Here is a 55,545-nt window from a genome sequence, read left to right as displayed (position 1 = left end):
GTTCCTTGAGGTAGTCCATCTCCTCCGGGGCGCGGATGAAGGTGGCCACCGGGAAGCGCCGGGCGGCGAGCAGCTCGAAGAAGGTGTCGAAGGGGATCAGTGCCGGAACCTGGGCGGTTTCCCAGCCGGTGGCGGGCTTGAGGACACGGTCGATGTCGGCGAGCTGAGGGACATGGTCGACCGGTAGCGCCAGGCGTTCGAGGCCATCCAGGTATTCCTGGCAGACGCGCCCTTCGACCAGCGCGAGCTGTCGTTCCATAAGGGTCTGCCAGGTGGCGTTCTCGCGTGTCGACCAGGCGATGTGTCCGTTGTCGTCCGGCATGTGGACCCGGTACCCGGTCTTGCTGGTGATCTGGTCGTCGTGTGCCTTCATGGGGTCTCCCGCGGCGGATTGAGGTTGTTGTGGCCCCAGGGAATGGAGTGTCCTCGAGTCTAGGCACCGCGACGCCGGGATGGCAGTACCGTGCGTGGCCGATGGGCGTGTCGGCGGGGCAAGAAGTGTAAGAAAAACGTTACGGTCATCGGTTTGATGGACGTTCCTGACGGGGCGGCGTGAGATGTCGCACGTTGTGATGGGCGACCTGTCACGTTATCTTGACACTCCAGTCACATCGCCCTGACGCCGAATGTCGCGTCGCTCGCTTTCCGATCGAAGAGACCCCCATGCGCTTGAGATTTCATTGCCAGAATCGGATCGGTATTCTGCGCGATATCGTTGCCCACTTTGCCGACTACGGGCTCAATGTGGCCCATGGCGAGGTCGGTGGAGAACATGGCAATGCCATCTACCTGCATGTGCCCAACCTGCTCAATGCCCAGCTCACCACGCTGAGGCCCGAACTGGAGCAGGTGCCGGGAGTGTTCGGTGTGCGCCGCGTCAGTCTGATGCCCAGCGAGCGCCGCCATCTCGAGCTCGATGCACTCCTGTCGTCGCTCTCCGACCCGGTGATGTCCATCGACATGGAGGGGCATCTGGTGGCGGCCAATCGCGCCGCCGGCCAACTGCTGGGGGTGCGCGTCGACGAGGTGCCGGGACTGTCGCTGGACCGTTATCTGCCCGACCTGGACCTGCCGGCACTGATTCGGCGCAACAATGCCCGGGTCAACGGGCTTCGCATTCGCCTGCATGACGCCACCTACCTCGCCGACATCGCGCCGCTGCATCGCGAGAACCTCGAGGATGTGGCCTCGCTGGCCGGTGCCGTGGTCACGCTGCATCGTGCCGATCGTATCGGCGAGCGCATCTATCAGGTACAGCGTCAGGAGTCGCGGGGGTTCGAGTCGTTGTTTCAATCGAGCCCCCGACTCGAGGCCTTGATCCGCGAGGCTCGACGCATGGCGCCGCTGGACGCGCCCCTGTTGATTCAGGGCGAGACCGGTACCGGCAAGGAACTGCTGGCTCGAGCCTGTCACCTGGCCAGCGCACGGGGGCAGTCTCCCTTCATGGCGCTGAACTGTGCCGGGCTGCCGGAATCCATGGCCGAGACCGAGCTGTTCGGCTATGCCCCGGGCGCCTTCGAGGGCGCACGTCCGGAGGGCAAGCTCGGCCTGCTGGAACTGACGGCCGGCGGCACCATCTTCCTCGATGAGGTGGGCGAGACCAGCCCGCGCATGCAGGTCAAGCTGCTACGCTTCCTTCAGGATGGTGGCTTCCGGCGGGTCGGCAGCGATGAAGAGACCTATCTGGACGTGCGAGTGATCTGCGCCACTCAACAGGATCTCCCGAGCCTCTGCAGTGCAGGGCGATTCCGTCAGGACCTGTATCATCGCCTCAATGTGCTCACCCTGACGGTGCCGCCCTTGCGCGACTGCCTGGATGGCATTGAGGCACTGGCCGGACACTTCGTCGATCGCGCCGCGCGACAGATCGGTTGCCCGCTGCCGAGCCTGTCGCCGGCTGCCGTGGCGCGGTTGACTGCCTATCACTGGCCAGGCAACGTGCGCCAACTGGAGAATGTGCTCTTCCAGGCCGTCTCGCTGTGCGAGGGGGGAACCATCGAGCCCGGTCAGTTGCGTCTGCCCGACGTCGGACAGGCGCCGGGCCTGGCCGGTATCGATCTGGACGGCTCGCTGGCCGATATCCTCGGTGAGGTCGAGCGTCGGGTGCTGACCACCCTCTATCCTCAGAACCCGTCGAGTCGTCAACTGGCGAAACGCCTGGGTGTCTCGCACACCACCATTGCCAACAAGCTCAAGCGCCATGGCCTCGGTGGGGGAGAGGGGACATGAATGTCATTCACCGGGGGCGTCTGCCCCTGTGGCTGAAGGTGGCCTTCACGCTGTGGATCCTGTTCTGGGCGCCGGCGGTAGCCGTCAAGGTCGGCGTCCAGAACTATCTCTGGTTATGCAATCTGGCCAACTTCCTGTTGCTGGTGGGCCTGTGGGCCGAGAGTCGGCTGATTGTCTCCATGCAATGGCTGGCCACCGCCCTGGTGGGGAGTCTCTGGGCGCTGGACGCGGGTATCGCCTGGGTTTCCGGATGGCATCCCATCGGTGGTACCGAGTACATGTTCGACGCCGACACGCCACTGGGCGTGCGATTGCTGTCGCTCTACCACTTGATCCTGCCCTTGGTCGCCGGAGCGGGGGTCGTGCGTCTGGGCTATGCGCCCCGAGCGTTCGTCTGGCAGGCCGCATTGACCTGGCTGGCGGTACCGGCCGCCTTCCTGCTGACCGAGCCCTGGCGCAACGTCAACTGGGTGCACGGTCCCTTCGGGGCACCGCAGAGCCTGCTCGACCCCATCGTCTATCTGATCGGTTTGATGCTGGTCTGGCCATTGCTGTTGTATCTGCCCGTTCATCTGGCGACGCAGTGGGCGTGTCGGCGATGAGCCGGCGTGCGTGATGGCGGCGACACAGGAAAAGGGCATCAGCGGCTGGAAATGACCTGGTTCCGGCCTCCACGCTTGGCGGCATAGAGGTTTTCGTCGGCACGCTCGAGCAGGACGTCGCGGGCGTCTCCGACCCGGTGCTCGGCGATACCGATGCTGGCGGTCACGTTGCCGGGGCCGATGCCGAAGTCATGATCGGCGATGTGACGACGCAGTCGCTCGGCGAGCCGCTCGGCGTTGCCGCGTGGCGTCAGGGGCAGCACGAGGGCGAACTCTTCACCGCCCAGGCGTGCCATGAGATCTTCTTCGCGAAGCAGGTCCCGGGCATGTCGAGCCAGGCTCGCCAGCACATCGTCGCCTTGCAGGTGGCCCCAGGTGTCGTTGATGTGCTTGAAGTGATCCAGGTCGAGCATCATCAAGGAAAGCGGGATGGCATGCCGATTGCTCAATGATATCTCCTCGTCCAGGCGCTTCAGAAGCTTGCGCCGGTTGGCCAGGCCGGTGAGGGGATCGGTATCCGAGAGCTGTCGCAGGCGATCTTCCTCGGCGACCTGTTCGCTGATATCCAGCATCATGCCATGCCAGAGTACGCCGGACTCGACCTGTTCGGGTTGTGCGCGGACGGCGATCCAGCGACTCTGACCATCCTGCGTGGTCAGCCGGAACTTGCCCATGATCGGCGTTTGCCAGCGTACGGAACGCTCGATCGACGCCATCATGCGAGGGTAGTCGGTCTCGTCGAGTCGCTGGAGAGCGGGGGTGGCATCCTCGGCAAGCTGTTCCGGCGCTACATCGAGAAGGCGCGTGCCACTGCCGACGAGGTAGGGAAAGTGGAGGTGGCCATCTTCGCTGCGATGTAGCTGGAAAAGCAGTCCGGGGAGCCGTTCAGCCAGTAACATCAGGGTGTGCGAGTCGGGGCATCGTGTATCGGGCATGACATCGGTGGGTGACATGCGGTAATCCTTGTGGTTCCTGCTGCGTACAGGTAAAGGTGTCGTCATTCTTCTGTTGTTCGACGTGACGTCACACCTTTTCCCGAGAACAGGAAATGGTGTCGAGCGCCAACCTCGGCTCGCCATAATACGCTGGGGGATCGCATCGAGCATCCCGCAACAGTTGTAGGATAACAACTACAAATTGTGCATAAATGAGCAATGGTGTCGGGGGGAAAGGACCGGATTCCGGCAGGCTCGTTCATGGACAGTGACCGGCGATCCCGCGCCAGTAGGCATCGACGTTCGCCAGCCAGGCCATCAAGCGGAGGGGGAAGGTGTCAGCGAGGGGCATCGTAGCGACCATCCCGCCGGTGTGAGTAGACGACCTGCCAGAGTTGCAGGTCCCGGGCCCGGAAAGCGCCGGCACAGACCGATAGGTAATAGCGGAACATCCGGCGGGTGCGTTCGTTGTAACGGTCGGCGATCTCGTGCCAGTGAGCATCGACGTTGGCCAGCCAGGCCATCAGGGTATGGTCGTAGTCGGCGCCGAAGTTCTGCCAGTCTTCCATCAACAGCTTGCCTTCACTGGCATTGGCGATGTGCTTGATCGACGGCAGGACGCCGTTGGGAAAGATATAGCGATGAATCCAGGGGTCGGCACCGATATCCGACTTGTTGGAGCCGATGGTGTGGAGGACGAAGAGGCCGTCCTTCGCCAGCAGGCGTTGCACCGTATCGAAGTAGGTGGCGTAGTTGCGGTGGCCGACGTGTTCGAACATGCCGATCGAGACAATGCGGTCGAAGGTCCCTTCCAGGTCGCGATAGTCCTCGAGAAGGATCTCGACCGGCAGCCCCTTGCAGCGCTCTCGGGCCAGTTCGGCCTGCTCGCGTGAGATGGTGATGCCGGTGACCTCGACACCATAATGGCGTGCGGCGTGTTCGGCGAAGCTGCCCCAGCCGCATCCGATGTCCAGAACCCGCATGCCGGGCTTCAGATCCAGCTTGCGGCAGGCGAGATCGAGCTTGGCCACCTGGGCCTCGTGCAGATTGCTTGCGTGCTTCCAGTAGCCGCAGGAGTAGCACATGGTGTCGTCCAGCATGCGCTGAAAAAGGTCGTTGCCGAGGTCATAGTGTGCCTCGCCGACGATATACGCCCTGGCGCGACTCTGCAGGTTGATGGCCCCCGACTGCAGGCGATACTTCAAGCGTTCCGAACGTGTCTTGGCGTGTTCGCCCAGCCCGTGACGCAGCATCAGATGCGCCATCTCGTCGATGCGATCGGCTTCCCACCAGCCGTCCATGTAGGCCTCTCCCAGCCCCAGGGTGCCCTGACGCAGGACGCGCGAGAAGAGATCGGGATGATAGACCTGGATATCCTGAGGCGCGTGTCCGTTCAGGGAAACGCCCGAGCCGTCCAGCAGTTTCTCGACGGTATGGCGAGCCCGCGAGTCGGGCAGGGCAACGGGTCCAAGGTGCGGTTCGCTGGTCATGGAAGTCCTCCTGGTCCTTCAGACGCGAGTGGGAGAGTGTACCGGGCCGGGGTGCTGCATCTGGTCCGATAGGACCCCGTTATAAGTAATGAGCGTAGACCAGGCCCAATTGTTCTTGGTAATCAACCCTTTTGACCTTCTATATAAAGCCGCCTGGATGCCGGTGGCCCGCGATGCAGCGCCACGGCAATTAATATTAGCACGCAAACTTATTCGTCTGCAGCACATGGCCGGGAGCGCCCGGAACTCGCGCCGTTAGCGTTGTCGCCGATATGTCACCGGGGCTTCTCGGCAGGTTCAACTGCGATGGCTCTGCCTTCGTGTCATCCTGGCGTGACGCCATGTAAACTTTTCGTTACACGAAAAAGGGGTGCAACGGGCCGCAAAGGGGCTCGTCACATAATCTTTACGACAGGAGGTGGAGGATCTCGAACGGTGCCGGCCGATACCGGCGAATCCGGCATTCCGGCGCCGTTGGGGGAGCACTAGGCTGGAGGCATCTCAGGGCCGAGTGCCCGGCATGACGGCCACAGCCGATACAACCACAACCGACATCGGAGGATGCATGAACGCTCCCGCCCAGACGCCCCGGACCATCAGCAAGACCAACCCCATCGGTACCGATGGCTTCGAATTCGTCGAATACACCGCGCCCACCGACGAGGGCCTCGAGGCCCTGCGCTCGCTGTTCCTGACCCTGGGCTTTACCGAAACACGCCGCCACCGTTCCAAGGCAGTGAGCCTGTTCCAGCAGGAGAACATCAATTTCGTACTGAATGCCGAACCTGGTAGCCATGCCGCCGAATTCGCCGCCAAGCATGGACCGTCGGCCTGTGCGATGGCCTGGCGTGTCGCCGATGCCAAGCAGGCGTTCGAGCATGCCGTCGAAGCCGGTGCCAAGGCCGTGGACGTGCAGGTCGGCCCCGGCGAGATGGGGATTCCGGCCGTCGAGGGTATCGGTGGTTCCCTGCTGTACTTCGTCGACCACAAGGTGGACGGCGATGGTCGCAGTATCTATGACATCGATTTCGAGCCGATCCCGGGCACGAGTGCGAGCGACAACAGCGCCGGCCTGCAGGTGCTGGATCACCTGACCCACAATGTCGATCGGGGCCAGATGGATGTGTGGGCGGATTTCTATACGCGTCTCGCCAATTTCCGCGAGAATCGTTATTTCGATATCGAAGGCAAGAAGACCGGTCTGCATTCCCGAGCAATGACGGCGCCCTGCGGCAAGATGCACATTCCGATCAACGAATCTGCCGATGATACGTCCCAGATCGCCGAGTTCCTGCGCGAATACAACGGCGAGGGCATTCAGCATCTGGCCATGGCCACCGATGATATCTATGCCACGGTGCGTGCGCTCAAGGCCAAGGGCATCACCTTCATGACCACCCCGGAGACCTATTACGAGAAGGTCGACGCCAGGGTGCCCAATCATGAAGAGAATCTCGAGGAACTGCGCGAGTTGAACCTGCTGGTGGATGGCGGCCCCGACCAGGGCGTCCTGCTGCAGATCTTTACCAAGACCGTGATCGGCCCGATCTTCTTCGAGATCATTCAGCGCAAGGGCAACGATGGCTTCGGCGAAGGCAATTTCAAGGCCCTGTTCGAATCCATCGAGGAAGATCAGATTCGTCGTGGCGTACTCAAGGACGACTGACCCGTGACTTCCCGACAACCCCCGCCAGCGACGGCGGGGGCTGGGCGTTAGGCGAGTCAGTTTCAGAACAATCCTTCGTCTCTCTGCCCAATCACGACAAAATCCGTCACAATATAGGCTGGCCAGAGGCTGCTATGTCTCGTGACGGGCGACAACAAGAGTTCCGTGATCCTGGTGTAACATGACAAAGACTGAACGACCCCGTACCCAGTGGCTCGGCCGCTGGGGCTTCGTCCTGGCGGCCACCGGCTCCGCGGTCGGCCTGGGCAATGTCTGGAAATTTCCCTACATGACCGGTGAGTACGGGGGTGGCGCCTTCGTGCTCGTCTATCTGGCCTGCATCCTGTCGGTCGGGGTGCCGGTCATGATGACCGAAATCGCCCTCGGGCGACGCGGCCGTGGTAGTCCCATCGATGCCATTCGCCGGATGGCCAGCGAGGCGGGCCGCTCGTCGGCCTGGTCACTGCTTGGCTGGATGGCGATGCTGTGCGGCTTCATGATCCTGTGCTTCTACGTGGTCGTGGCAGGCTGGTCCTTCGCCTACCTGTGGAAGATGATCAGTGGTGGCCTGGCGGGCTCCAGTGTCGATGACATGGCCGCCATCTTCTCCGCCAACAATGCCAACCCCTGGAGCCTCGGCGCCTGGAGCACGGTAGTGGCGGTGGCCACCATGGTGATCGTCGGCAAGGGGGTCCAGTCCGGTATCGAGAAGAGTGTCAGCTGGATGATGCCCGGCATGGTCATCATGCTGATCATCATGATCGGCTATGGCGCCTTCTCGGGGGGCTTCGGCGATGCCCTGCATTTCCTGTTCGCCTTCAATGCCTCGAGCCTCTCGAGCGAGGGCATGCTGGCGGCCATGGGCCATGCCTTCTTCACCCTCTCGCTGGCCTCGGGGGCCATCCTCACCTATGGCAGCTATCTGCCGCGTGAGGCGTCCATCGGTCGTACCACCCTGACCGTGGCGGTAGCCGACACGCTGGTAGCGCTGATGGCGGGCCTGGCGATCTTCCCGGTGATCTTTGCCAATGGCATGGAGCCGGGCAGCGGGCCCGGGTTGATCTTCATGAGTCTGCCGCTGGCGTTTCAGGCCATGCCCCTGGGCACCCTGTTCGGCATCCTGTTCTTCGTGATGCTGTCCATGGCGGCGCTGACCTCGTCGATTTCCATGGTCGAGGCTACCGTCTCCTGGCTCACCGATAACAAGGGGCTCAGCCGGCGCGTGGCGTCCTGGGGTACCGGCATCGTGCTCTGGGTGATCAGCACGATGGCCATGCTGTCGTTCAATGTCGGCGCCGAATGGACGCTGCTCGGCAAGCACTTCTTCGATTGGCTGGACTTCTTGACGTCACGTCTGATGATGCCCCTGGGAGGTCTGGGCATGGCGCTGTTCGCCGGTTTCGTGCTTCGAAGCGAGATGCTGCGCGAGGAGCTCGGCCTGTCGCCGATGATCCACGGGCTTTGGCTGTTCATGGTGCGCTATGTGAGTCCGCTCGGCATCCTGTTGATCTTCGTCGATGCCCTGGGCTGGCTCGATATCGATTTCGCCGCGCAATGGCCCTGGCTGGCGCTGGTGCTGGCTGTCGTCACCCTGATCGGCGAACTGACCCGTCCGGGGCTGAAACGCGCCTTCTGTTCCTGAGGTCGCAAGCTCCGGCCCTTGAATATCGCCCCCGCTATGCGGGGGCGATGTCATTTCGGCCGCCTCTCAATCATTCGGTTATATGCTTGGGCTGCGTCATTAGTGGTAATTTTCAGGCAATTTTATTACTTTATTGCATATAAAATTTTTTCAGACAGGAAATATGGAATATGAGCGCCGCCTCCCGAGCCCCGTCGAGCGATGCCTTGCCGCCGTCGACTTCCCCGTCGATGTCGGGGCGGGTCAGCCTGGTGGGCGCCGGGCCCGGGGATCCGGAGCTGTTGACCATCAAGGCGCTGCGCCGTCTGCAGTCGGCGGAAGTGATCCTGCATGACCGTCTGGTGAGCGAGGAAATCCTGGCGTTGGCCAACCCGAATGCTCGACGGTTGTACGTCGGCAAGCAGCGTTCGAGTCACAGTGTGCCCCAGGAGGGCATCAACCAGGCGCTGGTCGACTGGGCGAGAGCCGGGAAGCGGGTCGTGCGGCTCAAGGGCGGGGACCCCTTCATCTTCGGCCGAGGTGGCGAAGAGCTCGAGGTCCTGGTCGGCGCCGGTGTCATGGTCGAGGTCGTGCCGGGCATCACCGCCGCGTCGGGGTGTGCCGCTTATGCCGGCATTCCTCTGACCCACCGTGATCATGCGCAATCGGTGCGTTTCATTACCGGCCATCTGCGTGATGGTGGCTGTGAACTGGATTGGCCGACCCTGGCCCACCCGGGGCAGACCCTGGTGTTCTACATGGGACTGGGCAGCCTCGAGATCATCGGCGAGCGCCTGCAGGCCCATGGATTGGCGCCCGATACGCCGCTGGCGCTGATCGAGCAGGGGACCACGCGGCGTCAGAGGGTACACCTGGGCACCCTGGCCAATTTGCCTTCGGCGGATAATGTGGATAAGATTCGACCGCCGACACTGATCATCGTCGGCGATGTGGTGACGTTGCATGACGCGTTGGATTGGTTCGACAACGCACGAGCCGGCGCTGCCGGCTGGTTGCAGGGAAAGCACCCGACGCCGTCCGACACGTCTCGAGGCGCCTGATTACCGAAAGAGGAGACCGGTATATCGGCGTACAAGCCGTCGTGAGGTGATGCATGGGGTTTTCCGACAAGATGAATGGCGCAAGGCGCCGATTCCTGCGACATGGTGTGCTTGCCGTGGCGCTCTTTATGCTGTGTGGCTGCGCGAATGATGGCGTGGCCAGTGAATCTGGCCTGACGCCGATCCAGAAAGGGGTGGCGTCCTATTACAGCGACCGTTTTCAGGGACGGACCACTGCCAGTGGCGTACCCTTCGACCAGCGGGCGATGACAGCGGCCCACAAGTCCCTGCCTTTCGGTACCAAGGTGGTGGTGACGCGCCGCGATACTGGCCGTCAGGTCGAGGTTCTGATCAATGATCGAGGCCCCTATGTCGATGGGCGCGTCATCGATCTTTCTAAGCGTGCCGCTCGGGAGCTTGGCATGCTGGGTCGGGGAGTCGCGCCGGTGGAGCTCAGCTACGTACGCTGAGGACGACGTTGTAGTGGTCCGGGGAACCCGGACCCTATCCTGCCTTTTCCCTTCCTTGAAACCGCCTCTCAGCGGTCTTCATCATCGCGGTTGAACTCGCGTCGCCAGCGTGTCAGCAGCGCCTGGCGCTTCAGGTCGTCGAGGGTCGCCAGCAGCCCCGGGCCCAGCGTCAGGGGACGCAAGGCGTTGCCGCGTTCGGCGCGCCAGGCATCCGCCGTGCCGGGGCCGTCAAGTTCGGGATGAATGGCGCCCAGAGCGGTCTGGCTGGCGATCACGGCTTGCCCGGTCTCGTCGATCAGATAGTCGAGAAAGCGTCGCGCGTTGCGTGGATGCGGCGCCTGTCGAGGCATGAAGGCCAGGCGCTGGATCACCAGGGTATAGTCATCCGGGACCACCATCTCGAGATCGGGGTCGTCCTCGACGACACGGTGCGCATAACTGCCCAGCAGGTTGTAGCCGATCCAGTAACGTCCATCGGTGAGGCCCTCCAGCATCTCGCCGGTGGTGTCCACCAGGGATGTGTCGACATCGCCCAGCGCCGCGATCAAGTCCCAGTAACGGGGCGAGAGCCGTGATTCCTCGATCGCGTAGGTATAGCCGGCGCCACTGCGCTCCGGGTCGTAGGTGACGACCCGGCCGCGCAGGTCGTCACGGTGGTCGCGCAGGGTGGCCAGCAGCTCGGCATGGCTGTCCGGTCGACCATATCGCTCCAGCAGCTCACGGCGTACCACCATGACGATGGGCTCGAAGGTGAAGGCGAAAAGCTCCTGACGCCAGCGCGCCCAGGCGGGCCAGTCGCGCGACGCGGGGGTGTCCAGGGGGCGAGCGTGGCCATCGTTGACGAGTCGGTACTGCCAGGGCATGGCCGAGGAAATGAGAACATCGGCCTCGTCGGGCGTGGCCAGGAAACGGCGATAGAGCGGCAGGGTGTCCAGGTTGCGATAGGTCAGGTCGATGTCCGGATGGCGACGATGGAAGTCGTCCAGCAACGGCTGGATGTATGCCACGTCCAGGGCGCCGTGCACGATCAGTCGTTCCGGCCGCTCGGGGCCCGAGGCGGCCGGATAGCGCATCGCCTCGGCGGTGGCGGTGAGCGGAAACAGCAGGATGAACAACAGGGCGAGGGGCTTCATGAGAGGGCTCCGGGGAAGATCAGGGTGACCCTCAGCCCTTGGCCGTCGTGGCCGTCCTCGAGACCGAGGCGCGCGCCATGGGTCCTGGCGATGCCGTCGACGATGGCCAGGCCCAGGCCGGAGCCATCCGGATCGTCACTGCCGCGGTGGAAAGGACGCAGCATCAGCAGGCGCCTGGCTTCGGGAATGCCGGGGCCATCATCCTCGACCTCGAGAACCGGGGGCGCGTCGGCGACCCGTACGGTGATCCGGCGAGCCCCGTAGCGGCGTCCGTTGTCGATCAGGTTGCCCAGCGCCTCCTCGAGTTGCCAGTCGAGCCCCTGGACCTTGACCGTGGTCTGCGGCGTCTCCACGCCGAGATCGATGCCGTCACGATGGCAGGCGCTCCAGTGCTGCTTGACGGCTTGCCTGGCGATATCGTCGAGGGCGACGGGGGAAAGTTCCGGTCGGTACTCGGGATTGTCGAGCCGGGTCAGCGACAGCAGCTGAATGGCCAACCGCGAGGTGCGGGCACTGGTGTCCTGCATGGCGACCAGTGCCTGGCGCCACTGGGTCGGATCGTCCTGACGCAGGGCCAGCTCGGCGCGGGCCGATAGCCCCGCCAGGGGAGTGCGCAGCTGATGCGAGGCATCGCCGATGAAGCGTTCCTGGTTGGCGCGCACGCGGCGCATGCGTGCCAGCAATTCGTTGAGCGTCTCGCGCAGTTCGGCCAGCTCGCGGGGCAGGGGAAGTTCCAGCGGCGCCAGGGTGCGCGGGTCCCGGGCACGGATGGCGCGGCGCAGGCGGGTGAGCGGGGCGAGGGCGGTACGAATGGCGATCACCAGGGTGGCGGCTGCCAGCAGGGCCATGCCGAGGATATAGGCCAGGTTGCCGCGCAGCAGCTGGCTGGCCAAGCGCTCGCGTCCTTCCCGAGTATGCGCGACGCGCACATCGAAGCGCTCGCGCTGTCGCCAGTCTTCGAGACGTGTGCGTCGGACGCCCTCGCGCAGGGCCAGGCCGCGCCACTGGATGTCGCGATAATAGAGTCCGTCATCGGCGTTGGCACCATCACTGTCGATGCCCGGCAGTTCGGCGTTACCGGTCACGAAGCGTCCCCGGTTGTCGTAGATCGCGTAGAAGACGCGTTCCTCGGCGTCGGTGGCCAGCATCTCGAGCGCGGCGGGCGGCAGATCGAGCCACAGCCGGTCGTCCTGCCACTGGACCTGCTCGGCGATCGCCAGGGTCGCGGCCTCCAGCAGCCGATCGAAGGCGCGATCGGCCGTCTGGCGGGCATCGAGCCAGGCCTGGAACAGCATCAGCCCGCCCAGGGCCAGCAGGGGCAGCAATAACCACGTCAGCAAGCGGCTATAGAGGCTGTCCCGAGTGATCACGTCGCCTCCAGCAGGTAGCCGATGCCGCGCACGGTGCGCAGCGCGACGCCGTCATCGCCCAGGCGCTTGCGCAGGCGGTGGACATAGACCTCGATGGCGTTGTCGCCCATGGGTTCGCCCTGGAAGGCTTCCTCGGCCAGCCGCGCCTTGTCCACCGGTTCGCCGGCATGATGCATCAGGCAGGCCAGCAGGCGTTGCTCACGTGGGGGCAGCGACAGGGGGGCGTCGGCGAGGCTGAAGCGTTGTGCCAGGCCGTCGAAGCGCAGCGAGCCGACCTGAAGTACCTGATGGCGTTCGCGACGGCGCAACAGGGCACGAATCCGGGCCTCCAGCTCGTCCAGAGCGAAGGGCTTGGCGAGATAGTCGTCGGCGCCAAGGTCCAGCCCGCGAACCCGGTCCTCCACGGCGCCGCGTGCGGTGAGAATCAGTACCGGGGTATCGTTATCGTGCCGACGCAAGGTTTCCAGCACCTCCAGTCCGCTGCAGCCGGGCAGGTTGAGATCCAGCAGGATCAGGGCGTGGCCGTGATCCGGTGCATCGAGGGCGGCGCAGGCTTCGACGCCATCGGCCAGATGACGGACACGATGCCCCTCGAGTTCCAGAGCGCCGACCAGAGTCTCGGTCAGCAGACGGTCGTCTTCCACCAGCAGTACCGTCATGACGCCGTCTCCTCGGTCTCGTGGAGTCTTGCCACGGCGCCGTCGAGGGCACGGCGTGCCCGTTGCGGGCTGAGTCGGCTCGCCGGCCCCGAGAGCGTCAGCCACAGGGAGGGGGACTCGGGAGCGTCGTCCAGCACTCGGCATTCCATGGTGCCGCCCGGCAGTAGCGGCCGTGGATCTCCCGCGGTGTCGATCTCCCAACGCTGGCCCGGCCTGAGGTCATGGCGCAGGTCGGCGTCGGGCAGCGCCACCAGCCGGCATTCGGCGATCCCTGGCTGTGCCTCCAGCAAGGCCGCGGTCTCGCCTGTCTCGGCAGTCAGTCGATCCAGCAGGGGTTGGATGCGCGTGGCCAGTTGACGCGACGGGGCGTGACGACGCGCCAGGCGTGACGGACTGCCGCCCAGGCGCCAGCGACCGTCACTGCCGCGCTGTACATAGTCGTGTCGCTCCAGCGAGCCGAGCAGGCGCAGCAGGGTGCTCTTGTAGAAACCGGTGGCCTGGGCCAGGTCGGCGAGGGTGAAGTGTTCCTGGGGGGAATCGAAGGCCTCGAGTACCGTCAAGGCGCGCTCGACGGCTTCCACACGATCCTGTGCCATGCCATGCCCCTTTGTCTCACGAGATTGAACTTTGGTCGCAATTTACCTGGGAAGGCGTTGACCCGCCGAAGCGTCACGCCTAGCTTTCCATTCTGAGGAACGTTGTTCTGCCTTACAGAATTGTAAGCTAGCCGTCAGCGTCCTTCAAGCGATCTTCATTTCATCGACCTCAGGGGACAACAACAATGTCCATCAAGACGCCGCTCACTTTCGTTGCCGTCGCCGCCTTCACGGTCGGCGCGAGTTCCACCATGGCCTTCGAACCGGAGGGCAAGATGGAATGCCTGGCGCCCGCCGATCCGGGCGGTGGCTGGGATTTCACCTGCCGTAGTGTCGGTACCGTCCTCGAGGAGCTGGACCTGGTTCCGGCCAGTGTACAGACCATCAACATGGCCGGTGCCGGCGGTGGCGTGGCCTATGCCCATACCGTCAGCAAGCGCGCCGGCGACGACCAGTTGCTGGTGGCGGCTTCCACCGCCACGACGACGCGCCTGGCCCAGGGGCAGTTCCCCGGCATGAACGCCGACATGGTCAACTGGATCGGTGCCCTGGGTGCCGATTATGGCGTCATCGCCGTCGCCGACGATGCCGAGTACGAGGACCTGCCGGGACTGATGGATGCGCTCAAGGAGGATCCGCGCAGCGTCAAGTTCGCTGGCGGTAGCGCCAAGGGTGGCTGGGATCACCTCAAGGTACTGATCGCCGCCCAGGCGGCCGGCGTGGAGAACCTGCCGCGCGTTCCCTATCTCTCCTACAACAATGGCGGTGAAGCCATGACCCAGGTGGTCGGTGGCCACGTCGATGCCTTCACCGGTGATATTTCCGAGGCCCAGGGCTTCATGGAGTCCGGCGACCTGCGGGTGCTGGCGGTGCTGTCCGAAGAACGCCTGCCCGGTGAGTTCAGCGATATTCCGACCGCCAAGGAGCAGGGTATCGATGCCATCGGCCCCAACTGGCGAGGCTTCTACATGCCGGCGGATATCTCCGACGACGCCAAGCAGTACTGGACCGACGCCATGGACACCATCTACCAGAGCGATGAGTGGAAGGCTGTCATGAAGCAGAACGGTTTGATGCCGTTCCACATGAGCGCCGGCGAGTTCGAAGAATTCGTCAAGAACCAGATCGATGACATCGAAACACTCTCCAAGGATATCGGGTTGATCAAGTGATGACCTTCAACGACCGTATCTTCGGTGTTCTGCTGATCGTCCTGGCCGTCGCGTACGGCTGGGGCGCCAGCCAGTTCCCCGTGCCGTTTGGCGGGTCCGAGGCAGTCGGACCCGAAACCTTTCCCTATCTTCTGGCCGTGGTGCTCGTGCTGAGCAGCCTTTACCTGATCGTGCGGCCGGATCCGGACAACGCCTGGCCATGGAGCCGTACCGGCATCGAGCTGGTCATTGCGGTAGTGGTCCTGCTGCTCTACACCGCGTTGCTGCAGCCGCTCGGCTTCATCATCAGCACCACCCTGGCGGTGGGCACCTTGTGCTGGCGCATGGGCGCTGACCTGCCCAGGGCCTACATGACCGGGGCCCTGGCCGGCGTGGTGGTGTTTCTGGTGTTCAACTTCGCCCTGGGCCTTGCACTGCCGCTGGGTCTGCTGTCGTTCCTGGAGGTTGGCTGATGGAAACCCTGGGTTACTTGATGGACGGTTTTGCGGTCGCGTTGGCACCGCACAACCTGATGTTCGCCTTGCTGGGGGCCTTCCTCGGCACCCTGATCGGCGCCCTGCCGGGCCTCGGGCCGGCCAATGGCGTGGCGATCCTGATTCCGCTGGCCTTCACGCTGGGGCTGCAGCCCGAGACCGCGTTGATCATGCTCACCGCGGTCTATGCCGGTGCCATGTACGGCGGCCGCATCTCCTCGATCCTGCTCAACATTCCCGGCGACGAGCCGGCGATGATGACCTGTCTGGATGGCTATCCCATGGCCCAGAAGGGCAAGGCTGCCGAGGCCCTGGCGATCTCTGCCGTGGCGTCGTTCATGGGCAGCCTGATTGCCACCATCGGGCTCATTCTGCTGGCGCCCTTGCTGGCCGACTTCGCCCTGACCTTCGGTCCGGCGGAATACTTCGCGCTCTTCCTGCTGGCCTTCGCGACCCTGGGCGGCATTACCGGCAAGAATCCGATGAAGACGGTGGTCGCTGCCTGCATCGGCCTGATGATTGCCACCGTGGGTATCGATACGACCGGGGTGCAGCGCTATACCTTCGGGGTGCTGGAGCTCTACGAAGGGGTGGACTTCATCATCGCCATCGTCGGGCTGTTCGCTATCTCCGAGCTGCTGTTCTTCATCGAGGACAAGGCCGGTGGTGGCAAGGAAAAGATGACCGTCAACAAGCTGACGCTCTCCTGGAAGGACATTCGCGAGATCATGCCGTCGAGCATCCGGGGTGGCGTGCTGGGCTTCATCGCGGGGGTACTGCCGGGGGCAGGGGCCTCCCTGGGCAGCTTTATCGGCTATACGCTGGAAAAGAAGGTCGTCGGCAAGAAGGGCTATTTCGGCGAAGGGGACCCGCGTGGTGTGGCGGGACCAGAAGCCGGCAACAACGGTGCCTCCAGCGGTGCGCTGGTGCCCATGCTGACGCTGGGCGTACCCGGTAGTGGTACCACCGCTGTGCTGCTGGCGCTGCTGATCTCGCTCAACATCACGCCGGGCCCGTTGATGTTCACCCAGAACGCCGACATCGTCTGGGGCGTGATCGCGGCCTTGTTGATCGGCAACTTCCTGCTGCTGGTGCTCAACATTCCGCTGGTGGGCATCTTCGTCAAGCTGCTGTCGGTGCCGCCGATGTATCTGCTGCCGATCGTGACCATGATCGCCTTCGTGGGCATCTACTCGATCAGCAACACGACCTTCGATCTCTACTTCATGGTGGCCTTCGGGGTGGCGGGCTATGTGCTGAGAAAGCTCGAGATTCCGCTGGTGCCGGTGATTCTCGGCCTGCTGCTGGGGCCGGAGATGGAGAAGAACCTCCGCCATGCCATGGACATTTCCGACGGCGACTGGACCGTTCTCTGGAACAGTGGCCTAGCCATCGGCCTGTGGGTGTTCGCCGGCCTTGGGCTGATCCTGCCCTATATCGTCGGGCCCATCCTGCGTCGGCGCATGAAGGCGGCCACCGGGACCGGAGGTCCCGAAGGCGACTGACCTTCAACCTGGATGACGCCCTGACGGGGGTACCGGCCTGGACCGGTGCCCCCGTTTTTTCGTTGGCGCTCGATCAGGGTGCAGGGTGGTGGATGTTGGCACCGATTCGGGGCGGTTTCCGTCCGCAGATTGCACCAGGAGAGGACGTCGGTGAGATGAACGTCGATGTTCTTAACGTTACTCGATTGATATTGAACCAATAATTCTGGTGGCAACGGTTCTGGTGCGGCTCTTGCAGATCCTCTTGAAGATGGCAGAAAGGTGGCTTACGGGTACATGCCCCGGCTTCCGATGACCTGCTTCCAAGAACAATGACCCGGATCGCAAGGAGATCATCATGACCCCACGTCGTCGCACCATGCGCCCTCGCTGGTTGGCCGCCCCATTGTTGAGTCTGTGCTTCGCCGCTCCCGCTCTGGCCCAGGAAGACCCCATCAAGGTGGGCATCCTGCACTCGCTGTCCGGCACCATGGCGATCAGTGAAACGGTGCTCAAGGAGACCGTGGAGATGCTGATCGAGCAGCAGAACGCCCAGGGTGGTCTGCTGGGTCGCAAGCTGGAGGCCGTGGTGGTCGATCCTGCCTCGGACTGGCCGCTGTTCGCCGAGAAGGCTCGTGAGCTGCTGGCCCAGGAAGAGGTCGATGTCATCTTCGGCAACTGGACCTCGGTGTCGAGGAAGTCGGTGCTGCCGGTCGTCGAGGAACTCGACGGCCTGCTCTTCTACCCGGTGCAGTACGAGGGCGAGGAGTCCTCCGAGAACGTCTTCTATACCGGTGCCGCGCCCAATCAGCAGGCCATTCCCGCCGTCGACTATCTGATGAACAACGTCGGGGTGGAGCGCTGGGTGCTGGCCGGCACCGACTATGTCTATCCGCGTACCACCAACAAGATCCTCGAGGCCTACTTGACGTCGCACGGGGTTGCGGACGACGACATCATGGTCAACTACACACCCTTCGGCCATTCCGATTGGCAGAACATCGTTTCCGAGATCAAGGCGTTCGGCAACCAGGGCAAGAAGACCGCGGTGGTCTCCACCATCAATGGCGATGCCAATGTGCCCTTCTATCGGGAACTCGGCAATCAGGGCATCGAGGCCGCCGACATTCCGGTGGTGGCCTTCTCGGTGGGCGAGCAGGAACTCACCGGCATCGATACCGCCCCGCTGGTCGGGCACATGGCTGCCTGGAACTACTTCATGAGCGTCGATACCGACGCCAACTACGACTTCATCGATGCCTGGATCGAGCATACCGGCGATGAGATGGCGGTGACCAACGATCCCATGGAGGCCCACTACATCGGCTTCAACATGTGGGCCGAGGCGGTACGCAAGGCCGGTACCACCGATGTCGATGCAGTCAAGGACGCCATCATCGGTGTCTCGGTGCCGAACCTCTCCGGCGGTTACGCCACCATGATGCCCAACCATCACATCACCAAGCCGGTGCTGATCGGCGAGATTCAGGATAACGGCCAGTTTTCCATCGTCTGGGAGACGCCCTCCACCGTGGCCGGTGACGCCTGGTCCGATTATCTGGAAGGCTCCCGGGACCTGATCAGCGACTGGCGCAAGCCCTTGGAGTGCGGGAACTATAACGTGGTGCGCGGCAGCTGCGGCGGCAGCCAGGCCGAGGAAGAAGCGCCCGAGGAATAACCCCCGCCAAGACGTTTTCAGGCCGGGTGCGCGCCAGGGCTATCGTTATGGCGCAAAGCGAGGGGCGCCGGGGACAAGCCGAAGAGAAGGTCCGACGCCAGGAAAGGCGTCGGTAGCGCCCAGGGATGGGTTCATAGCGCCTTCTCGAAGGCTTGTCGACGGAACAGCCCCGAGCGATTCCTCCGACGTCGATAGCTCTGAAACATGCACGGGCCTGGCTTCAGAGAGGCGACACCTCCCCACTTCCTACAGGACACGCCCATGAGGATGCTTCCACGCTGCCTGTCGGGCCTGCTGTGTCTCTGCCTGTTGTTCGGCCTGCCGTTGGCCGCCCAGGCACAGGACGATCCCGGCCAGGCCCTGCTGGATTCTCTCGATACCGATTCCTACGCCGACAAGGGCGAGGCTGTCGAGACTATCATCGCCAGCGGCGACGCGCGCAGCCGCCGTTGGCTCGAAGCGCTGCTCGGCGGCAAGCTGCAGCGTCACAAGGACACCGGCCGCTTCGTCGTGGTCGTCGAGAACCGCGGCCGCCATTGGCCGGTGGTCGATGCGCTGAGCTTCGAGGATGCCGGCGAGATGTCGCGTCGCGAGCTGGACCGCATCGGTATCAACAACGCGCTGCGCGGCCAATTGCAGGGGGCGCTGGCGGTGATCGATCTGCATGCCGAGCAGGTGGGCGAGCGTCGCGAGGCGGCCAGAGCACTGCTCGGTGACGTCGATGCCAGCCTGGCCGAGCCGCTCAGGGTAGTCATCGGCGAGGAGGAGGACGCCGAGGTGCGTCGCCTGCTCGAGCAAGCGCTGGCCATCCACCGTCTGGAGGAGGGCGATGCCGCGGCGGTGGATGTCCTGGCCGGCAGTCTCAACACCCGAGTCCGTTCGGCGCTGAATGCCGCCAGTCGCAGCGAGGATGCCGAGCTTGCTGCCGCCGCGACCTCGGCCCTGGCCGATATCGAGCAGAAGATGATGCTCAATCGCGGGCTGGAGACGCTTTATTTCGGGCTTTCGCTGGGCTCGGTGCTGGTACTGGCGGCCATCGGTCTGGCCATTACCTTCGGCGTGATGGGCGTGATCAACATGGCCCACGGCGAACTGATCATGCTCGGCGCCTATACCACCTGGGCCATGCAACAGCTGCTGCCCGGTCAGCCGGGCCTGGCGCTGCTGCTGGCGATCCCTGCCGGTTTCCTGGTGGCGGCGCTGGCCGGGGTGGCCATCGAACGAGGCGTCATCCAGTTCCTCAAGGGGCGGCCGCTGGAGACTCTGCTGGCCACCTTCGGCGTCAGCCTGATCCTGCAGCAGCTGGTGCGCACGGTCATCTCCCCGCAGAACCGCACGGTGGTCACGCCGGAATGGATGAGTGGTTCCTTGATGCTCAACGAGGGCCTCTCGCTGACCCTCAACCGGCTCTATGTACTGGGCTTTGCCCTGGTGGTGTTCGCCGGCCTGATGCTGGTCATGCGTCGTACCCGATTGGGCCTTGAAGTGCGGGCGGTGACCCAGGACCGTGCCATGGCACGTGCCATGGGCATCCGCGCCACCCGGGTGGATATCCTGACCTTCGCACTGGGCTCCGGGGTCGCAGGGCTGGCCGGGGTGGCGCTCTCGCAGCTCACCAACGTGGGTCCCAACCTGGGCCAGAACTACATCATCGACTCCTTCATGGTGGTGGTGTTCGGCGGTGTGGGGAATCTCTGGGGCACTCTGGTGGCGGGCCTGTCGCTGGGCGTCATCAACCAGGTGCTGGAGCCCTGGGCCGGTGCGGTGCTGGCCAAGATCGTCGTGCTCGTGTTCATCATCCTGTTCATCCAGAAGCGCCCCCGCGGACTCTTTCCACAGAAGGGCCGAGCGGCGGAGGGCTAGACCATCATGTGGCTGACACGACCTTTTTCCGAACGCTCGACCCGGCTGTTCCTGAGTGTCCTGCTGGCCGCCTTGGCACTGGTCACCCTGCTCAACCTGGCCGTGCCGGCGGGCCATCCTCTGCACGTTTCCACCTACGCGGTGACACTGCTCGGCAAGTATCTGAGCTATGCGTTGCTCGCGGTTGCCGTCGACCTGGTGTGGGGCTACCTGGGCATCCTGAGTCTCGGTCATGGCGCCTTCTTCGCCCTGGGGGGCTATGCCATGGGCATGTACCTGATGCGCCAGATCGGCGACCGGGGCACCTATGGCGACCCGGTGCTGCCGGACTTCATGGTGTTTCTGGACTGGGACAGCCTGCCCTGGTACTGGCTGGGCTTCGACATGCCCGGGTTCGCCTTCCTGATGGTGCTCCTGGCGCCGGGCCTGCTGGCCCTGGTGTTCGGGTTCCTGGCGTTTCGTTCGCGGGTCACCGGCGTCTACCTGTCGATCATCACCCAGGCCATGACCTTCGCCCTGATGCTGGCCTTCTTCCGCAACGAGATGGGCTTCGGCGGCAACAACGGCCTCACCGACTTTCGCGAATTGCTGGGCTTCGACCTGAGAAGCGATGGCACCCGGCTGGGCCTGTTCCTTGCTACCGGCATCGCCCTGGCGCTGGGCTATGTACTGTGTCGGGCGATCGTTGCCAGCAAGCTGGGCCGGGTCAGCGTGGCCTGCCGCGATGCCGAGGCACGCACGCGCTTTCTGGGCTACCGGGTCGAGCGCTTCCAACTGTTCGTCTTCGTGGTCTCGGCGATGCTTGCCGGGGTGGCCGGCGCCCTCTATGTGCCTCAGGTGGGCATCATCAATCCCGGCGAGTTCTCTCCGATCTTCTCCATCGAAGTCGTGCTGTGGGTGGCCCTGGGTGGCCGTGCGACCCTCTATGGGGCGGTGATCGGTGCGCTGCTGGTCAACTACGCCAAGACGGTCTTCACCGGCGTGATGCCCGATGCCTGGCTGTTCGCTCTGGGCGGCATGTTCGTGCTGGTCACCGTCTTCCTGCCCAGGGGCATCGCCGGCCTGCTGAGCCTGCGTCCCTGGCGACGTGCAAGCCATACCGCGACGACCCAACCGACCACGGGGGAAAGCACCGCATGAACATCCTCAAGTCCCTGGCCAACCGGGAGCGCGTCTTCGATTTCCTGGTTCCGGCGCACTCCCCGGTGGATGTGCGCCACGGCCCCATCCTCTACCTGGAGGACGTCAACGTCAGCTTCGACGGCTTCAAGGCCATCAATGACTTGAACCTGACCATCGACGATGGCGAGCTGCGCTGCATCATCGGCCCCAACGGCGCCGGAAAGACCACCATGATGGACATCATCACCGGCAAGACCCGGCCCGGCATCGGCTCGGTGTGGTTCGGCAGCCGCCATGACCTGCTGACCCTGAACGAGCCGGAGATCGCCAGCCTCGGCATTGGTCGCAAGTTCCAGAAGCCCACGGTCTTCGAGGCGCTGACGGTCTTCGAGAACCTGGAGCTGGCCATGGCCGCCGACAAGCGGGTCCTGCCCACGCTGATCGCTCGCCTGACCGGCGAAGGACGTGACCGCATCGAGGAAGTGCTCGCGACCATCGGCCTTGTCGAGTTGCGCTACGCGACGGCGGGAACCCTCTCCCACGGTCAGAAGCAGTGGCTGGAGATCGGCATGCTGTTGATGCAGCGTCCGCGACTGCTGCTCGTCGACGAACCGGTGGCCGGCATGACCGAGCAGGAGATGGAGCGTACCGCCGAGCTGCTCACCGGACTGGCCGGCAAGGGCAAGCAGTCGGTGGTCGTCGTCGAGCATGACATGGGCTTCGTGCGCTCCATCGCTCGCACCGTGACGGTGCTGCACCAGGGCAGCGTGCTGGCCGAGGGCAGCATGGACACGGTCTCCAATGACCCGAAGGTAATCGAGGTCTACCTGGGTGCCGAGGAGGAGGCCGCCTGATGCTGAGCGTCGACAAGCTGAACCAGTACTACGGCGAGAGCCATACCCTCTGGGACCTGGATCTGGAGGTGCCGGCGGGGCAGTGCACCTGTGTGATGGGCCGCAACGGAGTGGGCAAGACCACCCTGATGAAGGCGGTCATGGGCGAGGTCACGGTGGCTTCCGGGAACATCCGCTACGCCGACGACACGGAACTGACTCGCCGACGGGTGGAAGACCGCTCTCGGCTGGGTATCGGCTATGTGCCCCAGGGGCGGCAGATCTTTCCGCTGCTCACCGTCGAGGAGAATCTGCGAACCGGCCTGGCCGCCCGCGGCGATGGTCGGCGAACCATCCCCGAGCGCGTCCATGAGCTATTCCCGGTGCTCGAGGAGATGAAGCATCGCCGTGGCGGTGATCTCTCCGGCGGTCAACAGCAGCAGCTGGCCATCGGCCGTGCCCTGGTACTGGAACCGCGCCTGCTGATTCTCGACGAGCCGGGGGAGGGCATCCAGCCCAATATCGTCACCCAGATCGGCGAGGTGATCCGCCGGCTGATCGCCGAGGATGGCCTGACGGTATTGTTGGTGGAGCAGAAGCTGCCCTTTGCGCGCAGGTATGCCGATCGTTTCACGATACTGGACCGTGGTCGGCCGGTAGCCCGTGGCGGGATCGGCGAACTGTCCGATGCCTTGATCAAGGAGCACTTGAGTGTCTAGGCGCCGCTTCATGACGGTGCGCTCCTCGATCTTCCGCACTCGGATGGTGCGATAACCCTTCCGCGCGTCGGCGTCGGTGGTGCAAATCGGCGGGCGGATACTTCTTTGTGTACAAAGCAGGTTTTTGATTTTAAAAATATTTTTGGTGATTTCACCAGGTTGGTACGTGACTTGCTGCGGGTAAGGGCAACAGCCATCGGATTCACAGGACCCTTGTCGATGACGGCCATCCCGCGTGCCATTTCTCCTTATCTCGAGTCGGGCCACCGCTTCGATGCCGGCCGTCGCTGGGTGGCGTCGCTGGATCTCGGCTTTGCGGCACGGGATACCGTGACTCGACTATCCCGGGCGCGTCACCAGGGGCCATTGCGGGTCCAGCGGCCCTTCTATCCGGAGGGGCGCGATACGGGCGGCTGCCCCGGCACCTGCCATGTCTACCTGCTGCATCCTCCCGGTGGCGTGGTCAGCGGCGATGCATTGAACATCGATGTCGAGGTGGGAGCCGGTGCCCGGGCGTTGTTGACGACGCCGGCCGCCAACAAGCTCTACCGCGCCGACAGCCAGGGCGTGCCCTGGCGGCAGCACACCCGCCTCGAGGTCGCCGATGACGGCGTGCTGGAGTGGTTGCCTCAGGAAACCATTGCCTTCGATGGTTCGCGGGGCGAGCAGGTCACCACCATCGAACTCACCGGCAATGCCCGCTGCCTGGGCTGGGAGGTGCTGGCGCTGGGTCGTCCAGCCAGCGATCTGCCCTTTGCCTCGGGCCACCTGGAACAACGCTTTCACCTGACGCGGGAGGGGCGTCCGCTGTGGCTGGAACGCCAACCTCTGGACCCCACCCACCCTCGCTTTCATGGCCACTGGGGGCAGGGTGGGGCCACGGTTCAGGCTTCGCTCTGGGCGGCAGGACTCTCCGAGGAAGACGAAGCAGAGGCGGTTGCAGCCTTGCGCGATGACCTGCCCGGCTCGCATCGCTGGGCCGTCACGGCCCGCCATGGTGTCCTGCTGTTGCGTTATCTGGGGAATTCGCGAAACGAGGCCTGGGACCTGTGCCGGCGTGCCTGGGACGTGCTGCGGCCTCGGCTGACCGGGCGCAAGGCCCAGGAGCCGAGAATCTGGAGTACCTGACGAGGCTTCGCCTCAGCGACGAGTGACGAGCTCCGAGCACCGAACATCATCTTGTCGAAGCTCGAAGCTCGAAGCTCGAAGCTCGAAGCTCGAAGCTCGAAGCTCGAAGCTCGAAGCTCGAAGCTCGAAGTTGGAAGTCTCCGTTATCCAGGCAATGCGGTTCCTTCCAGCTTCACGCTTCCAGGCGCGGAGCGCCGCTCTTCCAGCTGGCAGGCGACAGCCTGGACACCGAATGCAAACGACATGGTTTGGGAGCTACTGCTATGGAACTGACCCCCAGAGACAAGGACAAGCTGTTGCTGTTCACGGCGGGCCTGCTGGCGGAGCGTCGACGTGAACGCGGCCTCCGCTTGAATTATCCCGAGGCCGTGGCGTTGATCAGTTGCCAGATCATGGAGGGAGCCCGTGACGGCCGCAGCGTGGCCGACCTGATGGGCGAGGGACGGGAGATCCTCGGGCGTGACGATGTCATGGAAGGCGTCCCGGAGATGATCGATCAGGTGCAGGTGGAGGCGACGTTCCCCGACGGGACCAAGTTGGTCACTATCCATGACCCCATTGTGTGAGGGGGACGGCGTGAGGAAAGGAGCCACGACATGATTCCCGGTGAATATCAGTTGCAGGACGGCGAGATCGCGCTGTGCGAGGGACGTGAACGCATCACCCTCGAGGTGGCCAACACCGGCGATCGACCGGTCCAGGTCGGTTCCCACTACCACTTCGCCGAGGCCAACCCGGCGCTGGTTTTCGATCGCGAGAAGGCACGAGGGCATCGTCTCGACGTAGCCGCCGGCACGGCGATTCGCTTCGAGCCGGGGCAGAGCCGCGATGTCACGCTGATTCCCTATGTCGGCAGCCGGCATGTCTTCGGTTTTCGCGGCGAGGTGATGGGGCCGCTCTCTAGTGCGCCCGCTGCCGCGCGAGTTTCATCATCTGTCGACGCCGACAAGGGAGAGCCGTCATGACCGATACGACCTCGAACAAGGTCAGTCGTCAGGCCTATGCCGATATGTACGGTCCCACCACCGGGGATCGGGTGCGTCTCGGCGATACCGAGTTGTGGATCGAGGTGGAAAGCGATGCCGCGCCTTACGGCGACGAGGTCAAGTTCGGTGGTGGCAAGGTGGTTCGCGATGGCATGGGGCAGAGTCAGCGCCATGACGACGCAGTGATGGATACCGTGATCACCAATGCCCTGATCCTCGATTGGTGGGGCGTCGTCAAGGCCGATGTGGGGCTGAAGAGCGGGCGCATCGCGGCCATCGGCAAGGCCGGCAACCCCGATACCCAGCCCGATGTACAGATCGTCATTGGCCCCGGCACCGAGATCATCGCCGGCGAGGGCAAGATCCTCACCGCCGGTCACATCGACGCGCATATTCACTTCATCTGCCCGCAACAGGTGGAAGAAGCGCTGGCCAGCGGCGTCACCACCATGCTGGGTGGTGGTACGGGACCGGCCACCGGGTCCAATGCGACGACCTGTACACCAGGGGCCTGGCATATCGGCCGCATGCTCCAGGCCGTGGATGAGTTGCCGATGAACATCGGTCTGCTCGGCAAGGGCAACGCCAGCCTGCCCGAGTCGCTCGACGCCCAGATCGAGGCGGGCGCCATGGGCCTCAAGCTGCACGAGGACTGGGGCACCACCCCGGCATCCATCGACAACTGCCTGAGCGTGGCCGAGCGATATGACGTCCAGGTCGCCATTCACACCGATACCCTGAACGAATCGGGATTTGTCGAGGACACCCTGGCGGCCTTCGCCGAGCGCGGCATCCATACCTATCACACCGAAGGCGCCGGGGGCGGGCATGCCCCGGACATCCTCACCGCCTGTGCCCTCGATTACGTGCTGCCGTCCTCCACCAATCCGACCCGGCCCTACACGGTGAACACCATCGACGAGCACCTGGACATGCTGATGGTCTGCCACCACCTGGATCCGTCGATTCCCGAGGACGTGGCCTTCGCCGATTCGCGCATCCGCCGCGAGACCATCGCCGCCGAGGACATCCTCCACGACATGGGCGTGATTGCCATGATCGCCTCCGATGCCCAGGCCATGGGGCGGGTCGGCGAGGTGGTGTGCCGCACCTGGCAGACCGCGCACAAGATGAAGGTCCAGCGCGGCCTGTTGCCGGAGGATGTCGAGCGCGGTGCCGACAATTTTCGCGCTCGCCGGTATATCGCCAAGACCACCATCAATCCGGCGCTGACACACGGCATCGCGCATGAGGTGGGCTCGGTGGAGGTCGGCAAGCTGGCCGATCTGGTGCTGTGGGATCCGGCCTGCTTCGGCGTCAAGCCGGCGCTGGTCCTCAAGGGGGGCATGATTGCCCTGGCGCCCATGGGCGATCCCAATGCCTCGATTCCCACGCCCCAGCCGGTGCATTACCGACCGATGTTCGGCGCCCTGGGGCGGGCGGCGAGTCATACACGCCTGTCGTTCGTCAGCCAGGCTGCCCTCGATGCCGGTCTCGCCGCGCGGCTGGACCTTCGCAGTCCACTGTCGGCATGTCGTGACGTGCGTGGCATACGCAAGCGGCACATGAAGCTGAACGAGGCTTGTCCACGGCTCGAGGTCGATCCACAGACCTACGAAGTGCGGGCCGACGGTGAGCTGCTGACCTGCGAGCCGGCCACCGAACTGCCGCTGGCCCAGCGTTATCATTTGTTCTGAGCTACGAGCTACGAGCTACGAGCTACGAGCGGCTCGAGACTGAGGTAGACGATGCTGAAACTGACTGAACGCCTGGGGCCCATCGCGGTGGGCCAGGCCACCGATACCCTGACGCTGCCCTATGAGCGGCGCGTACGGGGCCGCCTCAAGGCAACGAGCGACACCGGGCGTGAGTTGGGGTTGTTCCTGGAACGCGGCCCGGTGCTTCGTGATGGCGAGGGTCTGGGCACGGAAGAGGGGGACGTGATCGCCGTGCGTGCCGCCAGTGAACCGGTGGTGACCGCCCATGTGCCGGCCGGCCTGCCGCTGGCCCGATTGTGCTATCACCTGGGCAACCGACACGTGACCCTGGCGATCGGCGGCGATGAGCACCATGGCTGGGTGCGCTTTGCGCCGGATCATGTCCTGGAAGACCTGGCGAGCCGGCTGGGCGCTCGACTCGAGCATCACGAGGCGCCGTTCGATCCCGAGCCCGGGGCCTATGGCGCGGCGGAACATCATGGCCATGATCATGCCCACTGAGACGAATCCGAGTCATCGAGACCCGCTGGCACTGACGGGCTTGCTGCAGCTGGTCAGCCCGGCCTTGCCGATCGGCGCCTTCGCCTGGTCGCAGGGGCTGGAGAGCGCCTTCGAGCTCGGTTGGGTAAGTGACGAAAGGCGTCTCGAGGCCTGGGTGCAGGGTGTGCTCGATGATGGCCTGACACGCTGCGACCTGCCGGTACTGGTCCGTGTCATGCGGGCCTGGGAGGCCGGCGACGCGGCGTCATTGACGTACTGGAACGACTGGCTCCAGGCCAATCGCGAGACCCGGGAACTGCTCGAGGAGGAACATCGTCTGGGGGCGGCGCTGGTGAGACTGCTGGGGAACCTGGATCTCTTGCCGACGACGCCGAGCCTGCCCGAGTCCCCGGGCTATGTGGTGATGTTCGGCCTGGCCGCCTGGCGGCGTGGTATCGACGAAGAAGAAGCGCTTCTGGGCTTTGCCTGGGCCTGGCTCGAGAACCAGCTGGCGGTGGCCTGCAAGGCATTGCCGTTGGGGCAGACCTCGGCCCAGCGCATCATCGAGCGCACGCGGCCGGCCCTCGCCGACGCGGTCGCGACGGCATCGAGGCTGCCGGACGACGACCTGGGGCCGGCATTGCCCGGCCTGGCGCTCGCCAGTGCCCTGCACGAGACCCAGTATTCGCGGTTGTTCAGGAGTTAGCGGGGAGAGGGAAGCGCGGCTAACGCCGCTGGAAGAGTGAAGGAAGGAAGACTCCTGTCGCCCAACATCTTGTGGCCAGCTCGTCTCCCCTCTTCCTCCTTCCCTCTTTCTTCTTGTCACTGCCCGGAAGGGGAATTCATGCAAGGAGCGAGACTATGAAACATTGTTTGCGCGTCGGCGTCGGGGGGCCGGTAGGTTCTGGCAAGACGGCGCTGCTCAAGCAGCTCTGTCTGGCGCTGCGCGAGCGCTACGATATCGCCGTGGTGACCAACGATATCTATACCCGCGAGGATGCCGATTTTCTGACGCACCATCAGGCATTGCCCGCCGATCGGATCCTCGGGGTCGAGACCGGTGGCTGTCCACATACCGCGATCCGCGAGGATGCCTCGATGAACCTCGCCGCCATCGATGATCTCCAGGCACGTCACCCCGGACTCGAGCTGGTGCTGGTCGAGTCCGGCGGCGACAACCTGTCGGCGACCTTCAGTCCGGAATTGTCCGATCTGACGCTGTATGTCATCGACGTCTCGGCCGGCGACAAGATCCCGCGCAAGGGGGGGCCGGGCATTACCAAGTCGGACCTGCTGATCATCAACAAGATCGATATCGCCGAACAGGTTCATGCCTCGCTCGAGGTGATGGAACGCGACGCGGCCATGATGCGTGGCGAGCGACCCTTCGTGTTCACCAATCTGCACGATGGGGTGGGGCTGGAGACCATCGTCGATTTCCTCCTCGAGCGGGGGATGTTGCCTGACCGTCTCGATGAACGCCGCGCCGCCGTGGACGACTGACCCCTTGAAGCTCACGCATCCGATGACCCTCGATCACGACAAGGAGATCACCATGCCCCCTCTGCCTTATTTCCGTTTCTGGCTCGCCGTTCCCGGCCTGCTGCTCGTGTCCGGCCTGGCCATGGCACACCCCGGCCATGGCGCCGAACAGGGTAGTTTCATGGCCGGTCTGGTACATCCGCTGTTCGGTCCCGATCATCTGCTGGTGATGGCGGCCATTGGTCTATGGAGCCTCGGTCAGTCACGTCGACTCCGCCTGGCTGTGCCCTGTCTCGCGGTGGGCGGCATGATCATCGGTGCGGGATTGGCCGTCGTCGGTGTCGGCCTGCCTGGGGTAGAAAGCGCCATCGCGCTGTCGGTGCTGCTGGCCGGGGTGCTGGTCGCGACCCTGGCGCGCTTGCCGAGCTTGCTGGGCGGCCTTCTGGTGGTGGGCTTCATGCTCTTCCATGGCCATGCCCATGGCACCGAGATGCCGCATGGCGCCTCGCTTGTCGCCTACCTGGCGGGCTTCAGCCTGGCGACATTGGCGATTACCCTGACCGTGCGATTGGCCGGTGGCTGGCTGAAGGCCCGTGAGAGTCGTCCGCTGCGTGTTGTCGGCGCGGTGATTGCGGCGACCGGTGCCTTCTTCGCCTTGTCCTGACCTCACCCTCGGTGTCTCTCGTGACGCCTGTTATCCCCATGACGCAGCCGGGACGAGCCTGCACCCTTGACGGCAAGACGGTATGCTGCTCGGCATGGCCACGGAATCGGGCCACCATCAGCCGGGAGCGACGGCATGCCGAGACTCGGAAATACCCGCCAGGGAGGCGGCACGTCCATGTGGTTATGGGGAGTTCTGGCCATCGCGATGGCGCTGTGGGGGAGCATGGCTGCCTGGCAGCGTTACAAGCCGCTGCCGGAGGGCATCGGGTTGGCGCATCCCGAACGGCGCGTCGTCGAGGCGCGTCTGCTCGTCGACGAGACCTGGTATGACGATTCGGGGCAGCGGCATCTCGACCAGGCAATATTCGACGAAGTGCTGGCGATGATCGGCCAGGCTCGCCGCCTGATCGTGATGGACATGTTCCTGTTCAACGACTTCGCGGGCGATGCAGCGGGGAATGACGATTTCGTGCCGCTCTCGTCTCGCCTCACCGATGCGCTGGTCGAGCAGCGTTCCCGCTATCCAGACCTCGAGGCGGTGGTGATCACCGACCCGCTGAACACCCTGTACGGCGGCTTGGCGCTGGAGCATCTCGAGCGGCTGCGCAAGGCGGGCATCAAGGTCGTGATGACCGATCTGGACCGGCTGCGTGCGTCCAATCCGCTCTGGTCCGGTATCTGGCACCTGGGCCTCGATCGGTTGGGCAATGACCTCGACGGCGGCTGGCTGCCCAATGCCCTCGGGCGAGGGCACGTGACCCTGCGCAGCTACCTGTCGATGCTCAACTTCCGCGCCAACCATCGCAAGACGCTGGTGGTGGATCAGGGGAAAGACTGGGCGGGGCTGGTGACCTCCGCCAATCCTCATGACGCGAGCAGCCTGCACGATAACTTGGCGTTGCGCTTCGAAGGTCCGGCGGCGCTCGACCTGCTGGCCTCGGAGCGTCCGGTGGCAGCCTGGTCCGGCGTGAACCTGCCGGGTCCGCCGCCCCCCGGGCCGTCCACCGAACCGTCGGAAGCGCGTCTGAACGTGTTGACCGAAGGCGCGATTCGCGATGCCTTGTTGCGAATGGTGCGCGAGGCGGCGTCCGGGGATCGGCTGGATGCCGCGGTCTTCTATCTGTCCCACCGGCCCTTGATCGAGGCCCTGGTCGAGGCGCGGCGTCGTGGTGTAACGGTACGCGTGCTGCTCGATGCCAACCGCGAGGCCTTCGGGATCCAGAAGGGCGGTATTCCCAATCGGCCGGTGGCCGAGGAGCTCGACTCGGCCGGTATCGAAGTACGGTGGTGCGTAACCCGGGGCGAGCAGTGTCACACCAAGTTGCTGCTCCATCGCCCCGCTGCGGGAGACGAGGCGTCGATGATCCTGGGGTCGGCCAACTATACGCGGCGTAACCTGGATGATCTCAATCTGGAGACCAGCGTACGCCTGACGGGACCGTCGACACTGTCGGCGCTGGCCGATGCCATCGAGCATGTCGAGCGTCGTTGGCATTCGGCGCCGACGCGCGCCACCAGTCGCGAGTATGTCGAGGCCGATGACGTGGGCGCCATGGCCTGGTGGCGGTATCGATTGATGGAGGCCAGCGGGCTGTCCACGTTCTGAGCGGGATGTCGGAGCGGTCAGTCCACGTGGGTGACGGCCTGGTGGCGGGAATCGACGTGCCAGGGAAGGCCCAGACGCGTGTTGCGTTCCAGTTCGGCGATGACCTGGGCGCCGAGCAGCAGGATGATGGCACCGATCTCCAGAATCAGCAGGATCACGATCAGCGTCGCCAGGGAGCCATAGACGGCATTGACGAAGGAAAGGTTGGTGAAATAGAAGACCAGCAGCGCGCGGGCCCCTTCCCAGAGCAATGCGGCGACGAAGCCGCCGACCAGGGCGCGGTGCAGGGCGATCCGGACGACCGGCATGACCTTGTAGATGGCGCTGAACAGCAGGAAGACACCGACGAAACTGGTCAGGTTGAGCATTGGGCCGGAGAGGCCCGTAAACGGCAGCTCACGCCCGAGCAGTGCCATCCAGACCGTATTGACGGTGTTGGCCAGGCTGACCATGAGCGTCAGACTCAACAGACCGGCCCCCAGCACCAGCATGAAGGCATAGGGCATCAGCACCGACACCCATACCGAACGATCGGCATGGGTATCCGAGGCATGGAAGATGATCGCCAGGGCATCCTCGAGCATGCGGAAGGCGAAGGAACTGAAGACCAGCAGTACCGGAATGCCGAGGATGCCGATGGCATCACGCGAGTCGAGCAGTGAGCGCACCGCATCGAGCACCACTTCGGCATAGGCGGGGGTGAGGTGGCGGACCTGGACTGCCAGCACCCCCATCAATTGCTGCTCGTCCACCACGCCTGCCAGCAACACGACCAGCAGGGCGAACAAGGGCACGATCGACAGCAGAACGTTGTAGCCGACACCGCCCGCCAGCAGGATGCCGCGGTTGCGCAGAAAGGTGGCCAGGACGCGCCAGGCGAAGCGAGCCACTCGGCTGGCGAGCGTGGAGAGGTAGCGTCGGCTGGGCGGGAATGTCGGGGAGTCGGACATGGGCAAGCCGGTCGAGGATCTCCTGGCATGATACGCTGTCCGACGCGATTCGCGTCAATTGCCGCATGGCGCGCCAGGATATCCGTCCATGCACAAGGACGTTATCCGGTGTTGGCGAAGAGTTGACGCCAAGAGGCGCCCCAGGGTGTATGCTGAATCGACCCATCGCGCATGGCCCGGGAAGGGGCCAATGCCATACACATCGACCCATGTCGGGGGAGAAAGCCGATGTCAGACAGTTCCATGCGACAGCTTTTCCAGGACAACCGCGTCAGGGTGCTGGCCGCCGTGGCCGTGGTGGCCGTGATCTGGGCATTGTTCGCCCAGTCCAGCGTCAGTTCCAGTAACGAGGCGCGCCGTTCACTGCAATCACGCCTGGAAGCGGTTCAGACAGAGAACGAGACCCTCAAGAGCCAGGTGGCCGAACAGGAGGCAGCGCAATCCGAGGTCGAGGAACTTCAAGCGCGTACCGACGAGCTCGAACAGCAGCGTCAGGCCGCCGAGGCAGAGCTGGAGAGCGTTACCGTCGACGTCGAGCAGGCCAGGACACAACTCGAGGAAGCCAATGCCGCCCTCGAGCCCCTGCAATCCAAGGTGTCCGAGGCCGAGCAGCGACTCGAGGAACGCCAGGCCTCTCTGGAGGAAACCCGGCAGCAGGCAGAAGAAGCCACGCAGGCTCGTGACGAGGCCCTGACGGCTCGCGACGAGGCCGTGGAAGCCCGTCAGCAGGCCGAGCAGCAACGAGAGAACCTGGCTGAACAGGTCGCCGAGCTCGAGCAGCAGAGCGGTGAGCTCGAGGCGTCCCTGGAACCGTTGCGCGAGGAACATCAGCAACTGCAGGCCCAGCGCGATGACGCCAGCAGCAAGCTGGAAGCGCTGAAGACCAAGCTTCAGGAAGGGCGTGAGGAGCTCGCGGGGCTCGACAGCAAGGTCGAGGCGCGCAGCCAGCAGTTGGCAGAGTTGAAGAGCCAGTTGGCCGGTTGGCGCGATGCCCTGGCCGATCTGGACGCCCAGGTGGCGCCGGCCAGCGAGGCGAGTGGCGAACAGGCCCAGTCGAAAGCCGGTGGCGAGGAAGCCGCATCGTCCACCGACGCATCCGAGGGTGAATCGTCCGAGTCTCAGGGCGGCGAGAAAGCGGCGTCGTCCACCGAGGCGACCGAGGGTGAATCGTCCGAGTCGCAGGGTGGCGAGGAAGCGGCGTCGTCCACCGAGGCGACCGAGGGTGAATCGTCCGAATCGGAGGAGACTCAGGATCAGTCATCTTCCGAGTCGAGCCAGGACGAAACGGCTCAGGAAATCTGAGTTCCGCCGTATCGTCGATGAGAAGGACGCGCCTTGGCGCGTCCTTCGTCGTTCATGGACATGCGTGACGTTGCATCACGCGGTGAGGGGACAGGTATACTGGCATCACCCGACCGTACGGTCGGCCCCAAGCGTAAAAGGAGCGAGTCGTGATCGAAGGGGTCAAGCATATCGTCGCCGTGGCGTCCGGCAAGGGGGGCGTCGGCAAGTCCACCGTCACCGCCAACCTGGCTCTGGCCATGGCCACCGAGGGGTATCGCGTCGGCATCCTCGACGCCGATATTCATGGACCCAGCCAGGCTCGCATGCTGGGCGTTGCCGAAGGAACGAGGCCGGCATCCGCCGGGGAGAATCGTCTCAAGCCCCTGGAGGCTCACGGCCTGCAGGCCATGTCCATGGCGTTCATGATCGATGTTCGCGAACCGACGGTGTGGCGTGGGCCGATGGTGGCCGGCGCCTTCCAGCAACTGCTCACCCAGACGGTATGGGATGACCTGGATGTCCTGTTCATCGACATGCCGCCTGGTACGGGAGACATCCAACTGACGCTGGCGCAGAAGGTGCCGGTGGACGGTGCCGTGATCGTGACCACGCCTCAGGACATCGCGCTGCTGGATGCTCGGAAGGGCATCGAGATGTTCCGCAAGGTCAATGTCCCTACCTTCGGCGTGGTGGAGAACATGAGCCTGCATGTGTGCTCGAATTGTGGTCACAGCGAGCCGATCTTCGGCGAGGGCGGAGGCGAGCGCATCGCGGGAGAGTATGATACGCGTCTGCTGGGTCGCCTGCCGCTGACCCTGGCCATTCGCGAGCAGGCCGATGGCGGCAGTCCGACCGTCGTGGCCGATCCCGATGGCGAGGTGACCGATACCTTCCGGGACATGGCGCGGCAGGTGGCCGAGCAACTGGGCGGACCGACCGACGAGGGGCCGGAGATCTCGTTCAGCGAATGAGCTTCGTTGAACCGTGACGACAGGCGTCGTGCCCGCTATCATGGCGGGCCTTGTTTCGACCCACCAGGACGACCCCATGAGCATCAAATCCGACAACTGGATCCGTCGCATGGCCGAGCAGGAGGGCATGATCGAGCCCTTCGAGGCCGATCAGGTACGTTATGTGAACGACCAGCGGGTGATCTCCTACGGGACGTCCAGCTACGGTTACGATGTCCGCTGTTCCGATGAGTTCAAGGTGTTCACCAACATCCACTCGGCGGTGGTTGACCCCAAGGGGTTCGACGACAAGAGCTTCGTCGACATCAAGGGCGATGTCTGCGTGATTCCGCCCAATTCCTTTGCCCTGGCGCGCACCGTCGAATACTTCCGCATTCCCCGCAGCGTGTTGACCATCTGCCTTGGCAAGTCCACCTATGCGCGTTGCGGCATCATCGTCAACGTGACGCCGCTCGAGCCGGAATGGGAAGGGCATGTGACCCTGGAGTTTTCCAATACCACCAACCTGCCGGCCAAGATCTATGCCAACGAAGGGGTGGCCCAGATGCTGTTCCTGGAATCCGACGAGGTCTGCGCCACCTCCTACAAGGATCGTGGGGGCAAGTACATGGGGCAGCGTGGGGTGACGCTGCCACGGACCTGAATGAGCCTGTGCCGAAGCGGAGGGGCGACCTGCCAGGTTGCTTGTCAGTCCCTTCGGCTTTTGTCGTGGCAGGCTCGCGATGCGGTTATTCGAGGCCGAGCTCCCGTCGGTACCTTTTGCTCAACCCCATCGTCACTAGATGATGCGATTCGCTGAGATAGTGGCTCAACTCGTCGTTCGGGCATTGACGGTCGTCGTATAGCTGTATCCATTTCAGGCCGCGCGAGGCCAGGTAGGGAGCGGGTCTGAATCCTGGCTGATCGCGCAGCACCTCGAAGTCGAGCTCCGACACCTTGAAGGTGAATGCCGGCGTATCGAGCTTCTCCCAGCCGCCGATGGCGAATACCTTGCCTCCGACCTTCCAGACATGAGAACCGCCCCATTGCATGACGTAGGTGGTCGCCGGCAGGGAACGGCAAACGTCATTGTATTCGTCGTACGTCACTCCGACCTCCTTGGTGGCGACATTCCCCGGGCGGCGCTTTTCCACCAGGTTTCTACGTGACCACAGGGTGCCCAACTTTCATTCGTGTGTCTGTTATCCGGGCTTCCCCGGAGGTTGTAATGAGCTCTTGGTAAAAAATGTTGCAAACACTTGATTGAATCGTACGTTTTGCTGCCAATCTTTTCAGGTATCGGTGGCGCTGGATCGCACCGATCTTCAAGGCAACAGGGCAATAAGACAAAAAGACACGATAATGATCAAGGGACTTCCCTCTGGAACCACGGCTGGAATAACTCAATACTTCGAGCTTCGCCGCCTGACGGCTACCATCCTCTGTGCCGGAATGGGAGTGGTCGGGCTCATGGCCTCGGCTCCGGCAATAGCTTATTCCAGCGTCTATGTGTTCGGCGACAGCCTGAGCGACACGGGGCAGTTTCCGGATGGCGAGTTGGGCGGGCTGAATACGCAACGCTTTACCAACCGGCTGGGGCCGGACCACGACACTACACCCTATGGGCCAGTAGCGACGCAGTTGCTGGCACAAAAGCTGGGGCTCTCCGCGGTTCCTTCGGCTTCCATCGTCCGGCAGCAGGCCGGCTTGCCGGATGGCACCAATTATGCGGTGGGCGGGTATACCACCGGCCAGATATGGGCCTCGATCACCCAGGAGGGTGGCTCGGTTGTGCAGGCGGGAACGCCATTCGACCGGACCCAGAACGGCTATCTCCCCGCTGTCGGCGGCATGGCCGACCCGGAGGCGCTCTACTACATCAACGGCGGCGGCAATGATTTCTTGAGTGGCCAGGTGACAGGGCCGGAGGAAGCCGTCAGCGCCGCTCATACCCTGGCCGATGCGGTGGATGCTTTGGCCGAGGCGGGGGCGGGTAGCATCATGGTCGCCAACCTACCGGATATCGGACAGACTCCCACCGGTCAGACGGCTGGCCCGGCCCAGGTGGCAGGGACCTCGGCGCTGGTCAAGGTCTTCAATGAGGCCTTGGGGCAGCGGCTGGCTGCGCTGGATGGCAGTGTCGACATCATCCGCCTGAATACTGATGGCTTGATGGCCGAGGTCCTGGCGTCGCCGGGCGAGTTCGGGTTCGCCGACGATGTGCCGCTGGAGCGGGCTTGTTTCGTCGGTGCCTGTAATGTCACGCCTTACGGGCAGGGCGGCGCTCATGAAGCGCCCGATCAGCTTCTGTTTAATGATGGTGTGCACCCGACGACGGCGGGGCAGCATATTCTGGGCGATTACGCTTATGCACTGCTGAGTGCTCCCGGCGTGCTGGGGCTGGCGCCGAGGCTGGTCGTTGGCGCGCTGGACGCCACTCAGCGCGGTTTGAGCAATGAATTGCGTCCGGGTGCCCAGGTGGAGGGTGCCCGGGTCTTTGTCATCGGGTCGGCTACCGAAGGCAGTGAGCATGGCAGGCGATCCGAGAGCCGGCCATCGTTCGACAGCACACCCAGAAGGGCGCCGGGATAGGCGTGATGTTGCCGTTTGGCCATGGGTATGGCGGGGTGTCGGTCAGCCAACGCTACGGCGAGTTCGACCTCGACAATGACAGTGACTTCGACATGGAAGGCTAGGTCTTCAGCCTGTTCGCAAGGCAGCACCTGGAGCCTGTCGGTGTGCAGGCAGTCGCCAGCTATGGTGATTTCGAGCTGGATCTCGATCGTCATGTGCGGCTGGGCCCGTCCTCGCGCACGCTCTCGGGTGATCCGGAGGGGGATGGGGTCAGTGCTGAAGTGCGATTCGATTATCGACTCACGGACAGTGGTTCGCCCTGGTACACCGCGCCTTTCGTGGCGTATCGCCACGTTGAGGCTGACATCGATGGTTATCGCGAGGCGGAGTCGGCCGCCAATGCCTTGATCGTGTCCTCCCAGGACTTGGAGGAACGGCGTGTCGAGCTAGGGTTCATGGCCGATCGAGGATTGATGGACGGATATGGCCTCTATGCCGAGGCGGCACTCGGCGAGCACCTGGGGGACGACCGCGGAAGCGGCCGAGGTGCGCCTGGCCAGCCTGCCGAGCAATGCATGGAGTGCCGATGACATGGAGCGCGACAGCGATCACTACCTGCGCGTCGATGCCGGCTGGCGCATGCGGCTCGGCGAGAATGGCAGGCTGCATCTAGGGGCGGTGCCGAGACATGGAATGACGTCGCCGCCCATTTCGAGGTTGGCGCTAGCCTGGCCTTCTAAGTGGCGACGCTACCAGCCCCCGATGTGGTCAGCGGGGGCTGGTAAAGTGTTCAGTCGTCTTCGTCCAGCTCCTCGGCGGCATCGTCGTGGGAAAGGCGCATGCCGGTAGCGGGCAGAGGGGTGCCGTCCATGGTGACGGCGTCGCCCGCCAGCTTGAGGCGGCCTTCGAGGAACCAGTTCACGGCGATGGGCAGGATCAGGTGTTCGCGGGCCTGCACCTTGTCCTTCAGGCTGTCTTCGGAGTCCGTGCGGTCGACCCTTACCTCGGCCTGGAGTGCCACCGGGCCGCCGTCCAGCTCTTCGGTGACGAAGTGCACGCTGCAGCCGTGCTCGACCGCACCATCGGCGAGTGCCCGGGCGTGGGTGTGCAGGCCCTGATAGGCTGGCAGCAGCGAGGGATGGATGTTGAGCATCCGGCCCAGGAAACGCTGGACGAAGCGCGGGGTGAGTATGCGCATGAAACCGGCCAGCACCACGAGGTCGGGTTCGTGGCGTTCGATGACCTTGATCAGCGCGCCGTCGAAGGCCTCGCGACTCTCGTACTCCCGATGTGGCAGGGCCACGGCATCGATGCCGGCATCGCGAGCGCGTTTGAGGCCGTAGGCGTCGGGCTGATTGGATACCACCGCCACGATCTCGCCGCCGAGACGGTCGTGCTCCTGCGCCTCGATCAATGCCTGGAGATTGCTGCCGTTGCCGGAAATCAGGACCACGACCCGCCGTGCCTCGGCGGGTTCGGGAGTAAAGTCCTGAAGGGTGTCACTCGGGTAGTCTGTCTCGCTCATTCGTTCAGGTTCTCCAGTCGGACCACGTCGTCATTCTCGCCATGTGCGACGATCTCTCCGATGCGATACACCGTCTCGCCCAGGGCCTGGAGGTGGGCGCGGGCCTGGTCGGCACGGTCCGCCGGCACGACCAGCACCATGCCGATGCCGCAGTTGAGCACGCGATGCATCTCGTGTTCGTCGACATTGCCCTGGGTCTTGAGCCAGTCGAAGACGGCCGGACGCTGCCAACTGGCCGCGTCGATGCGAGCGGCGGCGCCCTCGGGCAGGACTCTGGGAAGATTCTCGAGCAGGCCGCCCCCGGTGATGTGGGACAGGGCGTGGACCGGGATGTCGGTTTCCTTGAGCAGGGACAGCAGCGGCTTGACGTAGATGCGGGTCGGGGCCATCAGGGCATCGCCCAGGGAGCGGCCGTCGATGGCGGTGTCCAGTGACGCTTCGCTGAGCTCGAGGATCTTGCGGATCAGCGAGTAGCCGTTGGAGTGCGGTCCGGACGAGGCCATGCCCAACAGGACGTCGCCTTCGCCGACTTTCTGGCCGTCGAGAATCTCGTCCTTCTCGACCACGCCGACGCAGAAACCGGCCAGGTCGTAGTCGCTGCCCTCGTACATGCCGGGCATCTCGGCGGTTTCGCCACCGACCAGGGCGCAACCGGCCTGTTCGCAGCCCTGGCCGATGCCGGTCACGACATCCGCCGCGATGTCGACATCGAGCTTGCCCGTGGCATAGTAGTCGAGGAACATCAGGGGGTCGGCACCGGCAACCACCAGGTCGTTGACGCACATGGCCACCAGGTCGATACCGATGGTGTCGTGACGACCGAGGTCCATGGCCAGGCGCAGCTTGGTGCCCACACCGTCGGTGCCGGAGACCAGAACAGGCTCACGGTAGCCGGCGGGGAGCTGGCACAGAGCGCCGAAGCCGCCCAGGCCACCCATCACTTCGGGACGTGTCGTGCGACGGGCGACGCCCTTGATGCGGTCGACCAGGGCATTACCGGCGTCGATGTCGACGCCGGCGTCCTTGTAGCTGAGCGAGGCGCCGCTCGGGCGCTTGGTGGAGTCGGTCATGGCCTGTCCTGTATGAACATTGCTGTCGAAGGCGCGCCCTGGTGCCTTGGCCATCAAAGTGGCGCAAGGACGCCGCGGTGGGCAAGATCGGGCGCAGATTGTAGCATCACGTAGCGTGGCACGCACCGCCACACCGGGCATCGCACAGGGAGAGCAGGATGCGTAGACAAGGCTGGATCGCGGCCATACTGGCGGCATTGGGGTTGTGGTTCTTCATCAGTATCGAGCCGGTGCTGATGCCATTTTTCGTCAGCATGGTACTGGCCTATCTCGGCGATCCACTGGCCGACCGGCTGGAAGAGAAGGGACTCTCGCGGCGGCTTTCTGTATCGCTGGTGTTCCTGCTGCTGACACTGGTCATCGTCACGAGCCTGGTGCTCGTCATCCCTGTCCTGGGGCGGCAGCTGGGCCAGTTGATCGAGTCGTTGCCCGCTATCCTCGGCTGGGTCCAGAGTACGGTGGTACCGCGGGTCCAGTCGATGACCGGGATGGATCTGAGTACCGATTTCGATCAGATGCGACAGACGCTCGTCGACAACTGGAAGGAAACCGGCACCTTCGCCGCGACCCTGTTGACCAAGGTGTCGAAGTCAGGGCTGGCACTGGTCGCGATGGTCGGTAATCTGGCGCTGATTCCGGTGGTCACCTTCTACCTGCTGCTGGACTGGGACGTCCTGGTGGCCAAGGTGCGGGGGTCGCTGCCTCGTCGCTGGGAACCGACGGCGGTCCGCCTGGCGGGGGAGTGCGACGAAGTCCTCTCGGCCTTCCTGCGAGGGCAACTGATCGTCATGCTGTGCCTCGGCATCATCTATGCCATCGGCCTGACCCTGCTCGGCGTGAAGTTCGGGTTGCTGATCGGCCTGCTGTCGGGCCTGGCGAGCATCGTGCCGTATCTCGGCGTGATCGTCGGCATCTCGGTCGCCGGTCTGGTCGCCTTCTTCCAGTCCGGCGAGATATGGATGCTGCTGGGCGTGGCGGTGGTCTTCGGCTTTGGCCAGTTCATCGAGAGCATCGTGCTGCAGCCCAAGCTGCTGGGCGACAAGATCGGCCTGCATCCCGTGGCGGTGATCTTCGCCGTGCTGGCTGGCGGTCAGCTGTTCGGCTTCACCGGCGTACTGGTGGCGTTGCCGGTGGCGGCGATGGTCATGGTGGTATTGCGTTATCTGCATGAGCGCTATAAAAACAGCTCGCTCTATGACGCTGACCGTCAACCTTCGAACGAGGAGTCGCCATGAGTCGAGCACCCGCGCAGCTGCCACTGGGGGTGGGACTGCGTGACGACGCCACCTTCGCCAACTTTCATCCAGGGCCCAGTGCGACCCTGGTGGCATGCCTGAAGCATCAGTTGGAAGAGAATGGCGAGCCGTTTCTCTATCTATGGGGTGCCGATGGCGTGGGGCGAAGCCATCTCCTGCAGGCGGCCTGCCATGCCGCTTCCGATCGGGATCGGCGGGCCCTTTACCTGCCGCTCGAGGAGCTTGGTCACTTTCCGCCGTTGATGCTCGAGGAAGTAGAGCGGCTCGACCTGGTGGCCATCGACGATCTGGATCGGGTGGTCGGCCGCAAGCGTTGGGAAGAGGCGTTGTTTCACGCCTTCAATCGACTGCGTGACGAGGGGCGGCGGCTGATCGTCGCCGCTTCGGCACCGCCTCGGCAACTGGCGGTCAGCCTGCCCGATCTGGCATCCCGCCTGACCTGGGGCATGACCTTCCAGGTCCCCGGGCTCGATGACCAGGGACGACTCGAGGCCCTGCAGTTGCGTGCCGGGGGGCGCGGCATGCAGTTATCCGATGACGTCGCCCGTTATATCCTGCACCGCGGGCCGAGGCGACTGGAGGCATTGTTCGAGGTGCTGGAGACGCTCGACCGTGCTTCCCTGTCGGCCCAGCGCAAGCTGACCATTCCTTTCGTCAAGCAGGCACTGGGCTGGTAGGCCGTTCATTCCCGTTGGCTGCATAGCCATTCGGTCTCGAAACGGAAGGCGTTGAGAACGTCATCCTGAGTGAAACCGTGACGGGTCAGGGTGTCTTCCCACGCCTGGGTGTGGCGGTAGTCGGTGAGTGTCTCATCGAAAGCATCCCGCAATGTCCCGGCGTCGTCGGGGAAGGTGAAGCCGCCCCAACTGCGCACGATCTCGCCGTCCACCTTCGGATCCTTGAAACCTTCCACCACCTCGACCTCCGGGCTTTGGTCGCCGAGCTGGCTGACCGTGAGGCCAGTGCCGGCATAGGCGTCAGCGCGATCGGAGAGTAGCGTCTCGATGGCCGCATCATTGGCCTCGATGGTGCTCATCCGTTCGTCGGGAACGCCAAGTGCCCGAAGGATATCGACCTGCGTCGCCCCCTCCAGGACGGCGACGCTGATGTCGTCACGCCTGGCGAAGTCTTCGTAACCGCGAATGTCGAGAGGGTTGGTGGCCCTGACCAGCAGCCCTTCGCCATAGGAGGTATTGGGTGCCGAGAAGAGCACGCGTTCACAGCGCTCGGGGCGAATCGCCATCTCGGCGGCGGCCATGTCGAAACGTCCCTCTTCGAGGCCCGCGATCAGGTCACCGAAGGACGTGGTGACCCACTCGATGTCGTCGATGCCGAGCTCATCGAGCACGTGGCGCGCGACCTCGGGGCCGGCGCCCTGTCCCTGGCCATCGTCATCCAGATAGCCATAGGGCACCTCGTCGGCCACGGCGACGCGAATGCTGCCCTGCTGGCGAAGCTCCTCCAGTGACGCGGCCTGGGCGGTCGGTGCCGCCAGGGTCAGTGCCAGGGGCACGGCCAGCCAGGCGAGGTGCATGCCGGCGCTGTTACCTCGGGGCGTGCCGCCGATCTTCCTCTCGTCCATTGCCTGCCTCCTCCGTTGGCGTCTCTGTATTGGCGTGAGACTCCTTCCTCAGCGTAGATCGCTACCCGACAGGTCGCCATCGGCGGGGCTTATCGTTTCAGCCGTATCTCGCGGTGCTGTCCGTTACCCAGGTCAACCTCGTGAATGACGACTCGACGCTGGCCGCTTGCAGGGTCGACCAGGCTGCCCGACACATAGAAGTTGCCGGCGGGCAGGCCGCGCAGCATGAAGTAGCCATCGCCGTCGGTGCGCGTGGTGTGGGTGTAGGCGCGGGCGCGAGGATCCGCCCGTTCCACTGCGCGGCCGGCCAGAGCCTGCTCGGCTGCCTCGGCGGAGTAGGTGGTGACCGGAGCCACGGAGATGGTTTCGCCGGCGCCGACCACGGTGCCGGAGGCGGTGTCGAGGGTCAGGCGGCCACTGAGGGCGGCGTTGCCGGACGTTTCGAGGGCGGCATACTCATCTTCGGGAAAGTCGACCTGACGAGTCACGCGCCCGGCATCACGGTCAGGCTCGTCGCCGATATCGGTGATGTCGACCGAGTCGTCGCGTTGCGTGCCACTCGATGGCGGAAGGGCCTGACAGCCCACGAGAACGATGCCCAGCAGAAGGGGCAGGAGGAAATGTCGCATAGCGTCTCCCGTTAGGGGAAACACTGCACAAATGCCTATGCGGGCAAATTGCTGGTTTATAGTCGCCATCCTTGGCGACTACCCTACGGGCCCGTCTAAAAAAAGACGGTTCAAATTCGCTCCTGGCGAATTTGTTCACGGTGCTCAGAATCCTCACCTATACCGCATAGGCTCCGGTTCTTGCGCTCCGGGCGCCTTGCATGACCCACAAGGAAGTGGGAAATGCGATGGCCCGTCAGGAACGGGCCTAGCCTTTGCTCCGCTCGTCTATTTGTTCAGTGCTTCCTTGGCATTGGCCCTGTGTGCGGGGAGAGCTTAACGCAAAAGGGCCACCGCCAGTAGCGGTGGCCCTCGAAGTGTCCTTCAGAGCGGGTGATCAGGCCTTGCGGGTGGCCTTTTCGACGTTCTCGGAAGCTTGCTTGACGTTGGCGTCGGTCAGCTTCTGACTCTGCTGGACGAAGTCCTGCTGCAGGGAGACGACTTTCTCTGCATCACCCTTGAAGCGCTCGGTCAGTTCCTTGGCGACCTTCTGCTGGTCTTCCATGTAGGAGCGCAGGCCCTCGGCATCCTTGATGTCGAGCAGGGAACGGAGTTGGGTGATACCCGTCTCGGTGTAGGCCTGGCCGGCGTCCAGCTGAGCGCGCAGCATCTTCTCGGTGAAATCCACGGACAGCGACGCATAAGCACGTGCCGGGGCGAAGAACAGGGATTCGAATTGCTCGGTGAACTGCTGGGTATTGAAGTCGCGCATCGTCTGAACCCTCCTGGGGTCGGTCTTCGGTGAAGGCCTGGGCGATCCGCCGATGCCTTCTCGTGTATGTTGCAATGCACAATAGCAGGCAATTTTGTGCGTTGCAACATGCAGGATGTGAAAAGATGTCGAGTCGTCCCGGTTCGGTCATGTCGTTCCCGTTCATGGTGTCAGGCATTGCGACCAGGAATCGTTCACGGGTGCCTTGCAAGCCTTCCTCGGCATCGCCATGGTGAGAGGAGGAATGCCGACGAGGAAGCGGAAATGAGCGACAAGCGAATCGAGCGCGACAGCATGGGCGAGCTGGAGGTGCCGGCCGATGCCCTCTACGGCGCTCAGACACAACGCGCGGTGAACAACTTCCCGGTATCCGGGCAGCCCATGCCGGCGGCCTTCATTCATGCCATCGCGCATATCAAGCGTGCCGCGGCGCGGGTCAACCATGACCTGGAGCTGCTCGATGGCCAGCGCGCCGAGGCCATCGTCAAGGCCGCCGAGGCGGTGATCGACGGCCAGCATGATGACCAGTTTCCGGTGGATGTCTTCCAGACCGGCTCGGGTACCTCGAGCAACATGAATGTCAACGAGGTGATCGCGCACCTGGCGGTCGCCGAAGGCGTCGAGGTCGGCCCCAACGATCACGTCAACATGGGACAGTCGAGCAATGACGTGATTCCCACTGCCTTGCACCTGTCGGCGGCGCTGGAGGTGACCCGCGAGCTGCGGCCGGCACTGGTGCACCTGCGCGAGACGATCGACAACCGCGCCGCCGAGCTCGATGAGGTGGTCAAGACCGGCCGTACCCACTTGATGGATGCCATGCCGCTGCGCATGAGCCAGGAACTCGGCGGCTGGTCGAGTCAGGTGGGCCAGGCCATCGAACGGATCGACAGTGCCATGACGCGGCTGTGTCGGCTGGCTCAGGGGGGCACGGCGGTGGGGACCGGCATCAATGCCCACCCCGAGTTTGCCGAGCGCATGGCCCGGGAACTCGGGCAGCGCACCGGGCTGACGCTGACACCTAATGACAGCTTCTTCGCCAGCCTCGGTTCCCAGGACGCTGCCGTGGAGCTCTCCGGCCAGCTACGCGGCCTGGCCTGTGTGGTGATGAAGATCGCCAACGACCTGCGCTGGATGAACTCCGGGCCACTGGCCGGCCTCGGCGAGATCGAGCTCGAGGCACTGCAGCCGGGCAGTTCGATCATGCCGGGCAAGGTCAACCCGGTGATTCCCGAGTCGGCCACCCAGGCGGCGGCCCAGGTCATCGGCCTGGATTCGGCGGTGACCGTGGCCGGGCAGAGCGGCAACTTTCAGCTCAACGTCATGCTGCCGCTGGTCGCCAACAACCTGCTCACCTCGATCACCTTGATGAGCAATACTTCGCGCCTGTTGGCCGATCGGGCGATAGCCACCTTCCAGGTACGCGAGGACCAGTTGCGTGAACCGCTCTCGCGCAATCCGATCCTGGTGACGGCGCTGAACTCGGTGATCGGCTACAACGCCGCGGCGGCCATCGCCAAGCAGGCCTATCAGGCCGGCCGGCCGATCATCGAGGTGGCCGAGGAACAGACCGAGCTGTCGCGGAAGGAACTGGAACGCTTGCTCGACCCGGCAGCCCTGACGCGGGGCGGGATTCCGGAATGACCGGCTTCGCCCGGCTGCGCCGGTAGCTTGAAGTCATAAGCTTTAAGCTGGAAGAAAAAGCCTTGACCCCATGCCGTCGGGGTTCATGCTGTCTTCCAGCTTCCAGCTTCCAGCTTCCAGCTTCCAGCTTCCAGCTTCCAGCTTCCAGCTTCCAGCTTCCAGCTTCCAGCTTACGTCTCCTGCTCCCTTTCCTTGCCTTCGCGGATCGTGGCACGTGCTTCCCGGTGCTCGTCACGGTCCGCTTCGGGCGTCTCGTGCTCGTCGGCGCGGGAGGGGCGATAGCAGAGTGTGGTGAGAATCGGGAAGTGGTCCGAGCCGAATCCCGGCAGGCGTCGCATGTCGCGCAGCGTGAAGTGTTCGCTGGAGAAGACATGGTCGAGTGGCCAGCGCAACAACGGATAATGCGCGTGGAAGGTACTGAACATGCCGCGGCCTCGACGTGGGTCGAGCATGCCGCTGATGCGACAGAAGCGCCGGGTCGTGCGTGACCATGCCACGTCGTTGAGGTCTCCGGCCACGAGCGTCGGGCCGGGAGCGGCGTGGATGCGTTTGCCGATAAGCAGGAGTTCGGCATCGCGCCACAAGGATTCCTCGCTCTCGTTGGGTGCCGGTGGGCGCGGATGCACGGCATACAACTGGATGTCGTCTCCGCAGCGCAGGGTGACTCCGGTCGAGATGGAAGGAATATCGTCCTGGATCAAACGCTCGACTCGGGGCGCCGCCAGGGGGAGTCGAGAATACAGATGCATGCCGTAGAGATTGTCCTGGGGGATGCGAACGGCGTGGGGCCATTGATCGGTCAGGGCGGCATCGAGCTGTTGTCCCCACCAGTCATCGGATTCCAGGGTCAGGACGATATCCGGCGTGTACCGGTGGATGAGAGTGATCAGCCCTTCGGCATTGCGATTGGGCGTCAGTACGTTGGCGACCAGCAAGCGCATGCAGCGGTCGTCATGACCGGGCTCAGCGCGCTGAACCTGGATGGGCCAGAGGCGTGTCCAGGGCAGGATGTAGCATGCCTGGATCACCAGGGTGGCCAGGCCGCTCGACACGGCCAGCCAGCGCCAGGGCGCCTCGGCGAGAGGGGCGAGCAGTAGTGCCAGCAGAGCCAGTGCGGCGATCTGCAGACGCGGGAACTCGCAGCTGCGTATCCACCACCAGTGGAGTGGCAGACGCGCCATGATGGTGATCCCCAGGAGCAGGGTGGCGAGGGTTGCGATGACGATGGACAGCACGGCACGTCCTCCATGTCGATGCCTGCGGGTGTCCTGCGGAGCATACCCCGGATGCCGGAGCGAGGGGAGTGGCGTTCGCCGTATTCTCCATCGTTGCTTTAGAGGGTGTTTACAAAAGTCACGAGCGACAGCCAGACAAGGCGGAACTCGGCAAGAACGCGGAGTTTAGCCGTACAAAATGAGCACTTCGAGCCGGATTTCAACGCTGTATGGTCGAGCGTAGTAATTTGTAAACACCCTCTTACGTTCGTTTAGAGTACCTTGCGCCGTAACAGGCTGGTCAGCGCCTCGCCGATCAGCACCAGGGCGATGATGGCGATGAGGATGGTAGCCACGGTGGGCCAGGCGAAAGTATCGATAGCCCCCTGAAGGATCACGCCGATGCCGCCGGCGCCGACCAGGCCCAGCACGGTGGATTCCCGGATGTTGATGTCCCAGCGGAGGATGATGATGGCGAAGAAGGCCGGCATCACCTGGGGGACCACCGCATAGGCGATGATCTTGGCCTTGGACGCGCCGGTGGCTTCCATGGCCTCGACCGGGCGTTTGTCGATCTCTTCGATGGCCTCGCCCATCAGCTTGCCGATGAACCCCACCGATCGGAACATGATGGCCAGAATCCCGGCGAGCACGCCGGGGCCGAAGATGGCCACGAACAACAGGGCCCAGATGATAGTGTTGACGGAACGACTGGCCACCAGAATGAAACGCCCGAGCCACAGGCAGGCGCGATTGGGTGTCGTGTTCTGGGCCGCGATGTAGGAGACCGGCAGGGCGATGAAGATGGTCAGCATGGTCGCCAGGGTCGCGATATGCACGGTTTCCAGCATGGCCGCGACGATCGCGCCGAGGCGCGTCGGATCGGGGGGCCACATGCGCGCGCCCAGGTTCGAGATCTGATTCGGGGCATCCCAGACCCAGGGCCAGAAGATATCGATGTCACGCACCGCCCAGACCACGGCCATCATCACGGCGAGAACGACGGCATAGCGAATCAGTCGCTGGCGGCGGTCGTAGCGGCGCCACACCCGGTCGACGGCGGGCTCGGTTTGTCCTTCTACCATAAACGTTTCCTCACCCAGCCACTGATGCCTTCGCTGACCAGGATAACGGCGATGATGACCAGCAGGATGGCGAAGGCGAAATCGTAGTCGTAGCGGCCGAAGGCATTCATCAGCGTGCTGCCGATGCCGCCGGCGCCGACGATACCGACGACCGCAGAGGCGCGCAGGTTGCTGTCGAGCTGATACATCGACAACCCGACCTGGCGTGGCAGGATCTGCGGGAAGACGGCGTAGCAGAGGGTGGCCAGGTAGCCTGCGCCGGCGGCTCGAATGGCCTCCACCTGTCCCCAGTCGATCTCTTCGATCTCCTCGGCGAGCAGTTTGCCGACGAAACCGATGGAGTAGAGGGTCAGGGTCAGGATGCCGGCGAGCGGGCCGAATCCCACGGCGGCGACGAACAGGATCGCCACGATCACCGGGTGGAAGCTGCGCGACACGATGATCACCGCTCTGCCCAGCAGGTAGACGGGCAGCGGCGCGATATTGCGGGCCGCCATGATGGCGAAGGGGATCGACAGGGCGACACCGAGCAGGGTCGCCAGGATGGCGATCTGCAGGCTCTCCACGAAGCCCGTCAACAGCAGGTCGGCACGCGAGAAATTCGGCGGGAAGCCGCCGCCGAAGATGCGTGCGGAACGAGGCAGGCCCTCGGCGATGCGCTGCCAGTTGAACGGCAGGGTGGCGAAGGCCCAGACGAGATAGGTGGCGGTAACGGCCAGTATGCCGTAGCGCAGCCAGGGGTTGGCGATGAAGGGTGGCTTGCGCCAGGTGCGGGGCGTCTCAGAACGGTTCATGAGGCACCTCGCGTTGCCGTTTCGCCGCCGGCGCGATGGACTCATCCGAGGCCTCGATACCGCCGTAGACGGCCTCGAGAGCATCATGGGTGAAGTCATCGGGGAGGCCATCGAAGATCATCCTGCCGTGGCGCAGTCCGACGATGCGCTCGGTGTAGGTCTTGGCCTGGCCGACATTGTGAATGTTGATCAGTACCGGCAGCGACAACTCGCTGGCCAGGCTCTGCAACAGCATCATGATCTGTTCGGATGTGCGCGGATCGAGCGAGGCGGTGGGCTCGTCGGCCAACAGTACCTCAGGCTCCTGCATCAGGGCGCGCACTACGCCTACCCGCTGGCGCTCGCCGCCGGACAGTTCATCGGCCCGCTTGTTGGCATAGTGGGCGATGTCGACTCGCTCCATGAGCTGGAAGGCGCGCTCGATGTCCGAAGCAGGGTAGCGCCGCGTCACTGCCTGGAAGAGATTGACGTAGCCCAGGCGACCGGCGAGCACGTTCTCCATCACGGTGAGGCGGTCGATGAGGTTGAAGCCCTGAAAGACCATGCCGATGCGGCGACGGGCGCGCCTCAGCTCGGCGCCCTTCAGGTCGACCAGTTCATGGCCATTGAGCCGGATCGAGCCGGAGGTCGGCTCGACGAGACGGTTGATGCATCGAAGCATGGTGCTCTTGCCGGCGCCCGAGGCGCCGACGATGGCGATAATACTGTTGCCTTCAACGGTCAGGTCCAGGCCGGTGAGAACCGGCGCGTCCTGGCCGTAACGCTTGGTCAGGCCGGAGATTTCGAGCATGGCGGCGTCCGGTGAATACCTGAATGCAGGAAGCAAGGAGGCGGGCGGCTGTGGAAGGCCGCCCTCGACTGAGCTCGTGAACCCGACTCACTGCAGGTTGTCGGGGGTATACTCGACGCCGTTGGCCGTCTGGATGGTACGAATGACCTTCCAGTTTTCCTGGTAGTTGATGGGGATGAACTTCTCCACGCCCTCGAATTCCTCGCCGAGCTCGGTACCCTTGAAGTCGAAGGTGAAGAACGCCTCCTCGATCTTCTCGACCAGCTCGGGGGCCAGATTGTGGGCATGGGTATAGGACGTGGTCGGGAACGGATCGGATTCGTAGAGGATCTTCACATCATCGGGGTCGTACAGTCCCCGGGCGGCCATGCGATCGACGACCTCCGAGGCCACCGGGGCGGCATCGTAGTCCTGGGCCACCACGCCCAGCATCGACTGGTCATGGCTGCCCGAGTAGAGCACTTCGTAATCCTCGCCGGGCACGATACCGAGTTCGGGGAACAGGGCGCGCGGGGCCTGATTGCCCGAGTTGGAGGTGGGGGAGGTGTGTGCCACGCGTTTGCCCTTGAGGTCTGTGACCTCGTCGATGCCCGAGTCGACATGGGTATACAGCTGCAGGGTGTAGCCGAAGCGCCCGTCGTCGGAGCCCATCAAGGCGAAGGGCACGGCGCCGGCCAGGTTGACCGCAAAGGGAGTAGGGCCGGTGGAGAAACCGGCAACATGCAGGCGTCCACTGCGCATCGCCTCGACCTGGGCGGAGTTGGACTGGACGGCGAAGAAACGTACATCGCGCCCGGTCACGTCTTCCATGTGCTCGATGAAGGGTTGCCAGATATCCGAATAGATTGCCGGATCCTCGACCGGGGTATAGGCGAATATCAGCGTGTCTGGGTTGGCCCATTCGGACTCGTCCTCCGGTCGGTCGGCGACCAGATCACCATCCCTGTCGCAATAGATGGAATCCAGGTCACCGCGGGGGCAGTCTTCCTGCGCCATGGCGGGGCCGGTGGCCAGCAGTAATGGCAACAGGGCGGACGCGGCCAGTACGGGCCGGGCCGCAGGAGCGGGGATGCGTCGCATGGCGTACCTCGACGATTGTTGTTATAAAATGGAGTGCTTTTTTCGAAAATTGACATGAATGTCTTTTTTCGAAAGCCTCTTCTGCAATCTAGGGTTTGTGTCAGTTCGATGTCAAACACTTTACCGTTCGGCTCGCCGAGTTTCCGTAATGGCTATCTGCTGATGCGCCACGGCCACAGCGAGGCCAATCGCCAAGAGCGCATCATCAGTTCACCGGCACGGGGTATCGCCTCGTTCGGGCTGTCTGCTCGCGGGCAGACAGAGGTGGGAGAGACCCTGGCGGCCTGGCGCTGGGCCAGACCAACACGGGTCGTGCATTCCGACTTCCTGCGCACGACCCAGACGGCGGCCCGGGTGGCAGAATACTTTGGCGTCGCCCCGACATCGGACGCCGGCCTGCGCGAGCGGGGGTTCGGAGAGCTCGATGGCGGCGAGGACGCCCGTTACGCGGATGCCTGGGCCCGGGATGCCAAGGATGCCAGCCATGAACACTTCGGCGTCGAATCTGTCGAGACGGTCGCCGAGCGCATGGTCGCGGTCATGCGTGGACTGGAACGTCGCTACGAGGGCGAGGTCGTGTTGCTGGTGAGTCACGGCGATCCGCTGCAGATCCTGCTGACGGCGCTGGCCGGCGTGGACCTGCGCCGCCACCGTGACCGACCGCCCTTGCAGCCTGCCGAGGTGGTGGCGGTGCCCGAGCGATAAACGCCGCCGCCACCTCTTCAACGAACCTCCGAAACAGGGCACTAGGCGATAGCGGTGAGACGCTCGCGCGTCAGATACTCCGCCAGGCGTTGCTGCTGGTCGGATGTCAGTCGCAAGGCCAGCTTGGTGCGTCGCCACAGGATGTCTTCCGGTCGACGCGCCCATTCGTGTTCCACCAGGTAGTCGACTTCGGCGGCGGTCAGGCCGGCGCCGAATGACTCGCCGAGATCCTCGGCGCAGCGGGTGCCGTCCAGGAACGCCAGGCAGAGCGATCCATAGCTGCGCGCGAAACGTTGTGCCTGAGTCTTGCTCAGGAAGGGGAAGTCGGTCTCGAGGCGGGTCGCGAAGCCTTCCTGATCGTCGATATCGCCACCGGGTAGTGCGGTGTTCGCCGTCCAGTTGTCGCCCATCGCGGGGAAGTGAGGGGAGAGTTCGTCGAGAGCGGCTTCGGCGAGCTTGCGATAGGTGGTGATCTTGCCGCCGAACACCGACAGCAGCGGCGCGCCGCTGCTGTCGTCCAGGTCCAGCGTATAGTCGCGGGTCATGGCGGAGGGGTCCGCCGACTCGTCGTCGCACAGGGGGCGGACGCCAGAAAAGGTACGCAGCACATCGCGTCGTGTCAGGGGTGTGGTGAAGTGGTCGTTGACGACCTTGAGCAGGTACTCGATCTCTTCCTCGCTGGCCTCGACCCGGGACGGGTCGCCCTGATAGCGACGGTCGGTGGTACCGATCAGGCTGAAGTCTTCTTCGTAGGGCAGGACGAAGACGATGCGCTGGTCGGTGTTCTGCAGGATGAAAGCCCGTTCGTCGGCGTTGCGTCGCGGCACGATCAAGTGGCTGCCCTGGATCATGCGGACGCCGTATCGTGAGGCCCGACCTGCCTGGCCGCGTACCACACTGTCGACCCAGGGGCCTGCCGCATTGACCAGGGCTCGGGCGCGGCGCGTGAAGCGACGGCCGTTGTCGCCGTCTTCCAGCTCGATTTCCCAATGATCGCCATGATCCCGAGCGGCGATGCAGCGTGTCCTGACCATGATGTCGGCGTCATGCCGTTTGGCATGCATGGCATTGAGCACGACCAGCCGAGCGTCATCGACCCAGCAATCCGAGTATTCGAAGCCGCGTCGCATGTCCGGTTTCAAGCCAAGCGATGACGACAGGCGAATTCCCCGGGAGCCGGAGAGTCGTTGACGCTTGCCGAGATGGTCGTAGAGGAACAGGCCGGCTCGCAGCATCCAGGCGGGTCGCAAGTGAGCACGATGCGGCAGCACGAAGCGCAGGGGGCGGATGATGTGCGGTGCCTTGGCGAGCAGCACCTCGCGCTCGCGCAAGGCTTCCCTGACGAGACGAAACTCGTGGTGTTCCAGGTAGCGCAGGCCGCCGTGAATCAATTTGCTGCTGGCCGAGGAGGTGGCGCTGGCCAGGTCGGCCTGTTCGCACAGCGCGACCGACAGGCCGCGACCGGCGGCGTCGGTCGCGATGCCGGTGCCGTTGATGCCGCCGCCGATCACGAAAAGGTCCAGGGTGTCATCCATGGAAGTGCCCATCGCACAAGCTCCGACCGGCAAGCTGCCGGGTTCATAGGTGAACATGATGTGTTTGAAAACGAAAATATAACAATCGAATTCGAACATCAAGTCGCCGCGTCCCGGATGGCGGACGAGACGGGCTGACCAGGGGAGAGCGTCGGCGAGCGCCGATACAGGAAGAAGGGGGCTGGCGACGGGTTGCCAGAGAGCGCGAGGGCTCAGGCCAGGTAGAGGGTCACATCATGCTGATGCAGCAATCGCTTGATGCTTTCCGGAGGCTCACGATCGGTAAACAGGGCGTTGAGCTGGGACAGATTGCCCTGGCGTACCACGGGATTGCGCTGGAACTTGGAGTGATCGGCTGCCAGGAAGACTTGCCGGGAATTGTGGATGATCGCCTGGGCGACACGCACTTCCTGATAGTCGAACTCGAGCAACGAGCCGTCTTCATCGATGCCGCTGATGCCGATGATGCCGTAGTCGACCTTGAACTGGTTGATGAAGTCGATGGTGGCTTCGCCGATGATGCCCCCGTCCCGGGAGCGTATCTGGCCACCGGCGATGATGACGTTGAAATCGTCCTTGTGCTGCAGGATGGCGGCGACATTGAGGTTGTTGGTGATGACTTCCAGGCCGTGGTGATGCAGTAGCGCCTCGGCGATGACCTCGTTGCTGGTGCCGATATTGATGAACAACGACGCATGATCGGGCACCTGTCGAGCGAGCAGGGCGGCGATGCGCTGCTTGGCCTCGAGATTCAGAGTCTTGCGGGTCGAGTAGGCCGTGTTGACCGTACTCGACTCGAGTCCGGCGCCGCCATGGACGCGGCGAATGCGGCCCTCGCCCGAGAGCTGGTTGAGATCCCGACGTATGGTCTGTGGCGTGACCGCGAAATGGTCGGTGAGCTGCTCGATGCTGGCGTAGCCCTGGCGTCCTACCAGTTCGAGAATGCTGGCCTGGCGTTGTTGTTGATTCATGGCGACTCCTTGATGTCGACGATTCTACTGTATCGATGGCAGTGATGCAGCGAATCGGCCGTATGCGCCGAAGGTCGTAGTGATGATGGGCTTTCTTCAATTGAGTGGCCCGGATCACTGGAGTAGGCTTTATGATCGTAAACGAACATTGCCGTTGCAAAACGAAATTGGCCGACCTGGAAGCGCCGAGGGTTGCGCTTCTCACAACAACAGGACGCTTTCATGGCTTCTCATCTGCTCGCCATCGATCAGGGCACCACCAGTTCCCGCGCCATTCTCTTCGATCGCGAGGGGCATGTCGCCATTACCGCTCAGCGTGAGTTCCCGCAGCAGTTTCCCGAGGATGGTTGGGTCGAGCACGACCCCGAGGCGCTCTGGGAGACGGTGATCGCTACCTGCCGGGAGGCCATCGAAAAGGCGGGGATCGGGTTCGACGACATCGTCGGCATCGGCATCACCAATCAGCGGGAAACCACGCTGGTATGGGACCGTATCACCGGCAAGCCCCTGTACAACGCCATCGTCTGGCAAGACCGGCGTACGGCTGAAACCTGTGAGGGGCTTCGCGAGGCGGGGCATACCGAGGTGGTTCAGTCCCGCACCGGCCTGTTGATCGATCCCTATTTCTCGGCCACCAAGCTGGCCTGGATTCTGGATAACGTAGGCGGGGCCCGGGAGCGCGCCGAGCGGGGCGAGCTGGCCTTTGGCACCGTCGATACCTTTCTCATCTGGCGCCTGACCGGCGGGCGCGTACACGCCACGGATGCCACCAATGCGTCGCGCACCGCCTTGTTCAATATCCATGAGCAGCGCTGGGACCCGGCATTGCTGGAACTCTTCGGTATTCCCGATAGCCTGCTGCCGGAGGTCAAGGATTCCAGCGACGATTTCGGCCACACCGAGGCCGAATGGCTGGGGGGAGAACTGCCCATCGCGGGCGTGGCGGGCGACCAGCAGGCGGCGCTGGTCGGGCAGGCCTGTTTCTCGCCGGGCATGGGCAAGAGTACCTATGGCACCGGCTGCTTCATGATCGTCAATACCGGCCATGAGGCGGGCGTGTCGCGCAACCGGTTGCTGACGACGGTCGGGTATCGGCTGAACGGTGTGACGACCTATGCCATGGAAGGCAGCATCTTCGTCGCGGGGGCGACCGTGCAGTGGCTGAGGGACGGCCTGCAACTGTTCGCCGATGCCGCCGAGACCGAAGCCCTGGCTCGCAAGACGCGTCGTGGGCACAGCGTCTATCTGGTGCCGGCCTTCACCGGCCTGGGGGCGCCGCACTGGGATCCCAAGGCGCGAGGCGCCATTCTCGGCCTGACCCGGGACACCGGCATTGCCGAGATCGTCGCCGCCGGACTGCAGGCGGTCTGCTACCAGACACGGGACCTGCAGGTCTGCATCAACGACGACATGACGGCCGCCCCCGGCACCCTGAGGGTCGATGGCGGCATGGTGGCCAACAACTGGGTGATGCAGTTCCTGGCCGACATGCTCGGCGTGCGGGTCGACCGGCCCACGGTGCTGGAGACGACGGCTCTGGGGGCTGCCTATCTGGCAGGCCTGCGGCTCGGCTGGTATCGGGATCTCGAGGAGATCGCCGGTCTTTGGCGCTGTGAGCGAAGCTTCGAGCCGGAGATGCCGGAAGAAGAGCGGAGCCGACTCTATGCTGGCTGGCTGGAAGCGGTGGACAGGGTTCGCTCGGTACCCACGGAGCATGACTCAAGTCACTGATCCCCGGGACGTTGAACGCATCGCTTCGTGTCGAACAGGGGTTGCATTCTGGTTCGGGATGCGTAAAATACGCATCCGTTGTCGAGGCGAACATCGCCCGGAGACGCAGGACCATAGCTCAGTTGGTTAGAGCGCCACGTTGACATCGTGGAGGTCGGCGGTTCAAATCCGCCTGGTCCTACC

General features: G+C 63.9%; 54 protein-coding genes and 1 tRNA gene (1 of these 55 only partly in view). 34 read left to right on the top strand and 21 right to left on the bottom strand.

What is annotated here, in order from left to right; translation table 11 throughout:
* Positions 1 to 373 carry the 5' portion of a phenylalanine 4-monooxygenase gene (gene phhA, locus LU493_RS09360; RefSeq protein ID WP_275287522.1) on the bottom strand. It extends 458 nt beyond the left edge of the window, so only the first 373 of its 831 coding nucleotides appear in the window; the start codon lies at positions 371 to 373; its stop codon lies off the left edge, out of view.
* Between the two features lie 290 nt (positions 374 to 663).
* Here phhA and LU493_RS09355 point away from each other — a divergent pair, with 290 nt between their 5' ends.
* Both LU493_RS09355 and LU493_RS09350 read left to right on the top strand, forming a co-directional pair.
* Positions 664 to 2,229: a sigma-54-dependent transcriptional regulator gene (locus tag LU493_RS09355; RefSeq protein WP_275287521.1), complete on the top strand. Its 1,566-nt coding sequence runs from the start codon at positions 664 to 666 to the stop codon at positions 2,227 to 2,229.
* On the top strand, positions 2,226 to 2,831 hold the full coding sequence (locus tag LU493_RS09350) for a hypothetical protein (protein WP_275287520.1): 606 nt from the start codon (positions 2,226 to 2,228) through the stop codon (positions 2,829 to 2,831). Before LU493_RS09355 ends, LU493_RS09350 begins: the two co-directional genes overlap by 4 nt.
* A gap of 38 nt (positions 2,832 to 2,869) precedes the next feature.
* Here LU493_RS09350 and LU493_RS09345 read toward each other — a convergent pair whose 3' ends face one another.
* On the bottom strand, positions 2,870 to 3,784 hold the full coding sequence (locus tag LU493_RS09345; protein ID WP_275287519.1) for a GGDEF domain-containing protein: 915 nt from the start codon (positions 3,782 to 3,784) through the stop codon (positions 2,870 to 2,872).
* 320 nt (positions 3,785 to 4,104) lie between these two features.
* The gene (cfa, locus tag LU493_RS09340; protein WP_275287518.1) at positions 4,105 to 5,256 is read right to left on the bottom strand and encodes a cyclopropane fatty acyl phospholipid synthase; all 1,152 of its coding nucleotides are present in this window, start codon (positions 5,254 to 5,256) and stop codon (positions 4,105 to 4,107) included.
* Positions 5,257 to 5,821: 565 nt separating this feature from the next.
* On the opposite strand from cfa, the gene hppD reads away from it, so the two are divergent.
* The 4 genes from hppD to LU493_RS09320 all read left to right on the top strand — a co-directional run bounded on the left by hppD (position 5,822) and on the right by LU493_RS09320 (position 10,074).
* Positions 5,822 to 6,922, top strand: coding sequence for a 4-hydroxyphenylpyruvate dioxygenase (gene hppD, locus LU493_RS09335; RefSeq protein WP_275287517.1), 1,101 nt, complete (start codon positions 5,822 to 5,824; stop codon positions 6,920 to 6,922).
* A 181-nt stretch (positions 6,923 to 7,103) separates the two neighbouring features.
* Complete coding sequence (locus tag LU493_RS09330) at positions 7,104 to 8,564, top strand: sodium-dependent transporter (RefSeq protein ID WP_275287516.1); 1,461 nt, start codon at positions 7,104 to 7,106, stop codon at positions 8,562 to 8,564.
* A 170-nt stretch (positions 8,565 to 8,734) separates the two neighbouring features.
* Positions 8,735 to 9,604 (top strand): uroporphyrinogen-III C-methyltransferase, encoded by an 870-nt coding sequence (cobA, locus tag LU493_RS09325; protein WP_428994555.1) that lies wholly within the window; start codon positions 8,735 to 8,737, stop codon positions 9,602 to 9,604.
* Between the two features lie 53 nt (positions 9,605 to 9,657).
* Entirely contained in the window at positions 9,658 to 10,074 is a 417-nt protein-coding gene (locus LU493_RS09320; RefSeq protein ID WP_428994554.1) for a septal ring lytic transglycosylase RlpA family protein, read from the top strand.
* Positions 10,075 to 10,142: 68 nt separating this feature from the next.
* On the opposite strand, the gene LU493_RS09315 is transcribed toward LU493_RS09320, so the two are convergent.
* The 4 genes from LU493_RS09315 to LU493_RS09300 are packed head-to-tail and all read right to left on the bottom strand — an operon-like array spanning position 10,143 to position 13,832.
* A complete protein-coding gene (locus tag LU493_RS09315; RefSeq protein WP_275287515.1) occupies positions 10,143 to 11,207 on the bottom strand; it encodes an ABC transporter substrate-binding protein in 1,065 nt (354 codons plus the stop codon).
* Positions 11,204 to 12,577 carry a sensor histidine kinase gene (locus tag LU493_RS09310; protein ID WP_275287514.1) on the bottom strand — a complete coding sequence of 458 codons (1,374 nt, stop codon included), beginning with the start codon at positions 12,575 to 12,577 and terminating at the stop codon, positions 11,204 to 11,206. Before LU493_RS09310 ends, LU493_RS09315 begins: the two co-directional genes overlap by 4 nt.
* Positions 12,574 to 13,236, bottom strand: coding sequence for a response regulator transcription factor (locus tag LU493_RS09305; protein ID WP_275287513.1), 663 nt, complete (start codon positions 13,234 to 13,236; stop codon positions 12,574 to 12,576). The genes LU493_RS09310 and LU493_RS09305 overlap by 4 nt, the downstream gene beginning before the upstream one ends.
* The gene (locus tag LU493_RS09300; protein ID WP_275287512.1) at positions 13,233 to 13,832 is read right to left on the bottom strand and encodes a helix-turn-helix domain-containing protein; all 600 of its coding nucleotides are present in this window, start codon (positions 13,830 to 13,832) and stop codon (positions 13,233 to 13,235) included. The genes LU493_RS09305 and LU493_RS09300 overlap by 4 nt, the downstream gene beginning before the upstream one ends.
* Before the next feature lie 185 nt (positions 13,833 to 14,017).
* Here LU493_RS09300 and LU493_RS09295 point away from each other — a divergent pair, with 185 nt between their 5' ends.
* The 17 genes from LU493_RS09295 to LU493_RS09215 all read left to right on the top strand — a co-directional run bounded on the left by LU493_RS09295 (position 14,018) and on the right by LU493_RS09215 (position 31,242).
* Positions 14,018 to 15,004, top strand: coding sequence for a Bug family tripartite tricarboxylate transporter substrate binding protein (locus LU493_RS09295; RefSeq protein ID WP_275287511.1), 987 nt, complete (start codon positions 14,018 to 14,020; stop codon positions 15,002 to 15,004).
* The gene (locus LU493_RS09290) at positions 15,004 to 15,456 is read left to right on the top strand and encodes a tripartite tricarboxylate transporter TctB family protein (RefSeq protein ID WP_275287510.1); all 453 of its coding nucleotides are present in this window, start codon (positions 15,004 to 15,006) and stop codon (positions 15,454 to 15,456) included. The genes LU493_RS09295 and LU493_RS09290 overlap by 1 nt, the downstream gene beginning before the upstream one ends.
* Complete coding sequence (locus LU493_RS09285; RefSeq protein WP_275287509.1) at positions 15,456 to 16,982, top strand: tripartite tricarboxylate transporter permease; 1,527 nt, start codon at positions 15,456 to 15,458, stop codon at positions 16,980 to 16,982. Before LU493_RS09290 ends, LU493_RS09285 begins: the two co-directional genes overlap by 1 nt.
* A gap of 337 nt (positions 16,983 to 17,319) precedes the next feature.
* Positions 17,320 to 18,639, top strand: coding sequence for an urea ABC transporter substrate-binding protein (gene urtA / locus LU493_RS09280; RefSeq protein ID WP_428994553.1), 1,320 nt, complete (start codon positions 17,320 to 17,322; stop codon positions 18,637 to 18,639).
* Positions 18,640 to 18,900: 261 nt separating this feature from the next.
* On the top strand, positions 18,901 to 20,502 hold the full coding sequence (urtB, locus tag LU493_RS09275; RefSeq protein WP_275287508.1) for an urea ABC transporter permease subunit UrtB: 1,602 nt from the start codon (positions 18,901 to 18,903) through the stop codon (positions 20,500 to 20,502).
* 6 nt (positions 20,503 to 20,508) lie between these two features.
* Positions 20,509 to 21,642 carry an urea ABC transporter permease subunit UrtC gene (gene urtC / locus LU493_RS09270; RefSeq protein WP_275287507.1) on the top strand — a complete coding sequence of 378 codons (1,134 nt, stop codon included), beginning with the start codon at positions 20,509 to 20,511 and terminating at the stop codon, positions 21,640 to 21,642.
* Complete coding sequence (urtD, locus tag LU493_RS09265) at positions 21,639 to 22,478, top strand: urea ABC transporter ATP-binding protein UrtD (RefSeq protein ID WP_275287506.1); 840 nt, start codon at positions 21,639 to 21,641, stop codon at positions 22,476 to 22,478. Before urtC ends, urtD begins: the two co-directional genes overlap by 4 nt.
* A complete protein-coding gene (gene urtE / locus LU493_RS09260) occupies positions 22,478 to 23,176 on the top strand; it encodes an urea ABC transporter ATP-binding subunit UrtE (protein ID WP_275287505.1) in 699 nt (232 codons plus the stop codon). The genes urtD and urtE overlap by 1 nt, the downstream gene beginning before the upstream one ends.
* 219 nt (positions 23,177 to 23,395) lie before the next feature.
* Positions 23,396 to 24,304 (top strand): urease accessory protein UreD, encoded by a 909-nt coding sequence (locus LU493_RS09255; RefSeq protein ID WP_275287504.1) that lies wholly within the window; start codon positions 23,396 to 23,398, stop codon positions 24,302 to 24,304.
* Between the two features lie 263 nt (positions 24,305 to 24,567).
* A complete protein-coding gene (locus LU493_RS09250; protein ID WP_275287503.1) occupies positions 24,568 to 24,870 on the top strand; it encodes an urease subunit gamma in 303 nt (100 codons plus the stop codon).
* A 30-nt stretch (positions 24,871 to 24,900) separates the two neighbouring features.
* Positions 24,901 to 25,269: an urease subunit beta gene (locus LU493_RS09245; protein ID WP_275287502.1), complete on the top strand. Its 369-nt coding sequence runs from the start codon at positions 24,901 to 24,903 to the stop codon at positions 25,267 to 25,269.
* Complete coding sequence (gene ureC, locus LU493_RS09240) at positions 25,266 to 26,987, top strand: urease subunit alpha (protein ID WP_275287501.1); 1,722 nt, start codon at positions 25,266 to 25,268, stop codon at positions 26,985 to 26,987. Before LU493_RS09245 ends, ureC begins: the two co-directional genes overlap by 4 nt.
* 51 nt (positions 26,988 to 27,038) lie before the next feature.
* Positions 27,039 to 27,509, top strand: a complete 471-nt coding sequence (ureE, locus tag LU493_RS09235) for an urease accessory protein UreE (protein WP_275287500.1) — start codon at positions 27,039 to 27,041, stop codon at positions 27,507 to 27,509.
* A complete protein-coding gene (locus LU493_RS09230) occupies positions 27,499 to 28,194 on the top strand; it encodes an urease accessory protein UreF (protein WP_275287595.1) in 696 nt (231 codons plus the stop codon). The genes ureE and LU493_RS09230 overlap by 11 nt, the downstream gene beginning before the upstream one ends.
* A 155-nt stretch (positions 28,195 to 28,349) precedes the next feature.
* Positions 28,350 to 28,991 (top strand): urease accessory protein UreG, encoded by a 642-nt coding sequence (ureG, locus tag LU493_RS09225; RefSeq protein ID WP_275287499.1) that lies wholly within the window; start codon positions 28,350 to 28,352, stop codon positions 28,989 to 28,991.
* A 4-nt stretch (positions 28,992 to 28,995) separates the two neighbouring features.
* On the top strand, positions 28,996 to 29,634 hold the full coding sequence (locus LU493_RS09220) for a HupE/UreJ family protein (RefSeq protein ID WP_343076087.1): 639 nt from the start codon (positions 28,996 to 28,998) through the stop codon (positions 29,632 to 29,634).
* 135 nt (positions 29,635 to 29,769) lie between these two features.
* Positions 29,770 to 31,242, top strand: a complete 1,473-nt coding sequence (locus LU493_RS09215; RefSeq protein ID WP_275287498.1) for a phospholipase D-like domain-containing protein — start codon at positions 29,770 to 29,772, stop codon at positions 31,240 to 31,242.
* A 17-nt stretch (positions 31,243 to 31,259) separates the two neighbouring features.
* Here LU493_RS09215 and LU493_RS09210 read toward each other — a convergent pair whose 3' ends face one another.
* Complete coding sequence (locus tag LU493_RS09210; protein ID WP_275287497.1) at positions 31,260 to 32,192, bottom strand: YihY/virulence factor BrkB family protein; 933 nt, start codon at positions 32,190 to 32,192, stop codon at positions 31,260 to 31,262.
* Positions 32,193 to 32,420: 228 nt separating this feature from the next.
* Here LU493_RS09210 and LU493_RS09205 point away from each other — a divergent pair, with 228 nt between their 5' ends.
* The 3 genes from LU493_RS09205 to dcd all read left to right on the top strand — a co-directional run bounded on the left by LU493_RS09205 (position 32,421) and on the right by dcd (position 35,090).
* Complete coding sequence (locus LU493_RS09205) at positions 32,421 to 33,494, top strand: hypothetical protein (protein ID WP_275287496.1); 1,074 nt, start codon at positions 32,421 to 32,423, stop codon at positions 33,492 to 33,494.
* Positions 33,495 to 33,646: 152 nt separating this feature from the next.
* Positions 33,647 to 34,447, top strand: a complete 801-nt coding sequence (gene apbC / locus LU493_RS09200) for an iron-sulfur cluster carrier protein ApbC (protein ID WP_275287593.1) — start codon at positions 33,647 to 33,649, stop codon at positions 34,445 to 34,447.
* A 76-nt stretch (positions 34,448 to 34,523) separates the two neighbouring features.
* On the top strand, positions 34,524 to 35,090 hold the full coding sequence (dcd, locus tag LU493_RS09195) for a dCTP deaminase (protein WP_064700354.1): 567 nt from the start codon (positions 34,524 to 34,526) through the stop codon (positions 35,088 to 35,090).
* Between the two features lie 85 nt (positions 35,091 to 35,175).
* Here dcd and LU493_RS09190 read toward each other — a convergent pair whose 3' ends face one another.
* On the bottom strand, positions 35,176 to 35,535 hold the full coding sequence (locus LU493_RS09190; RefSeq protein ID WP_275287495.1) for an MmcQ/YjbR family DNA-binding protein: 360 nt from the start codon (positions 35,533 to 35,535) through the stop codon (positions 35,176 to 35,178).
* A gap of 361 nt (positions 35,536 to 35,896) precedes the next feature.
* Here LU493_RS09190 and LU493_RS09185 point away from each other — a divergent pair, with 361 nt between their 5' ends.
* On the top strand, positions 35,897 to 37,018 hold the full coding sequence (locus tag LU493_RS09185; protein WP_275287494.1) for an SGNH/GDSL hydrolase family protein: 1,122 nt from the start codon (positions 35,897 to 35,899) through the stop codon (positions 37,016 to 37,018).
* 113 nt (positions 37,019 to 37,131) lie between these two features.
* Positions 37,132 to 37,590, top strand: a complete 459-nt coding sequence (locus tag LU493_RS09180; protein ID WP_343076088.1) for an autotransporter outer membrane beta-barrel domain-containing protein — start codon at positions 37,132 to 37,134, stop codon at positions 37,588 to 37,590.
* Positions 37,591 to 37,790: 200 nt separating this feature from the next.
* Here the strand turns inward: LU493_RS09180 and purN are convergent, their stop codons facing one another.
* Both purN and purM read right to left on the bottom strand, forming a co-directional pair.
* The gene (purN, locus tag LU493_RS09175; RefSeq protein ID WP_275287493.1) at positions 37,791 to 38,525 is read right to left on the bottom strand and encodes a phosphoribosylglycinamide formyltransferase; all 735 of its coding nucleotides are present in this window, start codon (positions 38,523 to 38,525) and stop codon (positions 37,791 to 37,793) included.
* Positions 38,522 to 39,595 carry a phosphoribosylformylglycinamidine cyclo-ligase gene (purM, locus tag LU493_RS09170; protein WP_275287492.1) on the bottom strand — a complete coding sequence of 358 codons (1,074 nt, stop codon included), beginning with the start codon at positions 39,593 to 39,595 and terminating at the stop codon, positions 38,522 to 38,524. Before purM ends, purN begins: the two co-directional genes overlap by 4 nt.
* A 158-nt stretch (positions 39,596 to 39,753) precedes the next feature.
* On the opposite strand from purM, the gene LU493_RS09165 reads away from it, so the two are divergent.
* Positions 39,754 to 40,830 carry an AI-2E family transporter gene (locus LU493_RS09165; RefSeq protein ID WP_275287491.1) on the top strand — a complete coding sequence of 359 codons (1,077 nt, stop codon included), beginning with the start codon at positions 39,754 to 39,756 and terminating at the stop codon, positions 40,828 to 40,830.
* Positions 40,827 to 41,528: a DnaA regulatory inactivator Hda gene (gene hda / locus LU493_RS09160; RefSeq protein ID WP_275287490.1), complete on the top strand. Its 702-nt coding sequence runs from the start codon at positions 40,827 to 40,829 to the stop codon at positions 41,526 to 41,528. The genes LU493_RS09165 and hda overlap by 4 nt, the downstream gene beginning before the upstream one ends.
* A gap of 5 nt (positions 41,529 to 41,533) precedes the next feature.
* Here the strand turns inward: hda and ehuB are convergent, their stop codons facing one another.
* The 3 genes from ehuB to LU493_RS09145 form a co-directional block, all read right to left on the bottom strand.
* Complete coding sequence (ehuB, locus tag LU493_RS09155) at positions 41,534 to 42,433, bottom strand: ectoine/hydroxyectoine ABC transporter substrate-binding protein EhuB (RefSeq protein WP_275287489.1); 900 nt, start codon at positions 42,431 to 42,433, stop codon at positions 41,534 to 41,536.
* An 89-nt stretch (positions 42,434 to 42,522) separates the two neighbouring features.
* The gene (locus LU493_RS09150; RefSeq protein WP_275287488.1) at positions 42,523 to 43,062 is read right to left on the bottom strand and encodes a carboxypeptidase-like regulatory domain-containing protein; all 540 of its coding nucleotides are present in this window, start codon (positions 43,060 to 43,062) and stop codon (positions 42,523 to 42,525) included.
* Between the two features lie 376 nt (positions 43,063 to 43,438).
* A complete protein-coding gene (locus LU493_RS09145) occupies positions 43,439 to 43,813 on the bottom strand; it encodes a phasin family protein (RefSeq protein ID WP_275287487.1) in 375 nt (124 codons plus the stop codon).
* A 264-nt stretch (positions 43,814 to 44,077) separates the two neighbouring features.
* Between LU493_RS09145 and LU493_RS09140 the strand changes: the two genes are divergently transcribed.
* Positions 44,078 to 45,457, top strand: coding sequence for a class II fumarate hydratase (locus LU493_RS09140; protein WP_275287485.1), 1,380 nt, complete (start codon positions 44,078 to 44,080; stop codon positions 45,455 to 45,457).
* 170 nt (positions 45,458 to 45,627) lie between these two features.
* On the opposite strand, the gene LU493_RS09135 is transcribed toward LU493_RS09140, so the two are convergent.
* From LU493_RS09135 to phnD, 5 genes are all read right to left on the bottom strand, one after another.
* Complete coding sequence (locus LU493_RS09135) at positions 45,628 to 46,692, bottom strand: endonuclease/exonuclease/phosphatase family protein (RefSeq protein ID WP_275287484.1); 1,065 nt, start codon at positions 46,690 to 46,692, stop codon at positions 45,628 to 45,630.
* 251 nt (positions 46,693 to 46,943) lie between these two features.
* Complete coding sequence (phnE, locus tag LU493_RS09130) at positions 46,944 to 47,756, bottom strand: phosphonate ABC transporter, permease protein PhnE (RefSeq protein ID WP_275287483.1); 813 nt, start codon at positions 47,754 to 47,756, stop codon at positions 46,944 to 46,946.
* Positions 47,750 to 48,550, bottom strand: a complete 801-nt coding sequence (phnE, locus tag LU493_RS09125) for a phosphonate ABC transporter, permease protein PhnE (protein ID WP_275287482.1) — start codon at positions 48,548 to 48,550, stop codon at positions 47,750 to 47,752. The genes phnE (LU493_RS09130) and phnE (LU493_RS09125) overlap by 7 nt, the downstream gene beginning before the upstream one ends.
* Positions 48,537 to 49,340, bottom strand: coding sequence for a phosphonate ABC transporter ATP-binding protein (gene phnC / locus LU493_RS09120; RefSeq protein WP_275287481.1), 804 nt, complete (start codon positions 49,338 to 49,340; stop codon positions 48,537 to 48,539). Before phnC ends, phnE (LU493_RS09125) begins: the two co-directional genes overlap by 14 nt.
* A gap of 87 nt (positions 49,341 to 49,427) precedes the next feature.
* On the bottom strand, positions 49,428 to 50,420 hold the full coding sequence (gene phnD, locus LU493_RS09115) for a phosphate/phosphite/phosphonate ABC transporter substrate-binding protein (RefSeq protein WP_275287480.1): 993 nt from the start codon (positions 50,418 to 50,420) through the stop codon (positions 49,428 to 49,430).
* A gap of 108 nt (positions 50,421 to 50,528) precedes the next feature.
* Between phnD and LU493_RS09110 the strand changes: the two genes are divergently transcribed.
* On the top strand, positions 50,529 to 51,125 hold the full coding sequence (locus tag LU493_RS09110; RefSeq protein WP_275287478.1) for a histidine phosphatase family protein: 597 nt from the start codon (positions 50,529 to 50,531) through the stop codon (positions 51,123 to 51,125).
* Positions 51,126 to 51,166: 41 nt separating this feature from the next.
* Here the strand turns inward: LU493_RS09110 and glpD are convergent, their stop codons facing one another.
* Positions 51,167 to 52,672 (bottom strand): glycerol-3-phosphate dehydrogenase, encoded by a 1,506-nt coding sequence (glpD, locus tag LU493_RS09105; RefSeq protein ID WP_275287476.1) that lies wholly within the window; start codon positions 52,670 to 52,672, stop codon positions 51,167 to 51,169.
* Between the two features lie 200 nt (positions 52,673 to 52,872).
* Positions 52,873 to 53,631, bottom strand: coding sequence for a DeoR/GlpR family transcriptional regulator (locus LU493_RS09100; RefSeq protein ID WP_275287475.1), 759 nt, complete (start codon positions 53,629 to 53,631; stop codon positions 52,873 to 52,875).
* Positions 53,632 to 53,853: 222 nt separating this feature from the next.
* On the opposite strand from LU493_RS09100, the gene glpK reads away from it, so the two are divergent.
* Together glpK and LU493_RS09090 are read left to right on the top strand one after the other, a co-directional pair.
* On the top strand, positions 53,854 to 55,362 hold the full coding sequence (gene glpK, locus LU493_RS09095) for a glycerol kinase GlpK (RefSeq protein WP_275287474.1): 1,509 nt from the start codon (positions 53,854 to 53,856) through the stop codon (positions 55,360 to 55,362).
* A 107-nt stretch (positions 55,363 to 55,469) separates the two neighbouring features.
* Positions 55,470 to 55,543: transfer RNA gene (locus tag LU493_RS09090), tRNA-Val, on the top strand.
* The last annotated feature ends 2 nt before the right edge of the window (positions 55,544 to 55,545 follow it).

Origin of the sequence: Halomonas elongata, assembly GCF_029081005.1 — a bacterium.
In the GTDB taxonomy this organism is placed as follows: domain Bacteria; phylum Pseudomonadota; class Gammaproteobacteria; order Pseudomonadales; family Halomonadaceae; genus Halomonas; species Halomonas elongata_B.
This window is presented reverse-complemented; position numbering and strand designations above follow the sequence as displayed.

What these genes read in the sequence shown, in the direction of transcription:
- hppD (WP_275287517.1), top strand. Translation starts at nt 5,822, where the DNA reads ATGAACGCTCCCGCCCAGACGCCCCGGACCATCAGCAAGACCAACCCC.
- LU493_RS09150 (WP_275287488.1), bottom strand. Translation starts at nt 43,062, where the DNA reads ATGCGACATTTCCTCCTGCCCCTTCTGCTGGGCATCGTTCTCGTGGGC.
- urtA (WP_428994553.1), top strand. Translation starts at nt 17,320, where the DNA reads ATGACCCCACGTCGTCGCACCATGCGCCCTCGCTGGTTGGCCGCCCCA.
- purN (WP_275287493.1), bottom strand. Translation starts at nt 38,525, where the DNA reads ATGAGCGAGACAGACTACCCGAGTGACACCCTTCAGGACTTTACTCCC.
- LU493_RS09110 (WP_275287478.1), top strand. Translation starts at nt 50,529, where the DNA reads ATGTCAAACACTTTACCGTTCGGCTCGCCGAGTTTCCGTAATGGCTAT.
- LU493_RS09255 (WP_275287504.1), top strand. Translation starts at nt 23,396, where the DNA reads ATGACGGCCATCCCGCGTGCCATTTCTCCTTATCTCGAGTCGGGCCAC.
- hda (WP_275287490.1), top strand. Translation starts at nt 40,827, where the DNA reads ATGAGTCGAGCACCCGCGCAGCTGCCACTGGGGGTGGGACTGCGTGAC.
- LU493_RS09345 (WP_275287519.1), bottom strand. Translation starts at nt 3,784, where the DNA reads ATGTCACCCACCGATGTCATGCCCGATACACGATGCCCCGACTCGCAC.
- LU493_RS09185 (WP_275287494.1), top strand. Translation starts at nt 35,897, where the DNA reads ATGGCCTCGGCTCCGGCAATAGCTTATTCCAGCGTCTATGTGTTCGGC.
- LU493_RS09215 (WP_275287498.1), top strand. Translation starts at nt 29,770, where the DNA reads ATGCCGAGACTCGGAAATACCCGCCAGGGAGGCGGCACGTCCATGTGG.
- LU493_RS09285 (WP_275287509.1), top strand. Translation starts at nt 15,456, where the DNA reads ATGGAAACCCTGGGTTACTTGATGGACGGTTTTGCGGTCGCGTTGGCA.
- ureG (WP_275287499.1), top strand. Translation starts at nt 28,350, where the DNA reads ATGAAACATTGTTTGCGCGTCGGCGTCGGGGGGCCGGTAGGTTCTGGC.
- glpK (WP_275287474.1), top strand. Translation starts at nt 53,854, where the DNA reads ATGGCTTCTCATCTGCTCGCCATCGATCAGGGCACCACCAGTTCCCGC.
- urtB (WP_275287508.1), top strand. Translation starts at nt 18,901, where the DNA reads ATGAGGATGCTTCCACGCTGCCTGTCGGGCCTGCTGTGTCTCTGCCTG.
- cfa (WP_275287518.1), bottom strand. Translation starts at nt 5,256, where the DNA reads ATGACCAGCGAACCGCACCTTGGACCCGTTGCCCTGCCCGACTCGCGG.
- phnE (WP_275287482.1), bottom strand. Translation starts at nt 48,550, where the DNA reads ATGAACCGTTCTGAGACGCCCCGCACCTGGCGCAAGCCACCCTTCATC.
- ehuB (WP_275287489.1), bottom strand. Translation starts at nt 42,433, where the DNA reads ATGGACGAGAGGAAGATCGGCGGCACGCCCCGAGGTAACAGCGCCGGC.
- LU493_RS09290 (WP_275287510.1), top strand. Translation starts at nt 15,004, where the DNA reads ATGACCTTCAACGACCGTATCTTCGGTGTTCTGCTGATCGTCCTGGCC.
- LU493_RS09250 (WP_275287503.1), top strand. Translation starts at nt 24,568, where the DNA reads ATGGAACTGACCCCCAGAGACAAGGACAAGCTGTTGCTGTTCACGGCG.
- phnC (WP_275287481.1), bottom strand. Translation starts at nt 49,340, where the DNA reads ATGCTCGAAATCTCCGGCCTGACCAAGCGTTACGGCCAGGACGCGCCG.
- LU493_RS09320 (WP_428994554.1), top strand. Translation starts at nt 9,658, where the DNA reads ATGGGGTTTTCCGACAAGATGAATGGCGCAAGGCGCCGATTCCTGCGA.
- LU493_RS09330 (WP_275287516.1), top strand. Translation starts at nt 7,104, where the DNA reads ATGACAAAGACTGAACGACCCCGTACCCAGTGGCTCGGCCGCTGGGGC.
- LU493_RS09295 (WP_275287511.1), top strand. Translation starts at nt 14,018, where the DNA reads ATGTCCATCAAGACGCCGCTCACTTTCGTTGCCGTCGCCGCCTTCACG.
- dcd (WP_064700354.1), top strand. Translation starts at nt 34,524, where the DNA reads ATGAGCATCAAATCCGACAACTGGATCCGTCGCATGGCCGAGCAGGAG.
- urtC (WP_275287507.1), top strand. Translation starts at nt 20,509, where the DNA reads ATGTGGCTGACACGACCTTTTTCCGAACGCTCGACCCGGCTGTTCCTG.
- glpD (WP_275287476.1), bottom strand. Translation starts at nt 52,672, where the DNA reads ATGGGCACTTCCATGGATGACACCCTGGACCTTTTCGTGATCGGCGGC.
- LU493_RS09140 (WP_275287485.1), top strand. Translation starts at nt 44,078, where the DNA reads ATGAGCGACAAGCGAATCGAGCGCGACAGCATGGGCGAGCTGGAGGTG.
- urtD (WP_275287506.1), top strand. Translation starts at nt 21,639, where the DNA reads ATGAACATCCTCAAGTCCCTGGCCAACCGGGAGCGCGTCTTCGATTTC.
- LU493_RS09300 (WP_275287512.1), bottom strand. Translation starts at nt 13,832, where the DNA reads ATGGCACAGGATCGTGTGGAAGCCGTCGAGCGCGCCTTGACGGTACTC.
- ureC (WP_275287501.1), top strand. Translation starts at nt 25,266, where the DNA reads ATGACCGATACGACCTCGAACAAGGTCAGTCGTCAGGCCTATGCCGAT.
- purM (WP_275287492.1), bottom strand. Translation starts at nt 39,595, where the DNA reads ATGACCGACTCCACCAAGCGCCCGAGCGGCGCCTCGCTCAGCTACAAG.
- cobA (WP_428994555.1), top strand. Translation starts at nt 8,735, where the DNA reads ATGAGCGCCGCCTCCCGAGCCCCGTCGAGCGATGCCTTGCCGCCGTCG.
- LU493_RS09350 (WP_275287520.1), top strand. Translation starts at nt 2,226, where the DNA reads ATGAATGTCATTCACCGGGGGCGTCTGCCCCTGTGGCTGAAGGTGGCC.
- LU493_RS09245 (WP_275287502.1), top strand. Translation starts at nt 24,901, where the DNA reads ATGATTCCCGGTGAATATCAGTTGCAGGACGGCGAGATCGCGCTGTGC.
- urtE (WP_275287505.1), top strand. Translation starts at nt 22,478, where the DNA reads ATGCTGAGCGTCGACAAGCTGAACCAGTACTACGGCGAGAGCCATACC.
- LU493_RS09315 (WP_275287515.1), bottom strand. Translation starts at nt 11,207, where the DNA reads ATGAAGCCCCTCGCCCTGTTGTTCATCCTGCTGTTTCCGCTCACCGCC.
- LU493_RS09305 (WP_275287513.1), bottom strand. Translation starts at nt 13,236, where the DNA reads ATGACGGTACTGCTGGTGGAAGACGACCGTCTGCTGACCGAGACTCTG.
- LU493_RS09210 (WP_275287497.1), bottom strand. Translation starts at nt 32,192, where the DNA reads ATGTCCGACTCCCCGACATTCCCGCCCAGCCGACGCTACCTCTCCACG.
- LU493_RS09230 (WP_275287595.1), top strand. Translation starts at nt 27,499, where the DNA reads ATGCCCACTGAGACGAATCCGAGTCATCGAGACCCGCTGGCACTGACG.
- LU493_RS09145 (WP_275287487.1), bottom strand. Translation starts at nt 43,813, where the DNA reads ATGCGCGACTTCAATACCCAGCAGTTCACCGAGCAATTCGAATCCCTG.
- LU493_RS09100 (WP_275287475.1), bottom strand. Translation starts at nt 53,631, where the DNA reads ATGAATCAACAACAACGCCAGGCCAGCATTCTCGAACTGGTAGGACGC.
- LU493_RS09355 (WP_275287521.1), top strand. Translation starts at nt 664, where the DNA reads ATGCGCTTGAGATTTCATTGCCAGAATCGGATCGGTATTCTGCGCGAT.
- phnD (WP_275287480.1), bottom strand. Translation starts at nt 50,420, where the DNA reads ATGCGACGCATCCCCGCTCCTGCGGCCCGGCCCGTACTGGCCGCGTCC.
- ureE (WP_275287500.1), top strand. Translation starts at nt 27,039, where the DNA reads ATGCTGAAACTGACTGAACGCCTGGGGCCCATCGCGGTGGGCCAGGCC.
- phnE (WP_275287483.1), bottom strand. Translation starts at nt 47,756, where the DNA reads ATGGTAGAAGGACAAACCGAGCCCGCCGTCGACCGGGTGTGGCGCCGC.
- LU493_RS09165 (WP_275287491.1), top strand. Translation starts at nt 39,754, where the DNA reads ATGCGTAGACAAGGCTGGATCGCGGCCATACTGGCGGCATTGGGGTTG.
- LU493_RS09205 (WP_275287496.1), top strand. Translation starts at nt 32,421, where the DNA reads ATGTCAGACAGTTCCATGCGACAGCTTTTCCAGGACAACCGCGTCAGG.